Here is a 57,671-nt window from a genome sequence, read left to right on the forward strand (position 1 = left end):
CGCGAGGATCTAAAATGTGGAGACCGTTCCGCGTTTAAAATTGTATTTGATGCCTATAGTCCAGGGATCTACGAACTGGCATTAAGGATTCTTAAAAGCAGGGATATGGCTGACGAGATCGTGCAGGATACTTTTATTAAGCTCTGGCTGTCTCGCGAAAATATTGATACCAGCAAGAATCTATGGTCACTAATCTATGTAATTGCCAAGCGACTTTGTTTTAATAAACTGCGTTCCGCCAAATATGACCTGCTATTGCAGCAGGAACTGATTCGCAACATGCCTATCTCCGCAGAAGATAATGAGACCCATATTCATGAACTGGAGCAGCTTTTACAAGATTCTGTTGGCTGCTTGCCGGCCCGCCAGCGTGAGGTCTGGCAATTAAGCCGTGAAGAGGGCTTGTCGCATAAAGAAATTGCCGAACGAATGGGTATTTCGACAAATACCGTTAAAAATAATCTGGTACGAACACTAAAGTACCTGCGCCAGCATTTTAAGAAGGCGGATTATCTTTATTTTTTGACTTTTTTACATTTCATATAGCCCTATAGGTCACTTCGCGTGTACATCAGGTAATAGAGCAATTACTATATAACCTGGTGGACAAAAACGAATTCAAACAACTAGCCAAAAAGTACATCAACGAGGAACTTACTGAGGACGAGCTCAAGAAATTTCTTTCCATGCTGGAAGATCGGGAGGACGAGTTTTACCAGGCTGTCGATGATGAGATCCGTTTGGAGCACACTGCTGACTTTAATATGGAGGCAGCCTTCGACAGGATACTGCAAGATGAACGATTTAGTAAGGTTAAACCCGTAAGGCGTTTAAGTATATATGCCTGGACCGCCGTGGCTTGCACAATACTGATCATGCTCGGTTCCCTTTTTTACTTCAATCAACAAGATCTGCAACAACCAGATCACATAAAGACTGTTGCTGTACCTGAAAAATCAAGACAAGAGAATAAGCTGAGCGCGATACGGCTTGCAGATGGCACGCAGCTGGCACTAAAAGACATCGGTAGGGCCGAGCACAACTATGATGGTGTAAAGCTCTCCAGAGTGTCTGAAAGCGTTATTATGGTAAGCCTTGATCCTAAGCGTCATGCTTCAAAAACGCCGTATCATGAATTTACAACAGAGAGAGGCACTAGTTATACGTTATTGCTGCCTGACGGATCTAAAGTAGATCTGAATTCAGGATCGACTTTTCGATTGGATCCCGGCTTTAATATTCTGAACCGTAATTGTGAGTTAAGCGGCGAAGCGTACTTTGATGTAAAGAGGAACGAGGCTATGGCATTTCAAGTTAAGACGCGTGACTATGATGTTAAAGTGCTCGGAACCCAGTTTAACATCAAAACTTATTCAACTACTACCTATTCTCAAACCGCACTCGTTAAGGGAAGTGTACATATTGTAAAAGGTGGTAAAGAGATAGATCTTCTGCCCGGAGACCAGTTGAGTGCGGAAGCAGGCGTTCTTCTTAGCAAAAGTAGAGCGAATCTGAGAGATGTACTGGCTTGGAAAGAAGGCTACTTCCGATTCACGGACGCCACCATCGAAGAGATCATGCAGGATATCGCCACATGGTACGATATAGATGATATTGAGTTTCACAATACTTCCGATGAATCATTTACAGGCTCAATCAGACGTACCCGGAGCTTGAATGATGTGCTCGCAAGTATAGGTAGTATATCCAATCTACAGTTTGATATCAAGGAAAGGAGGGTGATTGTAAAAAAATAAACTTAAAAAAGCAATCGGAAGCGTTGCAGCGCTCCCGATATGTGTACGGATAAAAACCTAATTAACAGTCTATTAATTACCCTAACAAATCCAAATGTATCAATTTTTTACCATAATCCCGTGCCTCCAAAAGACCAGGATAGACAAACTATTGCTAATAATGAAGCTGGTTTCTTTGTTGTTGCTCGGAACTATGCTCCACGCCAGTGCAGCTGCCTTCGGACAAAAGATTTCAATAAATGTTAAACAAGCAAGCATACAAGACATCCTGGTAGACATTCAGAAGCAAACCAGTTATGATTTCTTGTATAACAACGCGCACTTGAAAGGGTTGGGCACTATCGACATATCTTTGCAAAACAAGGACGTTGTCGAAGTTCTGAATACCGTACTGACGCCTCGTGGACTGGTGTATGTCCTGGAAAACAATATGGTACTGATCAAGTCCAGAACTGAGATGAGAAATACTGCTGAAACGGCCCAGACGGTAATCGAAGGATACGTCAAAGATGAGTTTGGTAGTTTGATTTCCGGCGCAACTGTAAAGCTTGAAAATAGCAACCTCGGAACAGTCACCGACGCAAGAGGCTACTTTAAATTGCTGAGCCCCGCAGCTAAAAACAGGATCATCATCACTGCTGTAGGCTTCGAGTCCCGCACCGTTGAAATGACGGTGGGACAAGTGATGCAGATCGCGTTAAAAGAGGCCATAAACGACCTGGACGAGGTGGTCGTGGTAGGCTACGGGGTGCAAAAAAGAGCTAACCTCACCGGTGCGGTAGCGCAGGTGAATGCATCTGACATTGCCCTGCGACCGGATGCAAATATCGCAAGTACCCTGCAGGGTTTGATGCCTGGATTGAATATTCAGATGAATAATGGTGATCCTTCAGCAACTCCTGATATCAACGTCCGTGGTTTCAACTCTATTAACGGGGGAAGTCCGCTGGTTCTGATCGATGGCATAGAAGGTAATATAACCCGTGTCAACCCTAATGATATTGAAACAGTAACGGTGCTAAAGGATGCAGCCTCAGCCGCAATTTACGGCGCCCGGGGTGCTTTTGGTGTTATACTCATCACCACCAAAACAGGCAAAGCGGGTACTACAACGGTTTCGTATAGCAATAATTTTGGCTGGACCACCCCATCAGCCCGTACCGACTATATCTCCGATCCCTATATCTATGGTAAGACTGTTGACGCAGCGTTGTATGGCTATAATGGTACGTCTTACACCAATTATAACGCTATGGATTGGGAGACAATAAAAATGGTCTCGAACGGCGAAATAGCACCGTTTCATGAGTTGCAGACGGATGGTACATTTAAATTTTTCCATAAGACGGACTGGTGGGACACGATGTTTCGCAAATACCAGGCTTCCAACTTCCATAACGTGAGCATTTCAGGCGGCACCGATAAGCTGAGAGGTTATCTGTCGGGGCGAATTTTTGATCGTCAGAGCATCAATAACATCAATAAGGATGCGAACATGGACCGACAGAATCTGAAAGCAAATCTGGTGTTCACACCGAACTCGTGGCTTGAAATAGCAAATAACATCCAGTTCATTAATGAAGAAGATAAGGACTATGGCGGCTATACAAATGGATTCGGTGGTTTGTGGAGTACCACAACCTGGTACAACCTGATGGCGTTCTATCCCAATATGGTCGACGGTGTGCCTACAGACATAGGTACTGGAACAGGCGGGCAGGGAGGAAATGCAGGTTTATATTCAGGAAAGACATGGAGGTTGTTTAACAACGAAGAGTTTACCAATACCTTCCGGGTAACTGCTAAGCCTGCAAAGGGTTTGCAGATTAACTTCGATTATAGCAACCGCATCGAAAATACGAGCCGTAGTTTTCGCCTCAATCCGTTTAACTACCTGGCAGGAAATAAGCTCGACCTCCGTACTGTGGGACTGAACCGCCTAACGGAGTATCGCTGGAAGGACAAGTACAATGTCCTGAACTTGTTTGCTACTTATAACAAGACGGTGGCTGAAGATCATAATTTTAAGTTACTGGCAGGTTTCAACCGGGAGAGCTTCGACCGAGACCGCGTAGCTGCTGAGGCTGATAACCTGTTGATCGAAGACCTGTCAAACCTCTCTTTGGCGACAGCCATGAACAGTATAGCGGGATCTGCAACAAACTGGGCAGTAATGGGTTATTTTGGCCGTCTCAACTATGACTTCCGCAACAAATACCTGCTGGAGGTGAACGCCCGATATGACGGATCATCACGTTTCCCTACAGACAGCCGTTGGGGATTCTTTCCTTCTGTGTCTTTGGGATGGCAGATTGATCGCGAAGATTTTTGGGATCCTGTCAGCTCTGTTCTCCCGTCGGTTAAGTTAAGAGGTTCTTACGGAAAGCTTGGCAATCAAACGGTCGACGTAAATACATTCAAAGAGCTGATGACCGTGGGGATCTCCCCCTGGTTAAACGCTGGAAATCGCCTTACTTACGCAGGGGTGCCTTCTCCCTTACCCAACATCGTAACGTGGGAAACAACCAAGAGCGTCAATTTGGGTCTTGACCTTGGTTTATTCCAGAACAGAGTATTTGTCAACTTCGACTGGTATCGCAAGAATGTCGAAGGGATGTACCTGCCTGGGGAGCCGCTACCTGCGGTATTTGGTGCGAACGAACCTAGGGAGAATTATGCTTCCCTGAGGAACGAAGGATACGAGCTGAATGTCACCTATCAGAATAAGTTCAGTGTCGCCGGATCACCGCTGAACTTTAGCGTATCAGCCAATGTATCTAACTTTAAGGGAATCATCACAAGGTACAATAATCCGAATGGCCTGCTAAGTTCTTATTATGAGGGACAAAGGCTTGGAGAAATCTGGGGATTCAGGGTTGACGGACAGTTTCAGTCTGATGAAGAAGCCATGGCCTATCAAAACTCGTTTACCAATCCGGCAAATAACCTTTCGTTGGTGTATAACGACATCCTGAATGTGACGCAGAACAGTGAGTGGAACCACCTGCGTGCAGGGGATGTGAAATACGTAGACGTGAATGGGGATGGAAGAATTGATAAAGGAGATAACACTTTGGCGAATCATGGTGACCTGGAGCGAATCGGAAACGCAATGCCAAGATTTCCTTTCGGTCTGAATATGAACGCAAGATGGAAAAGTTTAGATCTGTCAGCGGCCATGGCAGGCGTAGCGAGTCAGGACTGGTATCCTACAGGCGACCTTTTTTGGGGCACTTATCAACGACCATATCTATCTTTCCTGCGTAAAGACCTCGTCGACAATGCCTGGAGGCCTGATGATCCAGGTACGTACCCGCAGATTTATCGCGGTTATTCTTCTCTTCAATCAGGACGCTCCCTGTACGAGATCAACAACTACTATCTACAGAACGTGGGATACCTGCGGGTTAAAAACCTGACGCTCGGATATACGTTTCCGCAGAACTGGACTCGCAAAGCTAAGATCGAGAAGCTGCGTGTTTTCTTCAGTGGCGAGAACATGTTCACCTGGAGCTTCGGTGGACTAACCAGGTATATTGACCCAGAGCAAGCGGGTTCAGCGGTAAGCTATTCTTCACCAGGTACGGCAGATGACCGGGGAGATCTCCGTGACTACCCTATGGGGAAGACCTATTCTTTTGGTGTAATGTTAAACTTGTAAAGATTGTAAAGATGAAAAAAAATAAAGTCATCCTATACTATATATCTGGATTTGCGAGCCTTTTCGTGCTTTCTTCCTGCGATAAAGACTATCTCGACCGTCCATCTGAAGATCAGGTAGAAGCACCTTACTTCTTCAATACCAGTAAAGACCTCGAAGTTGCCACTAACGATTTTTATACCATGTTACCCGGCACGGATGTTTATTCAGATGATGCGGCTTCCGATAACTTAATGCCGTTAAATCCGGCCAATCAGGTAAAGGGTAACCGTATCGTTCCTGTCACCAGTGGTAGCGGTGGCTGGTCATGGGGTAACCTCCGCAAGATCAACTACTTCCTCGCCAACTATAATAAAGTTAATGACGAGGCAGCAAAGGCAAAATACAGCGGGATAGCCAGATTTTACCGGGCTTATTTCTACTATGACAAGGTTAAGACCTTCGGTGATGTGCCCTGGTACGGTAAGGTACTAGACGCAAAAGATCCGGATCTTTATAAAGGACGTGATTCCCGCATTCTTGTAATGGATTCAGTATTGGCTGACCTAAATTACGCCGTGGCTAATGTTCCTGCAGAGAAACAACTCCATCTGATTACCAAATACACGGCTTTGTTATTGAAGGCCAGAGTGGCACTCTTTGAGGGAACTTTTCGTAAGTATCACAACATAGAAGGGGCAGAGAAATTTCTGAATGAAGCTTTATCTGCGTCGCAGGAGCTGATGGGTTCCGGTGCCTATACGCTCTATACAAACGGAGGGGCCGCAGCAGCGTACCGCAATCTGTTTGCGCGCGACAATCAGGATAACGTTGAAACTATTCTTGCCGCAGATTATCAACTTGGATTGAAGGTGCATAACCTGGCCTATACGTTTACTTCAGCAACGGCAGGCTCCTATGGCTTGACGAAAGACATGGTAAACAGCTACCTGATGAATGATGGCTCAAGGTTGACCGATAGATCCGATTATGTAACCATGTCGTACTATCAGGAAATGCAGAACCGTGATCCACGGCTTACGCAGACTACTGCCGGTCCCGACTTCAAAGCGAACGGGTCAACAACAAACGAGCCTGTCTCTCTAGATATTACCACAACAGGGTATCGTCTGATCAAAGCACTTCCTGAGCGCAGCCAGTGGGCAACATCAGCGTCTGTGTTTGACATCATCATCTTCCGGTTTGCCGAAGCGCTGCTCGTCTACGCTGAAGCAAAAGCGGAGCTGGGCAGCATCACTCAGGCTGATCTGGATATTTCCATCAACAGACTTAGGGCTCGTGCGGGAATGCCTAGCCTGAACCTTGTACAGGCCAATGCCAATCCAGATGCCTATCTGGAAGGACAGTATGTGAATGTCGACAAAGGTGCCAATAAAGGAATAATTCTGGAGATCCGCCGCGAGAGGAGGATTGAGCTGTTTAATGAAGGACAGCGTTGGGATGACCTGATGCGCTGGAAAGCAGGGCAGAAGCTGACGCAACCCATGGTGGGTGTGTACTTCTCCGGTCTCGGTGCTCATGACTTTACAGGTGATGGCGCCGCCGATGTTTTTCTACATACAGGCTCTACTAACGGAGCTCCTGCCACTGTTACCTCTTTTATCAATGTCAATCAGCGTACACTGCGCAATCCCGCAACGGGTCAACAGAACGCAAGCTTGGGCAATCTTGATCCATTTCCGCAGGGTGGTGTTTTTGACGAAAGCAGAGATTACTACGCGCCAATCCCTCAGGAGGATCTTATCCTGAACAAAAGTCTGACTCAAAACCCTGGCTGGAAATAGAATGAAATACGTCACTCTTATACTAACTGTCTCCCTCCTTGTATGCACGGGCATATCGAAGGGGCAAACAACACACGATATCAAGTATCCTCTGGGCTACTCTGTAGACATCAGCAAGATCACAGACGAAAAGATGCGCTATGCACGGTCATTGGGAATTACTCATATCGAACTGGCTGGAATGGGGGCCATACTCGATAAGAACCTGGATACCATCGATGTGTCGGATCAATGGATTTCTCGTATACGGTCCGTAAGAGAGATTCTGGATAGAACTGGTATGAAGGTATGGTCGGTCCATATGCCGTTTAGCAACAAGTACGACATCTCCCTCATCGAAGAAGGAAAGCGCATGCGTGTAGTGACTGCACACCGCAATATCTTAAAAGCATTGCAGCCATTGCGGATACAGGTCATTCTTTTTCATCCTTCCTACTACCTGGGCCTGAACGAGCGTGAAGCACGAGCAGCACAGCTAACAAAGTCCGTTGCCGAACTTTATACCTTTGTTAACAGCTACGGTCAGCAGATGGTCGTGGAAAACATGCTTGGGCCGGCTCTCAGAAAAGGGGATGTAGAGCGGCCTTTGCTGAGAACGGTAGAAGAGTGTCAGAAGTTGTTTGCAGGCTTTCCAAAGAAAGTTGGACTTGCTGTCGACATGTGTCATATCTCCAATCCGGAGAAGCTGATTCTGGCATTTGGCTCCCGCGTTAAAACCGTCCACGTTTCCAATGGTACCGGTGATGCAGAAAGTCATTATCTCCCGTGTGATGACCGGGGAAACAATGATTGGAATGCGGTTTTTGCCGCCCTCCGAAAGGCTAAATATAAAGGTGTCTTCATGCATGAATCGAAATACAAGGATGAGAAGGAACTCGTTGACTGCTACAACACCATATGGGACAATTATCAGTCAAGTTTAACAAACAAGAAGAAGTAACATGAAAAAGATATTTTTTAGCTTGCTTACCCTGCTATGTATAGCTACTGTAAGCAGCTGCAAAAAGCAGGACGCTTTGGAAGAAAAGCTGCTCGCCGGTACTGAGCTGATCGAAGCTGGTAGTAAAGCAGGATCATACTATTTTGACGTTCTTTCAAACGTCGGCATGGTTGTCGAAACGGATGTTGATTGGATCACCCTTGACTCTGCAATTTATCCGAAAGGAAAGCGGAAGATTACTTTTAGGGTAGTCGACAATCAGGACGATGAGCGCTCAGGTGTCATCAGCGTACGTGTGAACGCCGACATGGTGAAGCAGGTCCTGGTTACCCAGGAATCAGGAAAAGTGCCGGTTTTTTATGTAAGTCCTGAAGGCAATGGAGAGGGTGATTCATGGAATTCTCCCACAGACTTCGCCACAGCACTGGACAAGGCTACAACCGGAAGTACCATTTACATGATGGAGGGAACCTACTATCCCTCAAAAACCATCCGTTTCGGTGAGCCCTCTGAAGAATCAGACAATACCTTCGAGATCTCTAAAAATGTATCCATCATAGGCGGTTATTCTAAAGATGCAATGGCTGGAGCAAGCCCCAACGCCGAAATGTATAAGACCATTCTCCAAGGTAATATGCCCGGGGGAAAGCAAGCTTTCCATACGGTGACGGTCACGGCCAATACAGAAGGCGGATCGAAAGTGTATATCGAAGGCTTAACCATAACAGGAGGTAACGCTACAGATCGAAGCACCAATATCACGATCAATGGTGTGAGGTATAGCCGCGGACAAGGGGGCGGCATTCTTATCGGCCCGGCACAGGTACACCTGAAGGGCGTGAACGTTACCGAAAATAAGGCAACTGCAGATAAAGGTACCGCAGGTTTTGGAGCGGGTTTATACGCCTTCTCAAACGCTGTGGTGGTAATGGAAAACTGCAAGGTCAACAACAACCAGAATACATCAAACAATGGAGGAGGAGTATGGATCAACGCTGCAACGCTTACCGCTTATAACTCTCAGTTCAATGGCAACAGTGCCAAAGGGACCGCAGGGGGCGTTCACGGATATCCCGGGGCAACCATTCATCTCTATAATTCTGAAGTGATGAATAATAGCAACACCTCCTACGGGGCGGGGCTGTATATGAGGGAAAACTCCAACGTTATTCTCGTAAACTGCCTGCTTACAGGTAACAAAAGTACATCCCCTAACGGCGGAGGTGCGGTGATGCTGTACGATAATTCAAAAGCCGACATAATCAGCTGTACTATTACCGCTAACGAAGTAGCAGGTCCTGGTGCAGGTGTTTACAGGCGTATGAACGTGAACAACCTGACTGTTGTTAATTCTGTCATTTCGGGGAACAAGCAGGCCAGCACTTCAACAGATATTGATGCTTTTACAGATAACGCTGCTATCATTCCGGTCTTAAAGAATTCGGCAATATCAGGCTCCGTATACGGCGATGGAGGAACTGTTATGGGTGGACTAACTTTCAATCCTGCGACGATGTTGAGCAGCACGTTTACGCTTACCGGTGCAAACAACCCCGCATTATCAAACGGTTTGAATGAAGCAGCATTAGCTGCTTTGGCACAATCCTATACACCTGCGCTTGAGCAGTCGTTCATCATTAAAGATAAGAACAACGCGTCGCGGGTTGAAGCAGTTATGGGGGCTCTAATAAAATAGTATGAAGAAGCTGATTGTAATATGCTTATTTCTGGCGGGCTGGCATTCTTTGCTCGCGGGGTCGCCCAGGAACATTATGCTGATCCTTGGTTCAGCAGATCCGGCGGTGCTGCAAGACCGCATGGATGTAGCTTTACGTCTCTATACCAAACAACACTTCGATAAAATCATTGTATCGGGAGGCTGCGCTGCTCACGGGTCATCTATCTGCGAGGCCTCTTTTATGAAGGAGGTGCTGCTCAAAAGCGGAGTGTCCTCCAGCATGATCTATAAAGAGGAGAACTCCAAAACAACCGTTCAGAACTATGTATTTAGTCGCCGCTTGAAAGAAGCAGATGGGACGCTTGTTATGAAGCCTGGGGATACGGTGTACGTTGTCTCCAATCACTGGCATGCTATTTCCGTAGCCGCCCGCCTGAGGAAGTACGATAATCTTGAAGCGAAGTTTTATATTGAAGGAAGCATTGATCCTAAACCAACTGATAAGCTCGACTATGTTTCCATCTTCAATGGAGAGCCTGATAATGACAAGTTCGTTTTAAAGGGTACCTGGCTTACACCCCAGGCAGCCTGGCAAGAAGGAGATTCTACCCACTACCTGACCGGATCACTTGTATATGTTACAGATCCTCAGAATATGCGCTTCAGCGTTTATGAGCGCAGGAAAGTCTTTTCGGGTCTGGAACCTTATGCCGCCGGGCGTGATCTGCGTTTCATAGATGCCGGCAGCTCCTGGTATGTATGGAACGGCGAGAAGCTGCTCCATGTGGAAAAGCAGGAGCGGAAGGTCAGAAGCATTTTAAGCCTGACAGACCTCATACCGGGTCTGTCGCCAGCGTGGAAGTACAGCCTCAAAGCCGGGGCTATCTATGGCGACAGGCTACTGTTATTTTCTGACAGTACACTGCTCGTTGGAAAAAGGAAAGGTAAAATCTTCGAAATCGAACAAGAGACAGCGGCATCTGCCTATTTCAGGAACTGGCCCTACAGTTGGGGCCGTGGAAACGTAAGCGCAGCGAGGATCGATCCACAGACTCGTAAACTATACCTCTATCGAAATCAGGAGTGCCTGGAGCTTAATGCCGGTTTGAAGAGTGTACAAGCTCCTCAGTCGTTAAGACTAAAATGGATTGATAAATCAAAGTAAAATCAAATAAGATGAAGAAGAATTTTTTATATAGTTTAATGCTCCTCTTTGTTCTCACATCTTGCTCCAAGCAAGATGACGGAACACAACTGCCTTATGACTATTCGGTCGTTCAGGAGCAGGATATCAAGGAGGTAGTTGAAGCAGCGGCCTGGAAAAGTAAGGTCGTAGCCGATGGGGTCACCTGGAAGTACTTCCACTTCCCCCAGATATTCAATTCAAGACAATACATCAATCTGTTTGAAATCGACCTGACAAAGGCACCAAGGATCGAGATACCTTATGTGAAATCAGGCTTCCTGAAAACCAGCGAAGCAGCGGGCGCAAAGGCTGCTTTGGTCGCGTTCAACGGCAGTTTTTTCAATACTACTAACGGGGGATCTACAACTTTCTTCAAGTACGAAGGACAGATCATCAACCAAACTGCAAACGGCTTTACTCCTTACAGGGAAAACGGGGCGGTAACGATCGATGCTTCAGGAAGGCCCAATATCATTCAGAAGCCATCCGCCGGATGGCCTTCAGCAGCAGAGCCTATAGCACTTGCCGCAGGTCCGCTGATGATACTGGATGGTAAGGAGCTATCCCAGCTGGATGTAGATTTTAACTCAAACAGACATCCTCGTACTGCAATAGGACTGACCAGTAACGGGAAGATGCTTGTTGTGGTTGTAGATGGCAGATCCTCGCAATCTCAGGGTCTTACTATTCCGCAGTTGTCTCAGCTGATGGCCGCTCTGGGATGTACCTCTGCGCTAAACTTTGATGGAGGAGGCTCAACCACTGCCTGGGTTAAAGGAGACGGTGTGGTTAACTTCCCCTCAGACAATGGAAAGTTTGATCATGAAGGCGAAAGGGGAGTAGCAACTGTTTTCACAGTCAGTAAATAGGTCTTAGATAAGGCAAGTGGGGTGACCTCCGGAAGTTACACAAACGACTTTAGAGGTCACCTCATAATAGATGAGCAGTCTCTACTTTTTATTTTTCCGAATACTCGAAAAAACAATGTTTTCCAGGAATGCCACTATTTCCATCTCGTTTTTAGAGCTTCCAAAATCAGTTAAAGAAGGCAGATTCCGCATAAAGAACTTTTGTGCCTGTGCCATTTCGATGATCGTGCTAGAGAGGGAAAAAGAATAAAGATAATCGGGATTGACTTCTTTGATAAAGCCAGCGATTCTCGCGCATAGGTCTTTATATGGCTTAAAGAATTTTGCCTTGTTGTCCTCCGTGACATGCTTGGTCAGGTATGATTTCGCGCCTTCGGCCATTACGATCTCATACAGGAGCTTTTCGTCTATATGACCAGTCGATACATCATCTTCGACCTGGTCCGCAAGAATCTTTATTGCGATCTTCAACTTATCATCCGCATTTGACAAGTTGTTTGTTTGAAAAACAATGCGGTATTCCTGCCAGCTCCAATACCAGTCGACCAGATACAGCAACAGGCGATGCTTGTTTTCAAAGTACCGATAAATCGACGCTTCCGTGGTGCCAATTTCCTTCGCCAGCTTTTTGAAGGTGAAAGATTCAAAACCCATCGCGTGGATGGATAATATCCCCTGCTGCAGAATTTTCCGCCCAAGTTCGGTCTCTTCGGGATCCCGCAAGTACAGCTTTTCGTTTATATTGAATTTTAAAGAAAGAATCATCCTGAATAGTGCAGTACAAATGTAGCGGTAATTTTCTTGATAGTATTACTATTGCAAACGTGATGTTGCTATCTTTGTTTAAGCTCAAAAAGCTTTTCATAACTCAATATCAACGAACAAGCAAACAACAATGAAAACACTGACAAAAGAAATGCAGGCAGCCCTCACGCCGACTATGGCTGTTGAGCTCCTAAAAGAGGGCAACAAGAGGTTTATTGGTAACCTGAAGGTTAACCGGAACTTATTACAGCAGGTCAATGAAACCTGCGACGGGCAACATCCTTTTGCCATCGTGTTAAGCTGCATTGATTCGCGTACTTCGGCCGAACTGATATTTGATCAGGGACTTGGCGATATTTTTAGCGCCCGCATCGCGGGGAATGTGCTGAACGAAGATATTCTCGGCAGTATGGAGTTTGCCTGCAAAGTTGCCGGTGCAAAGGTAGTGGTGGTCCTCGGACATACAAGGTGTGGCGCAATAAAAGGTGCATGCGATGATGTAAAGCTGGGTAATCTGACCACCTTATTGAAGAAAATCGAACCTGCCATCAACGCAGAAACATCTACTACTGTTGATCGTAATGCGTCAAACCCAGAGTTCGTTGAACGGGTAGCAGAGCTCAACGTGCACCTAACAATGGAAAGGGTTTTGAACGAAAGTCCTGTCTTAAAAGCGATGGTTGATAACAATGAAATAGCAGTCGTAGGCGGTTTGTATAACGTAGAGTCGGGAGAAGTAGAGTTCTTTGAACAGGATCGCGCATCGACCTTAAACAGCAACAATAGCGAAACCTCTATTGTTGCTTCTTAAAAAATCAAATAATAACCCATGGAAGTCACGAGCACCTTTTGGATAGGTTTTAACCTCTTTGTACTCTTAATGTTAGCACTGGATTTAGGAGTGTTCAATAGGAAGGCTCATGTGGTTTCTGTGAAAGAAGCGTTAACATGGTCGGGGGTATGGATTTGTCTTTCACTGGTTTTCAATGGTCTAATCTATCACTGGTTCGGAGAGGCTAAAGCGATAGAGTTTTTTACCGGATACGTGATAGAAAAGTCTTTGAGCGTAGATAATATATTTGTCTTTGTACTGGTATTTAAGTATTTCCAGATCCCCTCAATTTACCAGCACAAGATATTATTCTGGGGCATTTTGGGCGCACTGGTCATGCGCGTGATTTTTATCTTTGCAGGAGTTGCCTTGATAGAAAAGTTTCACTGGACTATTTATCTCTTTGGCCTCTTTCTGATTTACACAGGTTATAAAATGTTTACCGAAAAGGATAAGCAGATTGAACCGGAGAAAAATCCTGTTATCAAATTTTTCCGAAGAGCCATGCCTGTAACGCATGAATTAAGAGGGGATAAGTTTTTTGTCGTAGAAGATGGCAAGAGATATGCTACTCCGTTGTTTCTTGTCCTCATACTCATCGAAACGACCGATCTGATCTTCGCTGTCGACAGTATACCCGCGATACTGCCTGTCACTCAGGACAGGTTTATTGTTTATACATCTAATGTGTTTGCTATTCTCGGCCTGCGCTCGCTTTATTTTGCGCTTGCTCATGTCATTCACCGCTTCGTTTATCTTTCTACCGGGTTAGCCGTTATCTTGCTATTCGTGGGCCTGAAAATGGTGCTGGTAGACGTCATTAAGATTCCAACTTACATATCATTGATTGTCATAGCTGTCATCATCACAGCAAGTATTGTATTATCCTTAAGGAAGACCCGGGGAGAAAATGAGCTGGAGTCAGATAATAAGATGTAAGTCCAGGACAGTGTCAAATACTGGGTATGAGATAAACAATAAGTAAAATCGCAATAATGAGCATCGATACCGTTAGAACCATCGACAATTTGAAGGAGGGGTAGTATGTTTGACTGAGTAACTTCCGCTCAATACTCCGGTACCGTAGATATGCCAGCAGGACCGACACTGCTCCGATGCCAATTAACAATATTCCTATGACAGAAGAATATCCCTTATCGGGAAGGGTTACCTTCTGGTTAAAAGCAAGAGACAGCTGGCTGATAAAAAGCGAGAATTTCACTACGACGAAACCAAAGCCCATAACGGCAATTCCTGTTCTGATCCAGGCCAAAAATGTTCGTTCATTAGCCAGGTGATCGTTCGGGACTATTTTTGCTGGTATTTTTGTATCATTTTGTTCTTCCATCCGGTTGTATCCTGGGATATAACATCTTCTCCTTACTATCGAAACTATAATGTGGCCCCTGATAAGCAGGAATCATCCCGCCTCGGGGATGATTCCTGCTGTCGAGACGAGCAGACAATAATAGAAAATTATTTCAACTTTAAATCATGTGGCTGGTTTTCCTATGGCACGGGCACAAAAGAATTTAAAATAAGTGGTGATAATGTTACCTGATGGCTTACTTTTGCAGGAATCTATCATCTATATCTTCGGTTTGAAAAGGTTTAATACTATAAAAAAGTACCACAGCTTCCTTAGGTTCAAAAAGGATTTCACCAAGTATAGTGTGAAGAAGGTTTTTAGTTTTGAGATCTTCATCCATTGGCTGAAAAGCAAACTCTCCAAGAACCAATTTCTCCTTCTCTCGGGAATTCTCGTAGGTCTAACTTCTGGCTTGGCTGGTGTTCTGTTGAAAACTCTGGTTGGTAATATCCACTACTTCATTACCGGAAAGGTTCATTTTACAGATCAGATATTGTTCTACCTTATATTTCCTTTTCTGGGGATTGTGCTGACAACAACAGTGGTGATCGTTTTTTTTAAAGGTCAGGACAGAAAGGGGATTCCTGCCATACTCTACGAAATTGCTCAGAATTCCAGCCTGGTTTCATCCGTTAAAATGTATTCACAGATTATTCAAAGCGCCATCACTGTCGGTCTTGGAGGTTCAGCAGGTCTGGAAAGTCCAATCGCTGTCACGGGTGCTGCCATTGGTAGCAATTATGCCAAGACATACCATCTTGATTATCGGTACAGGACGCTGCTGTTAGCCGCAGGAGCGACGGCGGGTATTGCTTCTGCTTTTAATGCGCCAATTGCGGGAGTGATGTTCGCATTTGAAATTTTACTTACAGGAGTAGTGTTTACGGATTTTATTCCACTGGTGGTAGCTGCTGTTTGTGGAAGCTTACTTTCCAAGATTATACTGAACGAGGATGTACTTTTCCATTTTAACGCCCGTGAAGAATTCAACTACACCAATTTGCCTTTTTATCTGGTTTTAGGGATTGGGTGCGGGTTATATGCAAGATATTTCGTCGTTGTCTCCGCGCGTATTGAGCATTTCTTTAAATCTGTTAAGCTGTCTAAGTTTAACAAGGCGTTATTGGGCGGTTCGATACTTTCTTTGTTATGTGTTCTTCTGCCCCCTCTTTTCGGGGAAGGTTACCAGACGATTAAAGATATTACGAATGGCCATATATCTGAGGTTATAAAAAACAGCTTCTTTGATTTTTCTGGTTCCCACGACTGGATCCCGATTGTTTTTCTGGGATTAATCTGTCTTTTGAAGGTTTTTGCTACTGCAACGACAATTCATTCGGGTGGAAACGGGGGGAACTTTGCTCCTTCACTTTTTGCCGGAGGAATTCTGGGATGCTTTATTGCCAGTCTCCTGAAATTTATGGGTATTGAAAATGTACCTGAAACGAATCTTATAATTGTTGGCATGGCGGGAGTGATGAGCGGCGTGATGTATGCACCTCTCACTGCAGTGTTCCTGATAGCCGAGTCAAGTGAGGGATACGACCTTTTTATACCCCTGATGATCGTGTCTGTTATATCTTATCTGATTGTAAGGTGGTTCTCACCCATATCGCCGGATCTGAAAGAACTGGCAGGCCAGGGCAAGATATTTACCAGGGAGCATGACAAAAATCTGCTTTCCCGAATCCGGATGGATGATCTGATAGAAAAGGGTTTTCAGACAGTCTATGTTGAGTCGGCCTTTTCAGACCTACTTGCATTAATTAAAAGTGGAAAAAGGAATTTGATAGGCGTGATCAATGAAAAAGGTGAATTGGTGGGTACCATTTCGCTGGATGACTTAAGACCGTATATGTTTAACGCGGAAGCTTTCAGTAAATTGACCATCAAGGATTTAATGAGACCTCCGTCTGTGATTATTGACTATGGAAAGGATGTTGTAAGTATTATCCGGCTTTTCGATCAGTCTGGCGCTTGGAATCTTCCGGTTACGGATAGTAACGGAAAATTCGTCGGTTTCATTTCAAAGTCGACTATACTCACCAGATACAGACAACTTCTTAAAACTTACTCGTAAGATACATTGCGATCAGTATTGCTATTCTTAATAGCCATTGCCGCCGTAATTGCTACAGATGGTAACAGTTAACCACTGCTCCTTGATATGGGCTCCTTGTCGCGTTGCACCTTAATTAATTTGGGTATCAGCTCCTCGAATTCTTCAACAACTGCTATGTTTGCAGTTGCTAAAAGTAGAGAAATGACAATACAATATTCTTTCGGAAAGGCCACAGAAGGGGATCTTGACCAAATTTGGGACATCCTGAAGGCAGCTATCAAGAGGAGAAAAGAGGAGGGAAGCAACCAATGGCAGGATGGGTATCCAAATGTTGAAGTCATTAAAGAAGATATCAGGAAAGAGAGCGGCTATGTGTTAAAGGAAGGCAAAAACGTTGCGGCCTATTGTGCGATACTTATAAATGATGAGCCAGAGTATGCCAGACTTAATGGTAAGTGGTTAACGCAGGGAGATTTTGTGGTTTATCACCGAGTAGCTGTTTCGGAGAACTATTTAGGACGGGGTATGGGCGAAAGGATACTTAAACACGTTGAAGACTTTGCACGGGCGACCAATATCAGGAGCGTGAAGGCGGATACTAACTTTGACAATATGGCGATGCTGAGGATATTTCAAAAACTTGGGTATTCGTATTGTGGAGAGGTTACCTTCAGAGGAAGTGCCCGAAAAGCTTTCGAGAAGGTTTTGGTTGATTAATCGTTGTGAAACTGGTGATCGCTGCATAGAGAATGGTCATGCAAGCTAGCTGTTAGCCGTGTTCAACCTGGCAGATGAGGATAAGCATTTACATTGAATGCCAGATTTTGATCTGATTTATCAATTATTGAAAGTTTCCCGTCAATTTTTGAAATTGCAGAATGCCTTTCCTGGTTAGGTTTGCAGACCAAGAAACCAATTATTGTTTTCAGATCATTCATCTATGAAAGTAGTATTTCTATTCCTTTTTTCCCTGATGTGTTCTCAGGTTGCCCACGCGCAAAAAACTGCTATCTCGTTTGCTGATTCAGAAATGAAACGTTTCCCGGAAGCCTGGCAACTGGATCATGGGAAAAGATTATATTTCGGTTACGCGCAGGGGGTAGGATGCTCTGCTATGTTACTTGCATGGAAACAAACAGGCGACCGGAAATATTTCAATTATGTGGAGCGATGGGCAGATACTATAATAAACGAAAAAGGCGAGATTCATCAATATAAACCTGAAACCTATAATCTGGATTACATCAACCCTGGCAAAATACTCTTCGATTTGTATAAGGAAACCGGCAAGCAGAAATATAAGCTGGCGATGGACTTGTTGATCAAGCAGCTCAATAATCACCCCCGGACTCTTGAAGGCGTTTACTGGCATAAGTTGATTTATCCTCACCAGATCTGGCTTGATGGCTTGTATATGGCAGATCCCTTCTTGGCTCAATATGCGGTGACATTCAATCAACCGGCAATGATCAATGATGTGGTGAACCAATTTTTGGTTACAGCAAAGCGGACGTACGATTTTAAAACGGGACTTTACTATCATGCCTATGACGAAAGCAGGAAGCAGCGCTGGGCAAATAAGGTAACTGGACATTCTCCCAACTTTTGGGGGAGGAGTATCGGCTGGTGGTATATGGCTTTGGTAGATGTCCTGGATTTTGTTCCTGAAAACCATCCGCAAAGGACTGACATTATCCAGATTATACAAGGCTTAGCGGATGCAATTCCTAAATATCAGGACTCCAATGGCTTATGGTTTCAGGTGATGGATAAGCCTGATCACAAAGGAAATTATCATGAAGCTTCTGTATCGTCGATGTTTATGTACAGCTATGCTAAAGCTGTAAAAATGGGCTATTTGGATAAAAAGTATATGCATGTTGCTGAAAAGGCATATGAAGGCATTATGAAAGACCTTATCGTGAAGGATGCCAATGGAGCGCTTACATTGACAAAATGTTGTGCGGTGTCGGGACTTGGCGGTCGCCCGTACCGGGACGGGAGCGTAGATTACTACGTTAACGAGCGGGTAAGGGATAATGATTCAAAGGCAACGGGCCCATTTATTATGGGCTGTTTCTATCTAGGCAAATAAGCGGATCATGTGATTATCGTATCTCTTACTTGTACCCGTTCCCAGAATTTTGAATATTTCTGAGCAGCCGCCAAATGGTCAGGATGTGTTTCATACACATTAATATCTTCCAGGTTTTCGAAGGTGATAATGAGATTATAGTCGAAAGTATTATCCGTAACGCTTCGTGTTGTGGTTGGAGCAGGCTTTCCGAACGTAAGTTTCTTTGTTACGGGTATATTTTTAAGTGCCTGAAAGAAATTCAGAAATTCTTTCTCTTCTGAGCTGGACAGACCTTTTTTAAGCCAGAAGTAAACTGAATGTATGATGGTTCCGGGGTTATTGGCGTGATCCGATTTAGATCGCGAAAAGCCTTCCGGAACAGGTGACGTAACTATCGCTGATGCGGTGGTGACTATTGCTGTTCCCTTGATAAATGATCTTCTTTTCATGATACGTCGTAGTGGCATTTAGACAGGTCCTGGAATGGTTATCATCCGGAGTGTTAGTCCGGATGATAACCTAAGGAAAGCGTGTGATCAGCGTTTTTTTGCCGTTGCGACGATAGCGATTCCGCCGATGATTAGAAGACCTCCCAAGTATGGAGGCCAGTTAACTGTTTCTTGTTTGTCGGCAGACACCTGTATAGGACCTGCATCGATGATCTTTTCTTTTTTAGTATAGCTAAACCCTGTCCAGATTAACATTACTGCTCCAATTACTATTAAAATTAATCCAATTGTCCTGTTCATAAGTTGGTATTTTCTAATAAAAGGATTTAAGCAGGTAGATTGTTTTAACTAATACTTAAAGTGGTGCTCTTTTGCGCTTGGATCAGTTCGAGGCAACGTTCTAACGTCAGTTGGGTGTTCACAATAAGTGTCTAAATATTAGTGGTATGTAAAGCTAGATCCAGAATTTCCGTAACTAGCCAAGCCGAAAATCCGTCAAGCAGGCCATCAGTGGTCGAGACACCCGGACGTGCTGTTATCAATATGTTTTAGAAGAATGCGGTAGGGGCCAATGATAGATGCGGGAGGCTTACAATCTACCTCTGTGTTGGAGACGGATTCTGGGTGCGGGTTCTTACTGGCCTTGGAACGGATAGTGTACTTCTTCTCCAGGCAACGGATAGGACGTTGGTTGATAACATAAATGCGTTGCTCTTTCACATTGTCAATTGTACCGCCTCCGTCATCAAACGACCATGATATTCCTTTCAGATGCGCGAAATATAGCTTTTCATTCTCTACAAAGTAACAGTCAACCGCCGAATAGTGATCGTACTCATGATATCGGTGAATAACTAAGCGCAGCTGACCTTCGTCCGTGAAATAGGTAACGGTTCCTCCTTTTTCACCCTGACAGGAATATTTGAAGGATGTGGAGTCCATTGCGCCAGTTTCAAGTTGTTTTATCACAGAAGAATATCTTTTCTGTATATCGGCCACTGTGGTCAGCATCCGGTTATCCTTAATGGCAGTATCAACGGTATCGGTCAGCGTGTCCTTAGTCGGAATCGGTTGATGCTGAGTGGTATTCTTATCAGGCTGTCGGGTACAGGAGTGTAGAAAAAGTATTATAAAGCCAAAGAAGATGTTTTTAAATAATCGTGTTTTCAGAGTCATCATTCATCATAACAACATAAAAAATCGATCGGTTTGGATAAGTATCATTTATATGGCTTAGTTAAGGTTATGAGGGGCATTTGAAAGTGCTAAAGATTGATATTATGCGTATTCTTGTTTTCACACATCACGAAGGTACTATGGGTGCTACCGATACTCTTTACCGATCCAAGCTTGTTGAAGACGAAGTCCTGATAGTGCTTCATGTCTTTAGCATACACTTTAAGAAGAAAGTCGAAATCCCCTGAAATATTGTAGCATTCAACTACCTCTTTTAGTTGAAGAATGTCGCTCACAAACTGCCGTCCTACAGCTTTATCATGTTGCTTAAGCTTGATATTACAGAAAACAATGAGTCCATAATTCAGCTTTTCAGCGTCAATTAGGGCGATATATTTTTGGATAAAACCATTACTCTCCAGTCTCTTTACCCTTTCAAATACCGGAGAAGAAGAAAGGTTAACCTTGGCAGCCAATTCTTTCGTAGTCAGGTTTGAGTTCTCTCCCAGGAACTTTAAAAGTTGGATGTCGGTTTCGTCCAGTTCGTGCATAGAATAATTTTCTTTACCTGTCCCCCTTATTGAGCGTTTTAGGGATTAAATACTATGAATTTTAATAAAAGTAGTTAAATATACTTAGTTATTTTGTATTTAGAAGACGATTCAACCTTATTATTAGCTTTGTTCAGAATATGGTTCGAGAATTGAACGAAGTCAAATTGTTTTTTTTTAATGAAAGAGCAGATGGCTTTCAAAGAAACTGTACTGTACGGTATGAATGCGTCTGCGAAGCACGCACGCCCGGTATGGAAGAAATGATATCTTTGCTAGTCGATGTTGAAAGTATAATATAACAGTAACCTCCTATAATTATGTTTCTAGATCAGATCAAGAGCGGAAAATCCGGAATTTTGACCTATGGAATTACGCCGCCAAAAGCGGGAACTTCTCCGGAGCGTATCGCTGAGATCGCTGAAAAGACAATGGCCAGGCTAATCCCCCTGGATATTGATGCGTTGATTGTATATGATGTACAAGACGAGTCCGCCCGCACATCTGAGGAGCGGCCTTTCCCTTTTTTAAATGCGTTGGATCCGTTCGCTTTTGCTAGCGAATACTTGTGTGATCTTAAAGTTCCCAAAGTGATATACCGTCCGGCCGGAAAATTCTCAAAACATGAATTAACGGAATGGCTGGATAAATTGGGGAGACATGAGTGCTATCCTGTATTCGTGGGTGTACCCTCGCCAGAATTTCCGGTAAAAACGACACTTCCTGAAGCCTATCAGCTATGGCAAAAGCACATAGACACCTCCGTGATCGGTGCGGTAACTATTCCCGAAAGACACTCCGTTCTACAGGATGAAGATAAGCGGATATTGGACAAGGCCGCATGCGGGGTATCCTATTTTGTTTCCCAGTGCATTTTTAATGTTGAATTCGCCAAGAAGGTTGTTGAAGACCTCTGCCAGACCTGTAGAGGGCAGCAGCAATTACCACCATCAATGATATTTACGCTGACAGCCTGTGGCTCCCTGAAAACCCTGCAGTTTATGGAGTGGTTGGGTATTCATATTCCGGAAGAACTTAAGGAGGAACTGAAAAATACCGATAATATGCTGGAAAGATCGGTTGAACTTTGCCTGAACATTGCCTCGGAACTGACAGCTTTTTGCGCAGATCGATGTGTCCCCTTCGGATTTAACGTCGAAAGTGTGGCGATCAGAAAAGATGAAATTGAAGCATCAATATATATGGTCAATGAAATAGGTAAAATGTTAACGAAGAAAGGTTTGAGAACTGTATCTAAATCCCTTGTTAACTCGCTTTAAGTTGGATGGGATAATTAACTGCTCATAAATTCATTCAGCTTCTTCCGGATAAACGTTTTATCCTGCTTTGACCCGGCATGAATAAGTGCTTGCTGATAGATCTTGATGGCTTCATCGTTAGTTTTCGCCTTCTCGTATAGATATGCCTTAGTGGTCAGCAGGGCAAATTGATGTTTCTCGCCGATTATTGTATCGATCGATTCAAGCTCGGATATCAATGGTTTAGGGTCGGTAAGGTAACTATCTGCAATTATACGATTCAACCTGACCAGACAGGAATCTGGTTCCAGGATCTGCAGGTGGCTGTATAAGCTGCTAATCTTCTGCCAGTCGGTTTGACTGAAATCCCTACTCAGGCAATGAATAGAGGCGATTAGTGCCTCAAGGTAGAACTTAGATGGACGGTTGGGGCCAGTTGCTTTATTCAGGTAGTAAATACCCTCAGCTATAAAAGCGCGGTCCCACAAACTTCTGTTCTGTTGTTCGAGGGGCAGCCACTCTTGTGTTCCGGATAGCCGGGCAGGGAATCTGGACACGTGGAAGAACATGAGGGAGAGCAAGGCATTTGTTTCCAGATTATCACCTGATCCTGAGAGTAGTATCTTTGTTAGTCTGATTGCCTCATAACAGAGGTCCTTGTTGATGCCTGCACTGCCGCGGGTAGCCTTATACCCTTCATTGAACATTAAATAGAGGATGGAATGAACCATCTCCGTCTGTGCCCATAATTGCGGTTTTGTTTGTCCGCCGAACACGACTCGGGTGTTCCTAAGCATACTTTTGCTTCTGCCGATCGCCTTTTTAACTGCCACATGAGACATCAGCAGTGCGTTCGCAATTTCAGGAGTACCGAAAGCGCAAAGCACATGAAGTGTAAGGGCGATCTGGTTTCGTTGACTGATAGCAGGGTTACAGCAAGCCAGCAGAAGGTGTAGCTGGCTATCGGATATCTCCTCATCATTTAAAGTTATCGCTGATGTAGCTTCGGGTTCAGGAACATCAAGTGCCGTAAGCATTGGATCAACGTATTGAAGTCTTGATTCGCGCTTCAGCATGTTGATTAGCTTGTTGCGAGCGACTTTCATCAGCCAAGCTGAAGGGTTATCCGGGACGCCTGAAAATTGCCACTTGCTGACGGCCGTTTCAAATGCGTCCTGTACAGCGTCCATCACACTATCCAGCTTCGATAATCCATAAACGCGGGTCAAAGCAGCTACCATCATTCCATAGTGATCGCGGAAATGATGTGCAGCTATTTGACCTGCGCTAATTGTTGTATGCTTACTGTTATTCTTCAAGTTGTGTAATCTCTCTTATTTCAACGGTTCTCCGGTCATATTCCAGATCGGGGCAAGTTTTTGCAATATTGAGGGCATCTTCGAGCGAGCTGGCCTTTAGTATGTAATAGCCGCTGATACATTCCTTACTTTCAATATAAGGACCGTCTGTCACGATCTTTTCCTTTCCCCTGATGTATGCGCCTCCGGCATCTAGCGGATTAGCCTCTCTGAACTGATCTTTTTCTATCAGGCCGTTCACCCATTGAATGTGCTTCTCCACGCATTCCTGCATTTCTTCCATTGACAGGTCACCATAATTAGCATCCTCACGGATGAGCATTAAAAATTCTTTCATAACTTTTAAATTTAAACATTTATCTATTGTTCTGCTATGACAATCGACCGGAGCTTTTGGGGACAGGGATTTTAGTAAATATTTTCTTCTCCAGCATTGGCGGGGAACAAGCAGCGGTGAATTTACTTCCATCAAATAGATTTGTTAATATATTTGATCAGGTGTTTTCAGTAGAGATCAATCTTCCAGGGAAATATCTTGACTAACGGCTTGACTTTATACTTCCAGCGATAGAGCTAAGTTGTTTTCTTCAAGATAATCTGCTTTCTTTGAACCAATACTGTGTCGCCTGCAGAAAGCTGTTTGTAAAATTCCGGATTTAGGGTGTTCCAGGAATTATACAGGCCGAAGGTACACCTCTCGCCAGCAATGCCCTGAGTAAAATAATAGGAGAGCGTCGGAATAAAAACCATATTGGCATCTTGCACTTCAACAGCGGCTATCGGAGTATAGCTGCAGCGCTGGGTGTAAGTGTCATGAAAGACCTGGACAGGGACACAGGTCTTTGAAGTTGACAATAAGCCGATGTGCAGATCGGTTCCACATGTGCTCATTGAGTAAGGGTCCCTCACGTACCCTGAGGGGAAACCAGGGTTGCCTATCATCGATGTGATGCTGTCTGTTCCAGTGATGATAAATTGTCCATTTTTGTAATCGCTGATGACAGCACGGAAAGAATTTTGAGGAATGTTACCTTGTATCACTGCTGTATTGTCGTCATTGATAACCAGTGTAAGATCGGTGTCTTGGTAAAGAGTAGTGAGCCCGTAAATGAAAAATGTGTTAGATAATCCTTTTTTATTTACGAAATGCATAACTTCTTGTTGATTGGCGATTTTCCCTTTCTGTGTATACAATTCGGCAGGTAAAATGTTAAGTGTATTCACATCGGCAAAGCTTCCGGGAGTTAAAATCTCCTGTTGAGGGCTATTGTCTTTGGAGCATGACATCATCATGCTGAAAATTGCTGAAGTTAGCAACAAACGATAATTCATTATACAAATTTTGATTGGACCAAAATAGTCATTTCAAGTAACCGTGAAACTTTAATTTAGCAGAAAAGCTGGCAGTGAGCGATATTGGACATAATCTCAATAGCTATTTTTGGGGTAACAATTAATAACCTATGAAACTTAAACTACTGAAGGCAGAAATTGTGATACTTCGTTCGCAAACGAAAGGATGTGCTGAACGCATCCATTTTAATAACGCTGGAGCTGCTCTGCCACCAGATGTGGTGGTCGACACGGTCGTCAGTTACTTAAGAGAAGAAGCGCTGCTTGGGGGCTACGAGGCAGAAGTCATGTATGCGAAGCAAATAGGCGACGTATATACGAGTATCGCGAAGTTAATTAATGCAGAGGATGATGAAATTGCATTGTTTGAAAATGCCAGTTCCGCCTGGCTTACCGCATTCAGAGGTGTATCTTTCCAACGCGGTGATGAAATCATCACGAGTGAAATGGAGTATGTAACCAACCTCATCGGCCTGGTCGATGCGCATAAGGCAAACGGAGTTATGCTGAAAGTTATCTCAAACGACGAACGAGGCAACTTTCCCCTGGATGAGTTAGAGAAAGCGGTATCGCCTAAGACAAAGCTGATAGCGATCACTCATATTTCCTCTTCGGGCGGAGGAGTTTTGCCTGTGGAAAAAATCGGGGAGATAGCGGAAAGACATAATATACTCTATCTGGTTGATGCCTGCCAGAGCGCAGGACAGCTTCCGTTGGATGTGAGGAAAATTAAATGTGATATGCTCTCGGTGACCGGACGTAAGTATCTCAGGGCTCCCCGGGGGACAGGTTTTTTGTTTGTTAAACGTGCCATTCAGGATGAGTTAAAACCGTTATTTCTGGATTCCTTCGCTGCTGCAAACGTATCTCTGTCGGGTTATAACTTGAGACAAGATGCCCGCCGGTTTGAATTATACGAGAAGAATCGTGGTCTTGTCCTTGGCCTTGGCAAGGCGGTTGATTACGCACTTCATGTAGGGATAGATCGGATATGGAACAGGATCGAGTTTTTGTCTTCGGTGATGAGAAAGAAGCTTGCAGACATCCCAGGGGTTATCATGCGGGATTCCGGTGAGAAGCTGAGTGGTCTTATCACTTTTTCGGTCAAAGGTATGGACAGTTCAGCTGTAAAGCTTAAGCTGGGTGCCCTCGGGATCAACGTTTCTATTGGTGCTTCGCAGGCGACGCCGCTGTATATGGAGAAGAGTGGTCTGGACACGGTAGTTCGTGCCTCTGTTCATTATTACAACACAGAGGGAGAGATAGTTATGTTTTGCAGAGAGCTTTCGACGATAATAGAACAGAAAGGATAGTGCTTCAAAAGATAAAACGTATGATTGTGAATGAATGATTATTTTTGATCGATGGGATCTGAACTTCAGCGACTTTACGGAAATATAGATATCTACCTGCTCGACCAGCTGCTTAAAGGTACTTATGATAGTTGTGAAAGGGTGCTCGACGCGGGTTGCGGCAGCGGACGAAATCTGATTTATTTCTTAAGGAACGGCTTCGACGTGTATGGCATTGATAAAGATGCGGATGCAGTATCTGCGGCTGTAGAATTATCAGGAAGACTGGCCCCTGAGCATGCTGAAGAGAATTTTCTGAATGCTTCTGCTGAAAACCTGCCTTTTACTGATAATTATTTTGACCTGGTAATTAGCAGTGCGGTATTGCACTTCGCAGAAAGTCCTGAACATTTTGATAATATGATTCGTTCAATGTGGCGGGTGCTCAAACCCGGCGGTTATTTGTTTGCGAGAATTGCGTCGGACATAGGTATTGAAGCGTTGATCTGTAGTCGGGGAAATGGTCGTTATCTACTGCCCGACGGGAGCGAACGTTTTCTGGTAAACCAGGACATGCTTCTTCAGTATACCCACAGGCTTAACGGCCGGTTGCACGAACCTATAAAAACCACTAATGTGCAAAATTTACGGTGCATGACCACGTGGTGCTTGCAAAAAAATTAGGGAAGTTATGCCGAAGCTTCCGAGGATTTATAAATAATAGCATTAATATTCATTGCGTATATGATTACTGCCTTTGGCCTTTCATGGCAGGCTATCGTTCACTATAGTCTCCACTTCCTTGTTCCCGGTGCAATCGCATTTTTGTTTTTTAACAGTAAGTGGAAAGAAGCCTGGCTCTTCATGATTATGACCATGCTGGTGGATCTGGATCATCTGTTGGCTAATCCGATTTTTAATCCGGGTAGATGTAGTATCGGGTTTCATCCTTTACACTCATACTATGCTATAGGTTTATATTTTGTACTGCTATTTTTTCCTAAAACAAGAATAGTTGCTGTTGGGTTGCTTTTTCACATGTTTACTGATTGGCAGGATTGTATGTGGTAGGGTTGAAGGTTGGTAAAAGCCCGAAATAGAGCCAAAAAAGTCCTGAACCTTTATGTGGAAAGGCTGCTGTATCCACATCCACTAAGAAAACTAAAGGCTATGGCAGATTTAAACAACAAGGTGGAACCTGGCTCAGGAAGAGTTAAACGTTCCCGATATTCAGCACGTGTAGACATGACGCCCATGGTGGATTTGATGTTTCTGCTGATAACCTTTTTTATGTTAACAACAACTCTGGCGAAACCTGTAGCAATGGATGTTGCTATGCCCGATCAGGGAGGTGGCGTCTTAGAAATCTCTGATGAGCGTACAGTAACTATTTGTCTTGGGAAAGATGATAAGTTAGAATGGCATCGTGGAACTATTGAAAATCCTATTATTTCGCCCAGCGTCATCAGCACTAAGAGTAAGGAGATCCGAGAGGTCTTGTTGCAACAATCGCAAGAGGTTTTGCGAGCTACAGGCGACATTAAGAAGGGTTTGATCGTCTTAATTAAACCTAGTGATAAGTCAAGTTATAAAAATTTGGTGGACATCATTGACGAGCTGACGATTACGAATGTCAATACATACTCCATTGTCGATATTTCTTCGGATGAGCTGGCTGTAATGAAGGAAATTAAGATTTACTAAGCGGCACGAAATTAATAGATGGTATTCTGCTTTTTTTGGACAAAGGGTAAAAGGTTTTTACAAAAAACGGTATATTTCAATTTCAGACTTTTATATTGCCCCTGCAAACCGATATTGAATATATGAACCTGATCTTAAGAACCTGCCTGCTTGCTGTCTTCATTTGTTGTGCGGTTGATGCAGCGTCCCGGGCGGAAAACTTACAAGCTGGCATTAATGTTCGTGATTTCGGCGCTAGTGGTGACGGTAAAACGCTTGACACTCAGCCAATAAACAAAGCGATAGATGCAGCTGCGCGGTCTGGAGGTGGCACTGTCTACTTTCCCGCAGGCACGTATGCCACACATTCCATTCACCTAAAAAGTAATATCAGCCTGTACATAGACCAGGGTGCTACGATTCTGGCGGCTGACCCAGTTCCAAATGGCGCTGGCTATGATCCCGCCGAACCCAATGAGCACGATAAATTCCAGGATTTCGGTCATAGTCATTGGCAGAACAGCTTAATATGGGGGATTGGTCTGGAGAATGTCTCTATCCTTGGTCCCGGAACTATTTATGGCAAGGGACTCACTAAGAACGTTCCGCGTCCCGGCCAGGGGAACAAAGCCATCGCATTAAAGCTATGTCGCAACGTTATTCTGAGAGATTTTACAATCCTTTACGGCGGCCATTTTGGTATCCTGGCAACCGGAGTAGACAATCTGACGATTGATAATCTGAAAATCGATACGAATCGAGACGGGATGGATATTGATTGCTGCCGGAATGTCCGTATTACCAACTGTACGGTAAACTCGCCCTGGGACGATGGGATCTGCCTGAAGAGTTCTTATGCCCTCGGTTTTGCTCGCGCAACAGAAAATGTAACAATAGCCAATTGCCAGGTAAGTGGTTTTGACCGTGGGACGCTCATTAATGGAACTTACCAGAAGAACGAAGCGGGTATGGTACCAGACAGACAAGGACCTACAGGACGTATTAAGTTTGGTACGGAAGCTAACGGAGGCTTCAAGAACATTACGATCACCAACTGTTTGTTTCAGTATTGCCGGGGTCTAGCGCTGGAGACGGTTGACGGAGGGGTGCTGGAAGACGTAGCCATCAGCAATATGGTAATGAAAGACCTGACCAATTCGCCGATATTCCTTCGCCTGGGTGCGCGTATGCGGGGTCCTGCCGGCACACCTCCCGGAAAGCTCCGCCGGGTAAGTATTTCGAACCTTGTCGCATATAATGCGGATTCGCACTTTTCTTCGATCATTGCGGGAATACCTGGAAATGATATAGAAGACATTAAGCTCAGCAATATCCGGATTTATTACCGACCCATAGATTCGCCACTAGTGCAGATCCAGACAGCTGTGCCTGAATTTTCTAAAGACTATCCTGAACCACAACGCTTTGGTGTTATGCCCTCGTATGGGTTTTTCATTCGCCATGTGCGGAACATAGAAATGAATAATGTGGAAATAAGTTATATGGGCGAGGAGACCAGGCCTGCTATGATACTTGAAGACGTCAAGGGTATTAGCCTCAACAATTTCAAAGCGCAGACACCTGCCGGAAGACCAGTGGTTGTCCACCGAGGAACAAGAGATATCAGTATTTTTCCCGTAGGATCCATCCCTAAGGACAAGATCAGGAAAGAAGCGCAACCAGCCACAGTGCCTGATCCGGTTCCAAGGCGTGGGCAGAGTTAAGCAAATATCACCGAGATAATCCGATTTTTATGACAGGTTTAATAAAATATGTAACAGCTTTTGTCCTGCTTCTGGCAGTAAGTCCGTCTGTGATGTCCCAGATTGGCAGGCGCTTCCCTTCTGAACGAAAAATAGTTAAAGATCCAGTGACAGGCACGATGCTTACCTTTCTTACGAGCACGCCAGCAGGTGATAACAAAATATACCAGACTCATAACCAATGGACCTCAGACGGTGAGTGGCTGATATTTCGTTCAAACCGGGCCAACGGAGAAGCTATAGCTGTTCATGAAAAAACGGGCGATATGGTTCAGGTGACAGAAGGGGGCTATACCGGGATGCTTAATATCGCCAGAAAATCGATGAAACTGTATTTCATGAGAAGCATTTCAAACCGTCCGAAAGGATCGCTCGAAATAGTGGAAGTTAATCTCGCCAAAGTCTTTGCAGATAGCCGATCAGGCAAGATGCAGGCTGCGTCTGCCTATCAACGGGTATGTGGTGTTACTCCTGCAGAACTCGGTGCAGGAGGTGATATGGCACTGGATGGGGAGGAGGAGTGGCTCTATTTTAGAGTTGGTAGGGAGGAAGCTGCCAGACATCTTGCTGCGGGGACTAAAATAGAACCGGCTTTTGGTCCAAGAAAAATGGGTGCGGGCCCTTCTGGTATAGGAGCTATGAACGTTAAAACCGGCCAGATGAAGCATGTGGTTTCTGTGCCTTTTCAAGTTGGGCATATTCAGACCAATCCATGGGTTGCGGGCGAAATTGTTTTTTGTTGGGAAACCGGCGGGAAGTCACCTCAGCGAATGTGGATAGTAAATGCAGATGGTAAAGGATTAAGACCTCTGTATCCCGAAGCACCTACCGAATGGGTCACGCATGAAGCGGTTATTACAAAGGACGAAGTTGCCTTTGCTATTATGGGGCACAGGAAAATTGCGGGCACAGCGGGTCCGGCTAATGCAGGTACAGCGGTAGGAGGTGCTAACCCCGGGCAGGAAGCGGATTGGGGGCCTTCAGGCACTCGGGAGAAACCTACAGGCCTGGCAATAGTTAATATCAGAACCAGAGAGGTTCAAATTGCTGGACAAACGAAATCGGGAAGCGGGTTGTGGCATGTCAGCGGATCGTCTGATGGACGTTTCGCCGTTGGAGATGATTTTGCAAGGGATCTTTATTTGATTGACAGGACGACAGGGGAGATTATAAAACTTAGCGGGGGGCATAAAACGACTGCGGCAGACCATATTCATCCAACTTTCAGTCCTGATGGGACAAAGATACAGATACAGTCGGCAATGCTTTCAGACGATAACAGATCGATGAATATCTGTATTGTTCCGGTGCCAGAGGAGTGGCTCAGGAGAAGGTAGACGTAAAAAACTTTGGGACAATAATTATCCTCTTCGTAGCCACATTCATATTCAAAAAAGCAAATGTCAATACTGTTGGAACTCAGGGAAAAATCAAACTTGACTCAGGAAGAATTGGCTGAAAGGTCGGGAGTTTCCGTCAGAACCATCCAGCGTATCGAGGCAGGAAAAGAACCGAGGGGATACACGTTGAAGGCATTGGCCAAGGCTCTTGAAGTTGACCAAAAAGAGCTTGTGTCCGAAGATGTAGAAGTTGTTGACAGGACCAACTACACTCTGCTGAAGATTATAAATCTTTCTTCATTGCCGGTTACGTTCATTCCATTCGCAAGCATATTACTGCCCCTTTTGATTATGTTCTTCAGTAAGCAATTTCATCCCATCGCCAAGCAAATTGTATCTGTTCAAATCATGTGGACCATATCATCGGCAATAGTTTTCATGCTTAGCGCTCTTTCTAAAAATATATTTCCCAACGGAAGTATATTTATTCTGGTTGTTATGGTGCTAATTGTCTTGTCGAACATCTGTATCATCCTGATTAATACAGCAGGACTTGACAAGAACAAATCGCTTCGCATAAAACTGCCATTTAGTATAATATAGCGTTTTGAAGCAAATGGCGGCAGTTTGTCGGGTTATTGGCGGCTTGATTTTGATGTAAAATTTCAAAGATCAGAGAACTTTGTAAAAAAAACACATGACAAAGTACCTATTGGTCGGAACAGTAATTCTTTTTTACTGCTACCAAAATTGCCTGGCACAAATAAGCCGAAAATCAGCGCTATTTATGGAACTGAAGAAACAAGATAGCGTTTTCTTTGAGAGAGGGTTCAACCAATGTGATTTCGGCTATCTCGAAAAGACTATTGCTAAGGATCTGAGGTTTTATCACGATAAGGGTGGTTCCCAGGATCGAGAATTGTTTTTTCAAAATATGCGGAACAATATCTGCTCGAATCCGAACAGGAAGCCGATCAGAAAGGTGGACGAGGCAAGTCTCACTGTTTATCCCCTCTATAACGATGGTGTTTTATACGGAGCCATCCAGTCGGGAATCCATTACTTCTATATTCGGGAAACCGGGAAAGATGATGTATGGACGAACACTGCGAAATTCACCTCGGTATGGTTGCTTGAAAGCAGTGTTTGGAAACTGAGTGATGTACTAAGCTACGACCATCAGGACCCCGAAGCAAATGCAGGAAAAACGAGCGGGGTCATGCAAATGCTGGAGGATAATCATGTCCCGGCTCTGGGCCTGGGTATTATTGATGGAGGTAAGGTAACGAGAATAGAGGTCTACGGGACGCTCGATGGGAAAACTACAGCTCCTGCAAATACAATCTTCAAGGTTGCGTCTTTGACCAAACCGATTATGGCTTTAACAACGTTAAGACTTGTTCAGAATGGATTGCTTGATTTAAATGAACCATTATATAAGTATTGGGTAGATCCTGACCTTGAAGGTGACATGCGGTACCGGAAACTGACGCCGAAAATTATTCTTAGCCATCAAACTGGCTTTCCTAACTGGCGCTATATGAAAGATTCCAAAAAGCTTGCGTTTGAGTTCGAACCCGGTAGCAGTTACCAATATTCGGGAGAGGGTTATGAGTATCTGAGAAAAGCGGTTGAATCTAAACTTAAGAAAAGCATAGAAGAGCTTGCGCGTGAGTATCTTTTTCAACCGGCAGGAATGAATGATACCCGCTTCTGGTGGGACAAGACGATGGACGAGAGTAGATATGCCAGGAACTTTGATACTTCTGGTAATGTTATCCCTGTAGCGAAGTACTATCATGCTAATGCAGCTGCCAACCTTTTGACAACAGTAGAAGACTATAGTAAGTTCCTCGCCTATGTTGTGAGTGGAGCTGGGCTGTCTGAAGCGCTTCTAAAAGAGATGCATAAGAGTCAGGTCCAAACAGGTAAAGGTGACTACTTTGGCCTCGGATGGGAAAAACTAACGAACTTCAGTAATGGAGAGTATGCATTATTGCATACCGGGAAAGATCCGGGGGTCAGTACTTTAGCTGTCATGTTTCCGAAATCGAAAAACGGATATGTACTTTTCCTGAACGGGGATAATGCGATGAAAATATATGAAGGCATGCTTACTCACTACCTTTATTTGGGTAAGGAGTTGTGGGGGAAAAGATGAGGCGTTTTACCTCAATAACCGATATCCGGTTGGCGATTTGATTTATTTCAAAAAATATTTTGTGTAATCAATTATATATTCAATATTTGGTCAACCAATATTTGGTCAACCAATATGAAGGAATTAATTGATACCATTCAAGCCATAGAGGTCGAGAATCCCGTCGACAAGATTATCCGACAACTTAAAAATTTAATCGTCTCCGGTCAACTTAAGCCAGGCGACAGATTGCCTGCTGAGCGCGTTCTTTCAGAAAGGTTTGCTGTGGGCAGAAGCTATGTAAGAGAGGCGATACTTAAGCTCGAGTTTTACGGGCTGCTGAAAACGAATCCCCAAAGCGGTACATATGTATCCGGGTTAAGCATTAAAGTCATCGATAGCTTAATAACTGACATTATCAATTTCAATAAGGATGATTTCAGTGCATTGGTGGAGGCCAGATTTTATTTGGAACGCGATGCTATTCGTCTGGCCGCCGAACGCAGGACCGATGAAGATCTTGTAATAATTCAGAAGGCGATGTATGATTACGAAGCTAAAGTGAAAAGTGGCGGTAATGCAGTGGAAGAGGATATGCTTTTCCATGTGGCAATCGCCAAAGCTACCAAGAACTCTGTGATAGAATCCATGATCCTCAATCTTATTCCGGATCTGATAAAGAACATTACTGAAAATAAGATCTGCGGTGAGAATCGGGAAAAAATTGCCGTACGTGAGCACATGGAAATCATGGAGGCGATTACACTGTCTGATCCGGATATGGCAGACAAGGCAATGGCCAGTCACCTAAGTGAGATTCTCACGATAAGCAGATCCGGATTTAAAAATAAGCCGAAATGATAGAGAGTTAAAAACAAAGCTGTCTTGATTGGCAGCATTTCCTAACCGCCTAATTTTAAACTATGAACTACTTAAAAAAAGTGGTAATTGTAAGCCTTTGCCTTTATTTTCCCGATCTGTTGCATGCACAGAAGCATCCTAATATCATGCTTAGCAAAGAAAATGTGGCTTCTGTAAGAGAGGGTTTGCAGAAGTATCCTTTGTTAAAAGATTCTTACTCTGAAGTTTTAAAAGAAGCCGATCTCGCTGTGAATGCAGCGATACAGGTGCCAGTTCCCAGAGATGGCGGCGGAGGAATCACACATGAGCAGCATAAAAAGAATTATCAACGTATTTTAGCATGCGGCGTTGCCTATCAGCTCAGCCAGGATCTGAAGTATGCGGATTATGTGAGAGATATTCTCTTAATCTATGCTAAGCAATACAAGAAATGGCCCTTTCACCCGAAGAGCAATCCGAGTAACCCTCCAGGAAGAATCTTCTGGCAAAACCTGAACGACTGTGTATGGCAGGTACACGTGATCCAAGGCTACGATTTGGTGTATGATGCTCTTTCCGCAAGGGACAGGAAGACCATCGAAAATGATCTCTTTCTCCCCGTCTTGAAATATATCACAGCAGACTCTTACGAAACATTTAACAGAATCCATAACCATGGCACCTGGGCGGTGGCGGCTGTTGGCTTGACCGGGTATGTTATGGGCAGGCAGGAATACGTGGATATGGCCTTAAAAGGATCTGATAAACAAGGAAAGTCTGGTTTTTTTGCTCAGATTGATCAGCTTTTTTCACCAGATGGGTATTATACCGAGGGCTTCTATTATCAACGTTATGCGATTATGCCTTTTATTGTCTTCGCGAAAGCAATACAACAATATCAGCCGGAGCTTAATATTTATAACTACAGAAACGGGTTGCTCAAAAAGGCCGTGAACACTGCTTTGCAAGGGACATATACAAACGGCGTGTTTTTCCCGATCAATGATGCGATTAAGGAAAAGACATTTGAGTCAGAGGAGCTGGTTTACGGTGTAGATATTGCGTACGCTGATATGGGAGGGGATCCGGGCTTGTTATCGATTGCGCGGAGACAGAAGAAGGTGGTGGTTTCGGATGCCGGACTACAGGTTGCCAGGGATATATATGTGGGTAAAGTCAAGGATTTTAGTTATCGCTCTCAGTGGATTGGTGATGGTAAAAGTGGAAAAGAAGGGGGACTTGGTATTCTCCGGGGCCGGGAAAGCAAAAGTCAGCAGTGCTTGGTGTTTAAAGCCGCATCCCAGGGATTGGGGCATGGACACTTTGACAGACTCAACATTCTTTATTACGACAATGGAGGTGAAGTATTCCCAGACTACGGTGCGGCACGCTTCATCAACATTGAAACAAAAGGTGGTGGCGGTTATCTGAAAGAGAACACCACGTGGGCGAAGCAAACCGTTGCCCATAATACATTGGTTGTTGATCAAACCTCAGCATTTAAGGCGAACCTGAAAGAGGCTGAAAAACATTATCCGCGACTCATTCACTTCGATGTTAAGGATGAAATTCAGGTTGTTAGCGCCGAAGAAAATAACGCATACCCTGGTGTCGCTATGCGCCGTACGACAGCATTGATCCGGCTTGACGGACTAAATAAGCCATTGCTAGTCGATATCGTTCAAGCACGATCTGAAACAGCCCACCAATATGATCTTCCTTTTTGGTATAAAGGTCACGTTGTTGATGCCTCTTTTAAGATACATGCTAAAACAAACAACTTACAGGCATTGGGTGAGCGGTTCGGCTACCAACATATATGGCTGAATAGCCAGTCCAATATCGACAGAGGAAATGGTTATGTTACCGTTCTTAATGCTAATCAGTTCTACACAACGACTTTTGCGACAGGGACTCCCCTTCAAATTAAGCTGGTATCCCTTGGAGCCAACGATCCGGAGCTGAATCTGGTAGAGAGTAAGGCATTTATTCTTTCCCAGCCACAGTCAACAAACCAGACTTTCGTTTCACTTACCGAAAATCATGGGGGGACCGACCCCCGCGCTGAGGTAACGACAGGTGCGAAGAGCTCTGTTGCAGCGGTTTCTATTATAAAATCTGATTCCATGCAGACCTCCTTCAGTTTCAAGCTAAACGATAGATTGTATACCATTAAGGTAAACTATCAGGATAAAAATAATTTCATTCAAATCAATCAATAATATGCTACAAGGAACTTTATTTCAATTCGAAAACGATACACCATGGCAGGATCTGGGAAATGGTATTCACAGACAGATCTACGGCTACGATGATAAAATCATGCTGGTAAAGGCAAAATTTGATAAAGGAGCGGTTGGCCAGCTTCATGAGCATTATCATTCGCAGGTTACTTATGTTGATAGCGGGGTATTTGAGATGACGATTGGTGACCAGAAGAAGACCGTTAGAAAGGGCGACGGATACTATATTCCACCAAATGAAGTACATGGCTGTGTCTGTCTTGAACCCGGTGTGCTGATAGATGTATTCAGTCCGCACCGTGAAGATTTTCTATAAACCAAATTTTCTTAACCAATTAAAGCAAGAATATGAAAAGGATATTAGGCCTATGCGCATTGATGTTTCTGGGAATTTCATCCAGGGCGCAGGATGCTGTTACCTATAAGAAAGTACAATACCCTGCTGGATACACCGAGCAACTCAACGTCGTATATACAAAGGTGAATGGCTGGGAAGGAAAGTTGGATTTATATCTACCATCTAAAGACAAGGGTCCAGCTCCCTTGCTGATTAATATACACGGAGGTGGGTGGAATAAAGGGAGTAAGGAATCTCAGACGGGCTTCAGTAGTTTCTTTAAAAAGGGATATGCTGTGGCTAATATCGCGTACCGCCTGGTTCAAGTGGCACCGGCACCTGCTGCCGTTGAAGATGCCCGGTGTGCGCTAATCTATCTGATTAAAAACTCAAAACAGCATAACATCGATCCTGACAAGATCGTCGTTATGGGCGGATCTGCCGGAGGACATCTTGCGCTGATGGCCGGATTACTAGAGAATGATCATCAGTTCGATCAGAATTGCAGAGGGTTTGAAGATGTCAAGGTTGCCGCTATCATCGATAAATATGGTGTGGCCAATGTTTGGCAGTGGGCTTACGGGCCATACAAAACGAGTAAATCTGCTACATGGTGGCTGGGCGAGAAAGCGAAAGATGAGGCTTTTGTTAAATCTGTTAGTCCAATAAACCATGTAAAGAAAACAAGTCCGCCTACCTTTATCGTTCATGGTAATGCGGACCCTATTGTCCCTTACGAACAGTCAATCGCACTGCATAAGAAGTTTGTTGAAGCTGGCGTGAGAACCGAATTCATTACTGTAGAAGGTGGCCAGCATGGAAAGTTTCCTGCCGATAAAAATTCGGAAGTAAATGCGGGTATTATGGCATTCCTTAAAAGCCTAGGCATTCATAAATAACCTTAACAGATATGAAGGTTCACGGTTTAAGATGGTATATTATTCTTCTTATAGGTTTTGCGACGGTCATCAATTATATCGACCGGAGTGCAATTAATATAATGTGGCCATACATTTATCAGGAGTTCGGGATCAGTGACGTAGACAACAAGAGTACCCTTGCACTCATCACAACTTTCTTTATGCTTGCCTATGCTATCGGGCAGACGTCAACGGGAAAACTGATGGATGGTATCGGGACCCGTCTGGGTATGGCCGTCTCTATTGCCGGCTGGAGTATTTCCATCGCCTTACACGCATTGGCCAGATCAATATTCGCTTTTAGTATTTTTCGGTTTTTGCTTGGCTTCTTTGAAGCAGGAAACTGGCCTGGCGCCACTAAGAGTAATGCAGAGTGGTTTCCAGCAAAGGAGCGAGCCATTGCTCAGGGTATATTCGGAGCAGGAGCATCTCTGGGTTCAGTAGTCTCAGCTCCAATTATTGCTATCCTTTACATGGCCATCGGATGGAAGGCGACATTTTTCGTAATTGGCGGTCTCGGTATTATATGGTTGATTCCATGGCTTCTTGTCAATAAATCGACACCCGATAAACATCCATGGATTACCAGAGAAGAGCAGGAGCATATACTGTCGGACAGTATAGCAAAAGAAATCGACCATGACGTGAAGCCCTTGAGCTGGAAAGAGTTGCTTTCTTACAGGAGTACCTGGGGGATCGTATTAGGACGCTTCTTTATTGATCCTGTATGGTGGCTTTTTGTCACCTGGCTACCCACATTTTTAAAAGAGCAATTTTTGTTCGACATCAAACAGATCGGTGCGTTTACCTGGGTACCGTATTTATTTGCGGCCATTGGAAGTTTAGCCGGAGGATTCTATTCGTCAAGGCTAATCAGGCAGGGTGTAAAACCCGAAATTGCCCGCAAAAGGGCAATTACTACCGGTTCCGTATTAATGCTTATAGGGTTGCTTGCTATACTGTTTTGGCTGAGCGAGCTGAAAGACAACCCTTATCTGGCTATGGGTCTGATCGGGCTTACGCTATTTGGTTTTCAGTTTCTTATCGGAAACCTGCAAACTCTTCCGAGTGATTATTTCGACGGTAAGAATGTGGGTACTGTGGCAGGTATGGGCGGCACTGCAGCTGTAGTTGGTACTTTATTCACAACATGGTCTGTGCCGATCATTACACAAACCAGTTATGTCTCCTTTTTCGTGCTTGGAGCGGTACTGGTTCCGCTGGCATGGCTGTCAGTAAAATTCATTAGTTCAAAAATTATCAAATAAAATATATCATGCGTTTAAAAAACAAAGTTGCCGTTGTTACAGGCGGTGCGAGAGACCTAGGAAGAGCTATTTCATGCCAATTAGCCCGCGAGGGAGCAAAAGTGGTAATCAATTACTTCGATGATGAGCAGAAAGCTCATGAAACAGCCGAGCTGATTAGAGCCGAGAACGGTGAGTGCATCATTGCTTATGGAGACATGACAAAAGCTGCAGACGCCGATCAGTTGGTTAAGAAAACGATTGAAGCGTTTGGTGAGGAGATCCATATACTCGTTAATGTTGCAGGCGGCCTTGTCGGTAGAAAAAAGCTTGTAGAGATGGAGGAATCCTTTTTTGACTTTCTGGTTGATCTAAATTTTAAGTCGGTGTTCCTTGTCTCCAGAGCAGTAGTGCCTTATATGCGGGAGGGGGCTACTTTGATCAATTTTTCTTCACTTGCCGCAAGGGATGGCGGGGGGCCTGGAGCCAGCGTTTACGCCGCGGCAAAGGGCGCTGTGATGACTTATACCCGATCTCTGGCGAAGGAACTGGGACCACAGGGTATCAGAGTGAACTCATTGGCTCCGGGGGTGATTTCAACCACTTTTCACGATGTACACAGTACGCCGCAGATACGTCAGAATATTTGTAATGCCACCGCATTAAGGAGAGAGGGGACAGCCGGGGAAGTTGCCGATCTGGTTGCGTATCTGGCTTCTAGTGAGTCGAGCTTCCTGACCGGAACAAATATCGATATCAACGGGGGACTTGCGTTTTCCTAAACTACATTTCCCGGTATAATATGCCGGGATTAGTTAACCAATTTCGAGGTCTAACCAGCCTCACTAACCGATTAGCATGAATAGGGCATCATGCTGAAACCACTAAATTAAATGAAATGATCGAATCAATATCCTTTTCCTTTCGCAGAACTGGAAAGTCCCTGCTATTATTCGGATTCACGTTGCTCTGGAGTTTAAACATCTTTAGCTCGTCAGTAAACGAGACCGGAGAGGCAGCGGGTCAAACATTAACAGTTACAGGTACCGTAACCGACTTCAAAGGAGAACCACTTCCCGGCGTAAGTATCCTGGTGAAAGGTACCAGAAATGGTGTTGTAAGCAACGGTAGCGGCCAGTATAGCATCAATAACGTCCCGGGAAATGGTACATTGGTATTCAGCTTTCTGGGATTTAAGACGAGGGAAATCCCTGTTAATCGTCGCAAAAAAATTGACGCTTCTCTGGACGACGATGCGAAATCATTGGATGAAGTTGTCGTAATAGGCTATGGTGCCGTAAAAAAGTCGCATATCACAGGGTCTGTAACTAAGCTTCAGAATGAGAACCTTGATGAGATTCCTGCATCACGTTTGGATAATGCTCTTGTGGGTAAACTTGCAGGGGTCACAATTCAAAATGTCGATCCTGAGGCAGGCGGGACTCCGCAGATCAGGGTGAGAGGCTTAAATTCAATCAGTGCGAATTCAGAACCGCTGGTAGTGGTAGATGGCTACCCGGTTCCTGACGGGCTGGCTTTTGTAAACTCACAGGATGTAGCATCTATAGAAGTTCTTAAAGATGCTGCATCCGCCGCAATATATGGATCAAGGGGAGCAAACGGTGTAATTCTCGTCACTACCAAAAGAGGTCAATCTGATAAGCCCAAATATTCCATCAAGGCCTATACAGGTATCAAAGAGGCTTATGAGTTGAGCCCCTATATGACATTCACGGCGTATACAGAAATGATGTATGCAGAAGCTGCGTTAAGGGCGAACGACCCAACAGTGCCTGCGAACCGCCGCAACCTGATCAATGCTACAGAGCAGGCATCTTACATTATTGAAAATCAAATAAACGGTGAGAGTACAGACTGGCAGAAAGAGGGATTGCAAAATGCGGGCATCTATAACATTCAATTCGGTGTGTCAGGTGGTAAGAAGGACTTGCGGTATTACATCTCCAGTAATATGCAAAAAGATGAGGGCATCATGAAGTTCAGCGAGAATAACCGATTTAATGTAAAGGCAAAAATCGATGGAAATCTCGGAAAAAAGGTTAGTTTCAGTCTAAACTTCAATCCCTCATATACGGATTTGAAGCGTCCTGCAGTAAATTATACAGATTACTACCGCTTTGCTTCTTTTATACCGGTATATCATAATGAGTTCACTGCAGCTTTTGTCAACCAAAACCCGCAATGGGCAGGGATCAGGGCAGGTGATTTTGCGCAGCCCCGTCACTTTAGCAACTTAAATTACAAAGGCACCATGCCTGATGGTTCTCTTTTCGAGGAGAATAATGTGATTCCCTGGTCTTCATCAAACAACACCCCTGTATCAATTGCGTCACGGGAAAGCAGAGCTTCAGAGACATACAGGATGCTAGGAGGCGGTGATCTTTCCGTTAATCTGCTTCCGAATCTGGTTTTTAAGACTTCGCTTGGCGGGTATGTGACTTACCAGGAAAATAACACATTTGTGCAAAGTAATTCCAGAGGCGACGGGCAAATTAACGAAGCCACGGTTGCTACTCGCAAGTTGATTGATTATCTATGGGAGAATACGCTTAATTACAATGTTAAGAAAGGCGAGCACAGTTTTTCAGGACTATTAGGATATACGGCTCAAAAGACGAGTACCACCCAGTCGAATATGGTTGGCTATAACTTTCCTACAGAGGAGTTCGAGACACTTAATCAGGCGGCGCAGATTGATCAAAGCCTGACTTATACCTTGAAGGAGCCGGTTGGCCTTATTTCGTACCTGGGAAGGATTACATATGATTACAAGGGTAAGTATCTGCTTTCAACCAGTTTGCGTACAGACGGGAGCACATATTTCAACAAAGGTCACCAGTATGGTTGGTTTCCGTCTGTATCCGCCGGCTGGAGGATCAAAGATGAGGCTTTCCTTAAAAAGTCTGAATGGATAAGTGATTTAAAGCTTCGTTTGAGTTATGGTGCTACAGGGAATAATCGCATTCAAAGTTTTGCGTACCAAAACCTGTTGTATCCTGGAAATTATTCCTTTGGATCAGGAAATGGAACTGTTAACCAGGGCTTGGCACCGAATAGTGACGTCTTAGCTAATCCGGCCATTACATGGGAACGCACTTTCGAGTACAATGCCGGCATAGATGCAGGTTTTAACCATAACCGCCTATCTCTCTCTGTTGATTTCTACGATAAAGTTACTGATCAGTTGTTGTTTAAAGAATCAACCATGTCCTTCAGCGGCTCATTTGAGTTCTGGAACAATGCAGGGCGAGTGCGTAACAGAGGTATTGAAATTGATTTAAATTCGATCAATATCGCTAGTAAAAAGTTTGAATGGAAGACAGCTTTAAACCTTTCAGCCAACAAGAATAAACTGCTCAGTTTGGGGGGCGAATCTTACCAGTACAACTACGGAGAAAGAAACGAAGTCTATGCAGCTATCGTAGGTAAGCCAGCTATTCAATACTTTGGTTATAAAACGGATGGTGTGTGGACGTCTCAGACCCAGATTGATGAGGCAAAGGCCAACGGACTTACTACAAATTTATCCCGGTATTTCTCTACGGGGGGACTAAAATTTGTAGATGTCAATGGTGACGACATCATAAATGAAGCAGACCGGACATCACTGGGTACTCCATTTCCGGACTTTACCTGGGGGCTGACCAATTCGTTTAAATTGAAAAACTTTGATCTTAATATTCTCTTCCAGGGGGTGCAGGGAGCCAAGGTGATAAATGGAGATGCGAACTACAACGAGAACAAACGCTATAATATCAATTTTACCAGGAATCGCTGGCTAAGTGCCGCTAATCCTGGAGATGGCAAGACACCCTATTATACAAATGGTGAGAACTGGATGCTTACAGACTATGTTATTGAAAATGCATCATATGCCTCTATCAGAAATGTCATCCTCGGATATACTTTACCTAGAAGTTTAACAGCCAAAACAGGTCTGCGTGGGCTGAGAGTATATGGGTCGATCGACAATCTGCTTTACCTAACCGGCGACTCTTATCGGGGTATCAATCCTGAAGCACTCACGACCAGCAATCAGTATAGTTCCCCACTTGTAACTGGCTACCAGCGAGGTGCTTTTCCCATCAGCCGGACATTCACTTTTGGTGTTGACCTAAACTTTTAATCATGGTCAAAGCAGCTTATTATCATTTAAAAACGATCGCAATGAAACCATATTACTATTTAATAGCAGGCGCCTTTCTGATTTTCGGACTAAGCTCATGCCAGAAAATTATCGACGTTGAGCCTATATCAAATGAAGGCGTTGATAATTTTTATCGCAACTATAACGAAGTAAATGCAGCACTGACGGGAGCGTATAACGGACTTCAGGCTCCTTTGCTCAATGAGTGGAGGATGACTGATCTGCGTACCGATAATGTTAAAGTAAACGTGATCAACAGTTCATCATCAGAAAATGTACTACTTCTCCATATGGATACTTATGAGCTCAATTCTACTCATGCACATGTGTACAACTATTGGATAAGCGTATATAAGAATATCCGCAGCATTAATTATGTGTTGGAGAATCTGGGTGTAAGCTATGCAAAGGGTCAGCTTGAGTTCGGAGAAAGAGTCGCAAGCATGACTGAAGAGCAGAGAGACCAACTATCAGGTGAAGCTCTATTCTTAAGGGCATACCACTATTTTAACTTGGTTAGGCTATATGGAGGTGTGTTTCTGATCACTGACCCCGTTGATCCAAAGATTGCTAAGCAAGTTAATCGTTCTTCAGTTCAGGATTGCTACGCACTCATCATTGCTGACCTAAAGGCTGCGGAAAGCCGCCTTCCCAGGATCAAATATGAACAAATAAGTAATGCCAATCAGGGAAGGGCGACAACTTGGGCTGCGAAAGGGTTACTTGCAAAAGTTTTTTTGACGCTTGGCAGAAATGGTGAAGCGTTGCCACTATTGGATGATATTATTCAAAACAGTGGCTATGGGTTGGAAAATTCTTACGCCAGTGTATTTTCAATCAACAATGAAATGAATAAAGAGATCCTATTTTCGGTGCGCTATAAGTCTGGTGGACTAGGTTTAGGAAATTATATGGCGAACTATTTTGCACCCTTGAACAGTGGGAATGCGGTAGTTAATGGTGATGGAATGGGACATAACTATCCTACTACCAGCCTGTCCCAGGCCTACAGAACATCCGCGCCGGGGGCTGTCGATCAGCGTAAAGCAGTAAATATAGGCGCCTATAACGCTTTATTGTATTCCAAAAAGTTTATTTCTGCGGTATTGATAGAAAACGATGCTGAGAATGACTTTCCCGTACTGCGGTATGCCGACATTCTGTTAATGAAAGCCGAAGCTTTAGGCTTCGACGGACCGGATGGTTTGGCGATGAGCTTAATTAATCAGGTAAGGCAGCGCGCAGGAGGAATTCCCTATTCTTCGGGCGATTTCAATACAGGTTTATATCTGTATCCGACATCAGGAGCAGATACGCACGCTATTACGAGTTCTGAAGCTTTTCTCAATGCCTTGCTCGAAGAGCGACGTCTAGAACTGGCTTTCGAAAACCAACGGTTCTTTGATCTGGTCAGGACCGGAAAGGCAATTGAGGTCATTCGGAATTATTATGCTGAGGAATTTGAATCTCACTATAAGCGTTATACGCTTACTCTAGAGGAACTACAAGCTAAAGCAACGCCTGAACGCCTTCTGCTACCTATACCTCAGAGAGAGATAGACACCAATGAGGAAATTTTAATCATTCAGAATCAGGGTTACTAACCGTTAGAAAGATCAGTATGACTAACTTAATTAAAAAAATCGCAGGTATGGTTCTGCTCGTGTTATTCATAATGTCTTCCTGTAAGGAAGACGATGAAACGCGATTGGATGATGCTATTACGGCAAAGGACTTCGTTTATAATCTTGCAACTAAGAAGATGAGTCCGGATAATGAACTGAACGGATCAATTCAATCTCAAGCGGGTATAAAACTTGTTTACTACTACCTTTTGCGCCACAACGCGAGTCCTGTGCTTGTTCACACGGACGAGCCGGTTGCAGAAAAGCAATATGACTATGATTTCAAGGTGCCAAATTCTGCATTTTCAGATCAGGATATGGCAATGGTGAAAGGAGTTAAAATAATGATCAGACACCTGGATAATAGCTCATCTGAGGGCTTGGTTAACGTTGTGCCTTTTACTCCTGCCAGACCAGCCATGTCAGGCTTTCCAGAAACCCTTACACCGGAGATGGACGGAACAGCAAACCCGATATCCGGAACTATTATCGCGGAAAGCGGCATTGAAAAAATCGATGTGTACGACGACAGGACAGCGCTTGGTAATTTCGAATTGTTGGAAAGTATCACAGGATTGGACGGCGTCGGTGAGTACAGGCTGGATTATTCCTACGTTTTTGCCAAGCGTGCCAATCAAGTAAAAATTGTCGTTACTGATGGCGTAGGAGTTACAGCTGAAAGCATTGTAAATTTGAACGTGGTTTACCCCACAATCACATACAGTGACGTCTTTATGACGGCCCATTCGACTGGAACGAATACTATCTTCATCTCAGAGAGTGGTACGACTCTTGGTAACTGCAGCTTGAATGCCAGCGAGTCGAATATGGCGTTTCTGTACTATGGGACGGGAACAGGACCGTCGTTTTATAGTCCTACAAATACGACGAATGTGGCGAAGAATTTTAAGTGCGATGGGGTGAGCTGGGAGATTTCTAACCCGGCTGCATTAAAGGCCACTCGGTTCAGGGTTCTGGTGAAAGGTTCATCTGGGGATGTTGATGAAGTGTACAGTCTGGTTGAAAATAATGGAATAGACATTCTTGACGACAGTTTCTTTGCAGATAGGAATATAGCGGCCCCTACGGGAAGCTCAGCCAGATTCGACGCTGCATCAGCTGCTAGTGCTACCATATTTAACCTAACTAATGCAAATCTGATCTATGTGAGGATACCTGATGCAGCAGGGTCTACAACATATAAAAACGCCTTAATCAAGGTAAAAGAAGCTAGTTCAACGACAGGTACGTCAACCATCAAATTTGACATCATCGTTCAGAAGTGATTTCGTGTCATAAGAAGGAGAGTAACGCACTCTTCTTCTTTTAAATAAAGAAAAGATGAGATTAATAATAGTTCTGATATATTCGCTTTTTACACAAATTGTCAGTGCCGAGACAATAGTGGTCAACAATGCAGATGAACTCAATGCGAGAATTACTAAAGCTATGCCTGGTGATATCATTCTTCTGGCAAGTGGTGAATGGAAGGACTCTAAGATCGTGCTTGAAGGTCGCGGCACAGCAAAGAAATCTATAATTGTTACAGCCCAGAAGGCTGGCTCGGTTATACTTTCAGGAAACTCCTCCTTGCACCTGTCAGGGGAGTTTATCACAGTTAAAGATCTTCACTTTAAAAATGGGTTTGCAAACGGTAGCGAGGTCATTGCGTTTCGCACTTCTACTAAAAAACTGGCCAGCAATTGTCGGATAACGGGTGTTGTCATTGAAAATTTCAGTAAGCCCGATCGTTTAAGTAACGATAATTGGGTAGTCTTATGGGGTAAAAATAATAGAGTAGATCATTGCACATTTATAAACAAGCTTAATATTGGACCAACGCTGATTGTTGAGCTTACTGACGAAAGAAGTCAGGAGAACTACCATTCTATTGATAGTAACTATTTTAAGGGAAGGCAGCGGCTGGGATCCAATGGCGGAGAATCCATAAGGATAGGAGTCTCTAAAAACTCATTGAGTGCCTCCAGAACATCCATAAAGTTTAATGTCTTCGAAAAGTGTAACGGTGAGGTTGAGGTTGTATCGGTGAAATCGGGCGACAACCATATTGCTTTTAATACATTTATAGAATGCGAAGGTGGCTTGGTCTTACGTCATGGCAACAACAATACCGTCGAAGGTAACTTATTCCTGGGAAACAATAAACCGTTCACCGCTGGAGTCCGGGTTATCAATGCAAATCAAAAAGTATATAACAATGTTTTTAAAGACCTTAAGGGGGAGGACTTCAGATCCGCTCTTGCCGTCATGAACGGTGTGCCAAATTCCCTGATCAACCGTTATCATCAGGTTAAGAATGCCGATATCCACCACAATACCTTTATTAATTGCAGTAATATTGAATTTGGGGTAGGGAAAGATGCAGAACGAACCGATCCACCAATAGATGTAAGCTTTAGAAATAACCTTTTGGTCGATATACAAGATCCAGTCTTTATAAACAAAAATGGTTATGGCGTAACTTTCTCCTACAATATTATTTTTAATAGCCCGATTTTCTCAAATGTTCCGAAAGGCTTCTCCCCGGGCAAAACCAGCCTGAAACAAGTTAGGGGAGTATTGCTTCCAAAAGCGGTGTCAGGAATCGGAGCAAATATTGATAAACTACCTCTGATAAGCCCACTGCACACTGGTGCTTCCTGGCTTACATCCCCCGGCTCTTCCCATATTCGCAAAAATACGAGAACCTTCTTATCTCGAAAAGACGCAGCTAGTTTCCAGAAGTTGCTCGATGAGGCGATAGATGGAGATAGTATTGTACTTACCGAAACAGGCGATTATAATGTCGAAAGTGAACTAAAAATTAATCGTAAAGTAACTATTGTTGGCTGGGGTTCGCGGGAGAAGAAACCGGTATTGGTAAATCGGACGAGTTTCCCATTGCCATCTTTTTTTTGCTTGGAGAACGGAGGCGAACTCTTAATCCGTGATGTAGAATTCAATGGCTCGATTGACGGCTATGCCGATGTTAAGGCTGGAATACGCTCAACTAGCGGCCCCATGAACCGGCCCTATAAGCTCACTATTGATGGGTGCAAATTCTATAATTTCAATGAGAGCACATTTAGTGCATTCAAAGCGAGCAAAGGAACGTATGCAGATGAACTGATTGTAAGAAATTGCTTATTTAGGAACATCTCCGGCAACGCGATAGATCTTTCCGCTGAAAAAGATGATAAAGGAAGATATAATGCAGAATACGTCACAATTGAAAATTGCTTGTTCACAAACGTGTTGGGTTCTGCGTTGAACCTCTATAGAGGAGGAAATGATGAGAGTACCACTGGTCCGTTTTTAAAAATTGACCATTGTACGTTTCATGAAGTAGACAATAGGGAGCAGGGATTTGTGCTCCGTTTGCCGGGGGTTCAGAAAGCCAGTATCACTAATTGTATTTTCAGCTTGAGCGGTCAGGGGGGAAGATCGATATATTTCCAGGAATACAAACGAGATAAATTAGTAGTTGACCATTGTAATTTTTTTAAGTCCGGTAAAGTCGAGTCTTTCCAAAACAGTGTAATGGGGATTAATATTTTCTCAGAAGATCCTAATTTCTTGAATCCCGCCGGCGGAATCTTTAGACTTGCTTCAAGCTCTGTTCTACAGAATAAGTCAAGCTCCGCAGGGCCTCTTGGCTCAAACCTATAAACAGCTGATGCTGATCATCTCAAAACTATATTATGATAAAATCTCGCTTTATGCTCGGTCTCTTTCTTTGTCCGCTTATTGCCTTAAGCTGTTCCAAGGCCGGGCGTCCCGACCTCGTTGCAACAGATAAGCCTGCAGATTCCTTACCAATTATTCAATACCCGTCTAATGTATTACAGCTAAAAAATTGGAAACTTACTTTACCCGTTGACACCGAACATAACGGCAGTCCCGACGAAATTAAACAGCCTGAGCTCGAGTCGTACTCCAGCCAGTACTTTTATCTCAACCCCGCTAAAGATGCGGTTGTCTTTAAAGCTTTTACCGGCGGGGAGACAACAAAAGGATCAAACTATCCGCGAACCGAACTTAGAGAGATGTCAGCAGATGGCAAGCAGCCGGCCAGTTGGTCCTCCGTCTCCGGCCGGCATATACTTTATATTGACCAGAAAGTAACTCACCTTCCTGATGTAAGAAAACATATTGTGATAGGGCAAATTCACGATGCCAGTAGATACACAATATTCTTTCGTTTGGAAGATTCGAAGCTTATAATATCAGTAAATAAAGGCGAGAGGATTATCCTTGACGCAAATTATGTATTGGGAACGCGCTTTAACGTCATGTTCGATGTCGCTAATGGGAAAACAAAATGTTTTTATAACGGGAATCTGGTGTACGTACACGAGGAGATATTTGAAGGGGCATACTTCAAAGCAGGAGCATACGTCCAGTCATCCTGTAAGGGCGATAAAAAAGTGGTGGGGGAACCCTGTGATTCCTACGGATCGGTGGAGATATTTGAGACTTGGGTTAAGCATGAATAGGTACCCTATGCTGTCTTCCTGCAAAGCGTACTCAACAATTGATCTTTGACGTCAGCCCCTAAAACTTCACAAACGATTGATTGGATCAAACTGGAATATGTATTTTAGTGACAAGGTTCATGCATATTAACAGTGTGCACCGGCACTAACCAACTATAAATGAAGAAGCTCTTATTCATTAGTATTCTGATGCTATCCGTCTTCGTTTCCAAATCAAGGGGACAAGAAATCTATAAGCCACTCGACGCCTCCGATCCAATAACTTTTGGAGGAGAGTATATCGTTTACAAGGGGCAGAAGATCTTGCTTGGCCCTCATGCTTTCTTTATTGACGGACAGTTAACTTCCGCACAAGCGGCCAAGTATCCGTTCGTATATAACTCCATCAATGAAGCAGCTAAACATTTAACCGATGGAACGGAGAAATCGCCGATGACGCTTTACATTGCACCATATGTTTATTGGATTGACAATCCGGATGATCCCTCTGAGCGAGTTGGCAAGGAGGGAGAACCACCATATGGGTTGATTGTCAAATGTGAATGGCTGAGGTTTTACGGCCTCTCGCAAAAAGCAGAGAATATTGTGCTGGCGGCAAACCGGGGTCAAACGATAGGTGCTAAGGGTAATTTTACTCTTTTCAAGTTTATAGGTCAGGGAACAAGTTCCGAAAACATCACGTTCGGTAACTACTGCAATATAGACCTTGAATTTCCGCTGAAGCGTGAACTAAACAGGAAGAAAAGAGCCTCGGCTATTGTTCAGGCACAGCTTATACACTGTAATGGTGACAAGATTGTCGCGCGTAATACGCATTTTGTTAGCAGACTTAATCTCTGTCCCTTCGTGGGGGGTAAGAGAATCCTTTTCGAAAGATGTCATTTTGAGTCTACAGACGATGCTCTAAGCGGAACAGGAGTTTACCTCAATTGTACATTTGAGTTTTACAGCTCCATGCCATTTTATAGAACCACAGGTACAGGCGCGGTATTCCTCAATTCCGATATTTCATCATACACCGTTGGTGACCAGTATTTTACTAAAGCAGATAATGGTCAGCTGGCACTCATCGACACCCGTTTCGTTTCGAAGACGTTATCATATATCGGATGGCAGGATGTTTCTCCACTCGAAATGCGTAATTACCAGTATAATGTTTCGCTGAATAGCAGCCCCGTGTTTGTCAGTAAAAAAAATCCCTCGTTTACAGTCGACCTTGCGAACAAGCGTCTTTTGGATGCGTATCGTTTTGAATATGAGGGTAAGGTGTTTTATAATACATATAACCTTTTGAGCGGCGACGATGATTGGGACCCCATGAATATGAAAGAGTTGACTGTGAAGGCAGAGAAAGGACGGAAGGGGAAATATACGGGCGTGCCCATCAAGCTATTGATTTCACCGGCGAAAGCTGAAGCTGAAACGGGCAAGGATTCGCTGAAGCTGACAGCCACGATGTATAGGTTTGGAAATGTTGAAGTCAGCGGAGAAAGGGTAAAATGGACAGTTGGCGAAGGCGACAGGTCTTTGCTGAAGCTGATGTTAAATGAGGACGGTTCTGAGTGTACGTTGATTCCGACCAATCACACAGATGAAACGAGACGCATAATTGTAACCGCACGAACGGCTTCTGGCCTGGAAGCGGCTAGCATTATACAGGTTACGCCTGCACAACTGGACCCACCTGCGTTTATTTCATCTCCCCAACTGAAGTTAAATGCTAGCGGGATTCTTTCTGCCGAGTATAAAACAGACACAAAGTATAAAGATCAATCGGTTGTAACATGGTACCGGTGCACTGATGACAAAGGCAGTAATCCTATTGAAGTTGCCGTATCCCGATTTAATACACCTTTGAAGGAATATGTACTTACATCCGGAGATATAGGTCATTATATTATGGCTTCCGTAGCACCCAGGCACCAGCGATCTCATTTAGGCGAAGGGATCAACGTTCTGACAAAAAAAGCTATCTCAAGCAAGGATATAAAAACTGACGCAAAGTTACTTGAAACCGATTTCAGGAACATGTCCACAAGAAACCAGCTCTTGATCAAGCCCGGTTTCTGGACGTTAAATAGCTTTCGATCGGATAACATAGACAAAACCAGAAGTGATAAGGATGCCTGGTATTATGGCGAGGGTAGCGGTGGATCTGCAGGGTACACAGGTCTCTTACAGAACCAGTTCGCCAGACTCTATTATACACCGACTGGGAAAGCGTTTGGTGATATGAAAATGACGCTGACTGTCGTACCCTTTAAAACCGCCGGTCAAGGTTTTAGTGTTGCCCCCCTATACATGGATTTTCTGATCAAGTTTGATGCACAAACGCTGACAGGATATGGTTTACGATTCATTCGGACAACCAAATATCATGATGCCGTTGATTGCTATTTTGTAAGATACGAAAATGGAAAGGCAAGCCGTATCAGCGAGCCTGTTTCCACTTCGGCTTTTAGGCCGGTATGCGAGATCACCCTGGAGGTAAAAGGAAACAGGCTTTTTGCACATGCCAAGGCTGAGGAAGGAAGTTCTTCTTCGCACGACGGCAATGTGGTCGCTGTGGCGAATATTGATGCAGAGGTAATGCCCGGCACCTTCGGAGGTTTTGGAATGGAGTATGCTGGCGGAGCGACTGTGCTGATAAAAAATATAAAGGTTGAATGGGATTAATGAAATAGATACTTATGAGTAAATTAGAGTAAAATCAGCCTACCGTATGCAGAAAGTAACAAAGGAATGGTTACAGTCCATTGAAGCTCTAAGGGACGTTCCGCAAGATCAGTTGCAATGGTGGATTGATAACAGTCGGCATTACGAGCTTGAAGAAGGTGATTTGTTACTTAAGCAAGGGACGCCGACAACCGGAACGCACGTCATAATTACCGGGAGAATACAATTGTATATAGCTCAGAAGGCGGGAATACAATACCTGTCACTGTTAGGCTCCGGAGATGTTTCTGGATATCTTCCGTTTTCGAGGGCGATTGTTAACATACTCGATGGCAGAGCATTGGAAAATACTCAGCTCATGACCTTTCCCGTCGAAAGAATGAATGACTTAATACACACGCAATTTGAACTTACGCAGGCGCTGGTTCATATCATGTCCACGAGAGTAAGAGACTCCACGATATTGCAGCAACAGAATGAAAAGATGATGGCTTTGGGTAAACTGTCTGCTGGCTTGGCTCATGAGCTGAATAATCCAGCAGCCGCTATTGTAAGAGGATCGGCTTCATTATCTAAACATCTCAAGCTAAAATCAGCTAAGTTTAAAGAAATAAGCACGATGAGGATGAGTGAGCAAACCATTGAACAGGTAAATGCAAAGATGCTAGAAGTGCTTGCAAGGGAGCAGAAACAGGTATTTACTATGATGCAGCGCGCTGACTTGGAAAGTGATTTCATGGATTGTCTGGATAGCCATGGCGTGGCAAACAGTCAGGAAATTTCGGAAAGCTTCGTGGAGTATGGGTTTACCTGTGACGATATGGAAGAACTATCAGCGATAATTCCGGTACAGTATTTATCGCCCGTACTTAACTGGATTAGCGACAGTCTGGTTATAGAACGCATGGTGAGGGATATACAGGATGCAAGCCAAAGAATTGAAAAGCTCGTGGGTGCAATAAAGAACTTTACGCACATGGACCGCGGCAGGCACAAGGAATACGCAGATATCCATAGCGGGATTCAAAATACGCTCACTATGCTCGCATACAAGCTTAATAAAGGCAATGTGGAATTGCTGGAAGATTATGACACCTCCTTACCCAGGATTAAAGTCTTCGTTGGCGAAATGAATCAGGTATGGACTAATATCATTGATAATGCCCTTGATGCAATGGAGTTCAATAAGCGTGGCAGGTTGGAAATAAAAACCAAAAGAGACGGTAATTTTATCGAGGTTACGATCTCTGACGATGGTCATGGTATTCCTGAGGAGTTAAAGAGCAGGATATTTGAGCCGTTTTTTACTACCAGAGAAATCGGGAAGGGTACGGGGTTAGGGCTGGATGTTGTTTCAAGAATAACAAGGCAACATGGTGGTTCTCTCCAAGTTGATTCTGTTCCCGGACGTACTGCTTTTGTGCTTTGTTTCCCAATAAATGATTAATATGGATGAGCCTATTGTATTTTGTATCGATGATGACCCTCAGGTACTGCGCGCATTGGTGCGCGATCTTAAAGCCCAGTATAGGAAGGAATACAAGATTCTTAGCACCTCTTCTGTAAGTGAAGGCCTTGAAGGACTTCTGGAGCTGAAAAATAAGGGTGAAGCCGTTGCTCTATTTATCGCTGACCAGCGTATGCCGGAAATGGATGGAGTATCTTTTCTGGTAAAAGCACTTGATTTTTACCCTGATGCGAAGCGGGTACTACTTACAGCTTATTCAGATACAGATGCTGCCATTAAGGCGATCAATGAAGTGAAGCTGGATTACTATTTGATGAAGCCATGGGACCCTCCTGAAGAACGGCTCTTCCCGGTAATTGACGACTTGCTTGACGAATGGCAGAACGGTTACCGACCGGATTTTAAGGGCTTAAAAGTGGTTGGTTACCAGTTCTCTCCGAAATCTCACAATCTGAAGGAGTATCTGGCAGGCAATCTGGTTCCTTACCAATGGATGGATATCGAGACGAATAAGGAAGCACTGCAGCTTCTGGAGTTGAACGGCCTACTTTTGACGGATTTACCGGTGGTCTTTTGTGAAGATGGTACATTTCTAAAGGCACCCTCTATTCAGGAGCTGGCCCAGAAGGTCGGCTTGAATCCTGCGTTAAGAAACGAGGTGTATGATGTTGTTATAATAGGAGCGGGCCCCGCGGGTCTGGCTGCATCTGTTTATGGTGCCTCAGAAGGTTTGAAAACGCTTTTAATAGAACGTCATTCTCCTGGCGGCCAAGCAGGAACAAGCTCGAAAATAGAGAACTATCTCGGCTTTCCATCAGGGCTCAGCGGGTCTGAACTGACACGTCGTGCTTTAGCACAGTCTACACGTTTCGGTGCTGAGTTTCTTTCTCCACAGGATGTGAAAGCTATTCATGAAAAAGATGGCTATAAGAAGATCCTCTTAGACGGGGGCATCGAGATCAATACACGCACGGTGGTCATTACAACGGGTGTTGATTACCGGAAGCTAGAAACGCAGGGCATTGAACAGTTTACTGGTGCCGGAATTTATTACGGGGCAGCTATGACGGAGGCGGCCTCCTGTAAGGACAAGGAGGTATACATTGTTGGAGGTGGCAACTCCGCGGGACAGGCAGCCATGTATTTGTCCAAATTTGCCCGTAATGTATATGTTGTTATTCGTAAGGCTGATCTAACCTCTTCTATGTCATCGTATCTTATTGATCAGATCAAAGGAACAACAAATATACATATCCTGGCTCGCACGGAGATAAAGGAAGCTCTTGGAAACGATCGTGTTGAGCAGATCAGGGTCGGCAGCATTGATAGTAATCAGTCAGAAATGAAACGGGCTGATGCGATCTATATATTTATTGGCTCAAAACCTTATACCGACTGGATTGGTAAAGAAATCATCAGGAACGATAAGGGCTTTATAGAAACCGGAAGGGATGCAAAGAATTATGAGTCCTTCCATAAGATCTGGAAACTACAACGGGATCCCTATCTGCTGGAAACCAGTGCACATGGTATTTTTGCCGCTGGCGACGTGCGTGCGAATGCGATGAACCGTGTAGCGTCGGCGGTAGGGGAAGGGAGCATGGCCATCAGTTTTGTGCATAAATATTTGGCGGAAGTATACTGAAATTATCGTTGGAGTCCTGAAAATCAGGATAATAAGGAGGTGGCGCCCCCAATATTTATAACAATGCTTTTTCGAAGTTGGGCTGCCCCCATAAAGTGTCTAACTTTACGGGGGCAGTCCATTGTGTTACTGGACCTTTTTGTTAGCTCAAGGTCTTATTATCTTTCACCAGCTTATCCCTCGACAGCAATACTGGCGATGGCTCGTTCCAACGCGCCCTCTTTAAGCTGAGGCATATTGACCCCTTCAGCCCGGTAGACAGTCACATCTGTCATGCCCATGAAACCTAACACGGCTTGGAGATAGGGCACTACAAAATCGTAAGGTTGATATGGTCCTTTTGAATAGACGCCTCCTGCCGACATGGCAATATATACTTTTTTATTCTTGACCAGACCTTCGGGGCCATGCTCGCTATAACGGAATGTCAGACCAGCCCGCGCCACATGGTCAATCCAGGCTTTAAGTGCCGAGTGAATACTAAAATTATAAAGGGGCGCACCAATGACAATAAAGTCCGCTTTAAATAGCTGATCGATCGCCTGATCAGAATAACGGATGGCCTCACGATCGGCTGCTGTGAGATCTTCTTTTGGAGTAAAAAAAGACTGCAGATGTGGTGCATCCAGGTGTGGGAAGTTCTCATGAATGAGGTTCACCTCGTTTACCACGCTGTCCGGATGCTTTTCCTGCAACTGTGTGACAATAGCTCTACCTAGTTTAATACTGAAGGAGCTTTCCTGGCGTGGGCTGGATATCAAATGAAGAATGGTTTTCATGTTCTGATTTTTAAAATTTTATCTTCAGGCAAAGCTACTCGCAGGTACTATTAAAAAGATAGGACTATCCCCAAGGATAGTGGTATCCTTAGGGATAGTGCGTATTTTTGCTGTATGGAACCTATATCACGAGAGCCAGTTATAAGCAGAGAAGAGTGCACGGCCAGCGTTCGTCATATTCGGGATGCCTTGTATGTATTAAACGGAAAATGGAAGCTGCCTTTAATTTTTTCTCTTACCGAATCTTCTAAACGTTTTGGCGAATTACAACGTGTTCTGGACGGAATAACTCCTAAGGTATTGGTAAAGGAGCTCAAGGAGTTGGAACTAAATGGTTTCGTATTGCGGAAGGTATATCCCACTACACCTGTAACGGTGATTTATGAAGTGACCCCCTATGCCGGTACCTTGCATAACGTTCTCAACGAACTTAAGGAATGGGGGTACAAGCACAGGGAGAAGATAAAAAGCGATATGCGTAAGTAATGCGAGGCGCTCGCCAGTATTTATAGTTCAGTGTTGGTTATGGGCTTAGGGAGCTGCAGAATAAAAGCTAGATTAGCCTCATATTAGACTAACCTCATATTTTATGTACACAAGGAAACTTAAGGAGTTACTACAGACCGCTGCGTTGTCTTTATTATTGTTGGGATTTGCGGCAAATATCACTGGACAAACAAAGGCAGATCTTGTTAGTAACAAAAAAACAGCAAAGGTCACAGACAGAAAACTAAGACTTAAGAGCGAACACAGTGGGCCAGTGATAGGCATTGACCATCCGGATGTTATAGCAAATTCAAACAGATCGGGATTCGAAACGGGGCAGGCTGTTAAGATTGATGGCGTTTACCATATGTTTGTTAATGAAATGTTTGAGCGACCGCATCGTGATTTGCGGATATCTTACTGGACAAGTAATGATGCTGTCCAGTGGAAAAGGCAGTCGACCATTGTGAATAGTGTTCCAGGGCGCACACATACCAATCCACGCGCGGAGGTCTGGCTTACCGGAGTTGTGTTTAATGAAGACGAAAACGCATGGAATATCTTCTATGTTGCTTACAGGGCGGGGAACGAGGCGAAAGGTGAGCTTCCTGGAAATGATTATGAGGGAAGGATATGGAGGGCAAAATCGACTGTAACGGGCAGAACCGGAATTGCAGGTCCATATGCTGATATGGGGATTGTATTAGAACCTGATGCCAGCTCGCAAGCATGGGAGGGTCAGCAGGCAGTAGCTTGTTTTAATCCATATAAAGTGGGCAATACCTGGTACTCACCTTACGATGGGCATAACCATGTTCCGATAGGAGGCTGGCCAACCGGTCTCGCATTTGCAGCCAAGCTGGAAGGGCCATGGATCAGGATGCCTGAAGGATTTAACCCTCTTCCGTTAGCCGATGTGTTCACGGAAAATGAGGTTGTATCTCAGTTGAGAGATGGACGCTATCTGATGATTTATGATTCATTCGGTGATCAGGAAATTGGATACAGCCTTTCAGACGACGGAATCCACTGGAGCAGGGAAACGCGCGTTAAGGTGCAGACAGGGAAGACGCCGTGGGCAGAGCCGGGTGATCATAATACGCGTACACCGCTTTGCGCGATAGAAGAAGAAGATGGGACGTTTACCGTTGTTTATACGGCTAGAATGAAGGCGAATGGCAAGGATTTTTATGCAATTGGCAAATGTGTTTTGAGCTGGCAATAACTCACTTATTTAAGGGCAAGAATGATAAAAATAAGGCGCAATCATCCGTTGCGCCTTATTTTTTATCTTTGGACTGATTGCCTGCTTTCAGTTAATACAATATGTGGTCTAGGTGCTTTTTTCATATCCTCACCTAAATAAAAGCTTAAATGGGGAGGTTGATTGTAAGCCACGTTTTGCCAGGCAATGCTCAGCCGGTATTGGGGATCAT

At 44.2% G+C, this 57,671-nt stretch carries 49 protein-coding genes (2 of these 49 cut by a window edge); 38 read left to right on the plus strand and 11 right to left on the minus strand.

The annotated features are described in order from the left end of the window. The 8 genes from ACKI5J_RS12435 to ACKI5J_RS12470 form a co-directional block, all read left to right on the plus strand. Positions 1-546, plus strand: the 3' portion of a protein-coding gene (locus ACKI5J_RS12435) for an RNA polymerase sigma factor (RefSeq protein WP_407429796.1). Its footprint begins 21 nt before the window's first position; only the last 546 of its 567 coding nucleotides appear in the window; its start codon lies beyond the left edge, outside the window; it ends in the stop codon at positions 544-546. A 56-nt stretch (positions 547-602) separates the two neighbouring features. After that, on the plus strand, positions 603-1,757 hold the full coding sequence (locus ACKI5J_RS12440; RefSeq protein WP_407429797.1) for a FecR family protein: 1,155 nt from the start codon (positions 603-605) through the stop codon (positions 1,755-1,757). Positions 1,758-1,917: 160 nt separating this feature from the next. After that, positions 1,918-5,418, plus strand: coding sequence for a TonB-dependent receptor (locus ACKI5J_RS12445; protein WP_407429798.1), 3,501 nt, complete (start codon positions 1,918-1,920; stop codon positions 5,416-5,418). 11 nt (positions 5,419-5,429) lie between these two features. Then, complete coding sequence (locus ACKI5J_RS12450) at positions 5,430-7,202, plus strand: RagB/SusD family nutrient uptake outer membrane protein (RefSeq protein WP_407429799.1); 1,773 nt, start codon at positions 5,430-5,432, stop codon at positions 7,200-7,202. A 1-nt stretch (position 7,203) separates the two neighbouring features. Then, positions 7,204-8,142: a sugar phosphate isomerase/epimerase family protein gene (locus tag ACKI5J_RS12455; protein ID WP_407429800.1), complete on the plus strand. Its 939-nt coding sequence runs from the start codon at positions 7,204-7,206 to the stop codon at positions 8,140-8,142. Position 8,143: 1 nt separating this feature from the next. Next, positions 8,144-9,838: a BACON domain-containing protein gene (locus ACKI5J_RS12460; protein ID WP_407429801.1), complete on the plus strand. Its 1,695-nt coding sequence runs from the start codon at positions 8,144-8,146 to the stop codon at positions 9,836-9,838. A gap of 1 nt (position 9,839) precedes the next feature. Then, on the plus strand, positions 9,840-10,985 hold the full coding sequence (locus tag ACKI5J_RS12465; protein WP_407429802.1) for a YdcF family protein: 1,146 nt from the start codon (positions 9,840-9,842) through the stop codon (positions 10,983-10,985). 11 nt (positions 10,986-10,996) lie between these two features. Then, the gene (locus ACKI5J_RS12470; RefSeq protein WP_407429803.1) at positions 10,997-11,875 is read left to right on the plus strand and encodes a phosphodiester glycosidase family protein; all 879 of its coding nucleotides are present in this window, start codon (positions 10,997-10,999) and stop codon (positions 11,873-11,875) included. Positions 11,876-11,956: 81 nt separating this feature from the next. On the opposite strand, the gene ACKI5J_RS12475 is transcribed toward ACKI5J_RS12470, so the two are convergent. Next, positions 11,957-12,640, minus strand: coding sequence for a TetR/AcrR family transcriptional regulator (locus ACKI5J_RS12475; RefSeq protein ID WP_407429804.1), 684 nt, complete (start codon positions 12,638-12,640; stop codon positions 11,957-11,959). 106 nt (positions 12,641-12,746) lie between these two features. Here ACKI5J_RS12475 and ACKI5J_RS12480 point away from each other — a divergent pair, with 106 nt between their 5' ends. Both ACKI5J_RS12480 and ACKI5J_RS12485 read left to right on the plus strand, forming a co-directional pair. Then, positions 12,747-13,451 (plus strand): carbonic anhydrase family protein, encoded by a 705-nt coding sequence (locus tag ACKI5J_RS12480; RefSeq protein WP_407429911.1) that lies wholly within the window; start codon positions 12,747-12,749, stop codon positions 13,449-13,451. An 18-nt stretch (positions 13,452-13,469) separates the two neighbouring features. After that, entirely contained in the window at positions 13,470-14,411 is a 942-nt protein-coding gene (locus tag ACKI5J_RS12485) for a TerC family protein (RefSeq protein ID WP_407429805.1), read from the plus strand. A gap of 13 nt (positions 14,412-14,424) precedes the next feature. Here the strand turns inward: ACKI5J_RS12485 and ACKI5J_RS12490 are convergent, their stop codons facing one another. Further along, positions 14,425-14,820, minus strand: a complete 396-nt coding sequence (locus ACKI5J_RS12490; protein ID WP_407429806.1) for a YidH family protein — start codon at positions 14,818-14,820, stop codon at positions 14,425-14,427. 253 nt (positions 14,821-15,073) lie between these two features. Here ACKI5J_RS12490 and ACKI5J_RS12495 point away from each other — a divergent pair, with 253 nt between their 5' ends. From ACKI5J_RS12495 to ACKI5J_RS12505, 3 genes are all read left to right on the plus strand, one after another. Then, positions 15,074-16,921, plus strand: coding sequence for a chloride channel protein (locus ACKI5J_RS12495; protein WP_407429807.1), 1,848 nt, complete (start codon positions 15,074-15,076; stop codon positions 16,919-16,921). Positions 16,922-17,104: 183 nt separating this feature from the next. Beyond that, positions 17,105-17,620 (plus strand): GNAT family N-acetyltransferase, encoded by a 516-nt coding sequence (locus tag ACKI5J_RS12500; RefSeq protein ID WP_407429808.1) that lies wholly within the window; start codon positions 17,105-17,107, stop codon positions 17,618-17,620. A gap of 223 nt (positions 17,621-17,843) precedes the next feature. Further along, positions 17,844-18,998: a glycoside hydrolase family 105 protein gene (locus ACKI5J_RS12505; protein ID WP_407429809.1), complete on the plus strand. Its 1,155-nt coding sequence runs from the start codon at positions 17,844-17,846 to the stop codon at positions 18,996-18,998. Positions 18,999-19,003: 5 nt separating this feature from the next. Here the strand turns inward: ACKI5J_RS12505 and ACKI5J_RS12510 are convergent, their stop codons facing one another. The 4 genes from ACKI5J_RS12510 to ACKI5J_RS12525 form a co-directional block, all read right to left on the minus strand. Continuing rightward, positions 19,004-19,429: a Dabb family protein gene (locus ACKI5J_RS12510; protein ID WP_407429810.1), complete on the minus strand. Its 426-nt coding sequence runs from the start codon at positions 19,427-19,429 to the stop codon at positions 19,004-19,006. A gap of 87 nt (positions 19,430-19,516) precedes the next feature. Continuing rightward, positions 19,517-19,729 (minus strand): hypothetical protein, encoded by a 213-nt coding sequence (locus tag ACKI5J_RS12515; RefSeq protein WP_106293031.1) that lies wholly within the window; start codon positions 19,727-19,729, stop codon positions 19,517-19,519. 207 nt (positions 19,730-19,936) lie between these two features. Beyond that, the gene (locus ACKI5J_RS12520; protein ID WP_407429811.1) at positions 19,937-20,608 is read right to left on the minus strand and encodes a hypothetical protein; all 672 of its coding nucleotides are present in this window, start codon (positions 20,606-20,608) and stop codon (positions 19,937-19,939) included. Positions 20,609-20,694: 86 nt separating this feature from the next. Beyond that, positions 20,695-21,156: an Lrp/AsnC family transcriptional regulator gene (locus tag ACKI5J_RS12525; RefSeq protein WP_407429812.1), complete on the minus strand. Its 462-nt coding sequence runs from the start codon at positions 21,154-21,156 to the stop codon at positions 20,695-20,697. Between the two features lie 320 nt (positions 21,157-21,476). Here ACKI5J_RS12525 and ACKI5J_RS12530 point away from each other — a divergent pair, with 320 nt between their 5' ends. Beyond that, positions 21,477-22,436, plus strand: a complete 960-nt coding sequence (locus ACKI5J_RS12530; protein WP_407429813.1) for a methylenetetrahydrofolate reductase — start codon at positions 21,477-21,479, stop codon at positions 22,434-22,436. A 14-nt stretch (positions 22,437-22,450) separates the two neighbouring features. On the opposite strand, the gene ACKI5J_RS12535 is transcribed toward ACKI5J_RS12530, so the two are convergent. The 3 genes from ACKI5J_RS12535 to ACKI5J_RS12545 all read right to left on the minus strand — a co-directional run bounded on the left by ACKI5J_RS12535 (position 22,451) and on the right by ACKI5J_RS12545 (position 25,066). After that, positions 22,451-23,734 carry an RNA polymerase sigma factor gene (locus ACKI5J_RS12535; protein ID WP_407429814.1) on the minus strand — a complete coding sequence of 428 codons (1,284 nt, stop codon included), beginning with the start codon at positions 23,732-23,734 and terminating at the stop codon, positions 22,451-22,453. Next, positions 23,724-24,071, minus strand: coding sequence for a YciI family protein (locus ACKI5J_RS12540; RefSeq protein ID WP_407429815.1), 348 nt, complete (start codon positions 24,069-24,071; stop codon positions 23,724-23,726). The genes ACKI5J_RS12535 and ACKI5J_RS12540 overlap by 11 nt, the downstream gene beginning before the upstream one ends. Positions 24,072-24,307: 236 nt before the next feature. Then, positions 24,308-25,066, minus strand: coding sequence for a hypothetical protein (locus ACKI5J_RS12545; RefSeq protein ID WP_407429816.1), 759 nt, complete (start codon positions 25,064-25,066; stop codon positions 24,308-24,310). 131 nt (positions 25,067-25,197) lie between these two features. Between ACKI5J_RS12545 and ACKI5J_RS12550 the strand changes: the two genes are divergently transcribed. The 22 genes from ACKI5J_RS12550 to ACKI5J_RS12655 all read left to right on the plus strand — a co-directional run bounded on the left by ACKI5J_RS12550 (position 25,198) and on the right by ACKI5J_RS12655 (position 54,970). Then, on the plus strand, positions 25,198-26,400 hold the full coding sequence (locus ACKI5J_RS12550) for an aminotransferase class V-fold PLP-dependent enzyme (protein ID WP_407429817.1): 1,203 nt from the start codon (positions 25,198-25,200) through the stop codon (positions 26,398-26,400). Between the two features lie 51 nt (positions 26,401-26,451). Continuing rightward, entirely contained in the window at positions 26,452-27,063 is a 612-nt protein-coding gene (locus ACKI5J_RS12555) for a class I SAM-dependent methyltransferase (RefSeq protein WP_407429818.1), read from the plus strand. A gap of 60 nt (positions 27,064-27,123) precedes the next feature. Beyond that, positions 27,124-27,450, plus strand: a complete 327-nt coding sequence (locus ACKI5J_RS12560; protein ID WP_407429819.1) for a DUF6122 family protein — start codon at positions 27,124-27,126, stop codon at positions 27,448-27,450. A gap of 99 nt (positions 27,451-27,549) precedes the next feature. After that, positions 27,550-28,083 carry an ExbD/TolR family protein gene (locus ACKI5J_RS12565; RefSeq protein ID WP_407429820.1) on the plus strand — a complete coding sequence of 178 codons (534 nt, stop codon included), beginning with the start codon at positions 27,550-27,552 and terminating at the stop codon, positions 28,081-28,083. A gap of 122 nt (positions 28,084-28,205) precedes the next feature. Further along, a complete protein-coding gene (locus ACKI5J_RS12570; protein ID WP_407429821.1) occupies positions 28,206-29,786 on the plus strand; it encodes a glycoside hydrolase family 28 protein in 1,581 nt (526 codons plus the stop codon). A gap of 29 nt (positions 29,787-29,815) precedes the next feature. Further along, positions 29,816-31,162, plus strand: a complete 1,347-nt coding sequence (locus tag ACKI5J_RS12575) for a hypothetical protein (RefSeq protein ID WP_407429822.1) — start codon at positions 29,816-29,818, stop codon at positions 31,160-31,162. Between the two features lie 63 nt (positions 31,163-31,225). Continuing rightward, entirely contained in the window at positions 31,226-31,768 is a 543-nt protein-coding gene (locus tag ACKI5J_RS12580) for a helix-turn-helix domain-containing protein (RefSeq protein ID WP_407429823.1), read from the plus strand. Positions 31,769-31,952: 184 nt separating this feature from the next. After that, entirely contained in the window at positions 31,953-33,326 is a 1,374-nt protein-coding gene (locus tag ACKI5J_RS12585) for a serine hydrolase (RefSeq protein WP_407429824.1), read from the plus strand. Between the two features lie 114 nt (positions 33,327-33,440). Further along, entirely contained in the window at positions 33,441-34,166 is a 726-nt protein-coding gene (locus tag ACKI5J_RS12590; RefSeq protein WP_407429825.1) for a FadR/GntR family transcriptional regulator, read from the plus strand. Positions 34,167-34,228: 62 nt separating this feature from the next. Beyond that, complete coding sequence (locus ACKI5J_RS12595) at positions 34,229-36,367, plus strand: heparinase II/III family protein (protein ID WP_407429826.1); 2,139 nt, start codon at positions 34,229-34,231, stop codon at positions 36,365-36,367. A 1-nt stretch (position 36,368) separates the two neighbouring features. Then, positions 36,369-36,704, plus strand: coding sequence for a cupin domain-containing protein (locus ACKI5J_RS12600; protein WP_407429827.1), 336 nt, complete (start codon positions 36,369-36,371; stop codon positions 36,702-36,704). Between the two features lie 32 nt (positions 36,705-36,736). After that, the gene (locus ACKI5J_RS12605) at positions 36,737-37,624 is read left to right on the plus strand and encodes an alpha/beta hydrolase fold domain-containing protein (protein ID WP_407429828.1); all 888 of its coding nucleotides are present in this window, start codon (positions 36,737-36,739) and stop codon (positions 37,622-37,624) included. 11 nt (positions 37,625-37,635) lie between these two features. Next, positions 37,636-38,913, plus strand: a complete 1,278-nt coding sequence (locus ACKI5J_RS12610; protein ID WP_407429829.1) for an MFS transporter — start codon at positions 37,636-37,638, stop codon at positions 38,911-38,913. An 8-nt stretch (positions 38,914-38,921) separates the two neighbouring features. Further along, positions 38,922-39,674 carry an SDR family NAD(P)-dependent oxidoreductase gene (locus ACKI5J_RS12615; protein WP_407429830.1) on the plus strand — a complete coding sequence of 251 codons (753 nt, stop codon included), beginning with the start codon at positions 38,922-38,924 and terminating at the stop codon, positions 39,672-39,674. A gap of 116 nt (positions 39,675-39,790) precedes the next feature. Further along, positions 39,791-43,039, plus strand: a complete 3,249-nt coding sequence (locus ACKI5J_RS12620) for a SusC/RagA family TonB-linked outer membrane protein (RefSeq protein WP_407429831.1) — start codon at positions 39,791-39,793, stop codon at positions 43,037-43,039. A gap of 41 nt (positions 43,040-43,080) precedes the next feature. After that, positions 43,081-44,664: a RagB/SusD family nutrient uptake outer membrane protein gene (locus tag ACKI5J_RS12625; protein WP_407429832.1), complete on the plus strand. Its 1,584-nt coding sequence runs from the start codon at positions 43,081-43,083 to the stop codon at positions 44,662-44,664. 17 nt (positions 44,665-44,681) lie between these two features. After that, entirely contained in the window at positions 44,682-45,971 is a 1,290-nt protein-coding gene (locus tag ACKI5J_RS12630; protein WP_407429833.1) for a hypothetical protein, read from the plus strand. A 55-nt stretch (positions 45,972-46,026) separates the two neighbouring features. Beyond that, a complete protein-coding gene (locus ACKI5J_RS12635) occupies positions 46,027-48,354 on the plus strand; it encodes a polysaccharide lyase 6 family protein (RefSeq protein ID WP_407429834.1) in 2,328 nt (775 codons plus the stop codon). 32 nt (positions 48,355-48,386) lie between these two features. Continuing rightward, entirely contained in the window at positions 48,387-49,181 is a 795-nt protein-coding gene (locus tag ACKI5J_RS12640; RefSeq protein ID WP_407429835.1) for a polysaccharide lyase family 7 protein, read from the plus strand. Between the two features lie 159 nt (positions 49,182-49,340). Then, positions 49,341-51,857, plus strand: a complete 2,517-nt coding sequence (locus ACKI5J_RS12645) for a hypothetical protein (protein WP_407429836.1) — start codon at positions 49,341-49,343, stop codon at positions 51,855-51,857. A gap of 46 nt (positions 51,858-51,903) precedes the next feature. Continuing rightward, entirely contained in the window at positions 51,904-53,304 is a 1,401-nt protein-coding gene (locus ACKI5J_RS12650; protein WP_407429837.1) for a sensor histidine kinase, read from the plus strand. A gap of 1 nt (position 53,305) precedes the next feature. Then, positions 53,306-54,970 (plus strand): FAD-dependent oxidoreductase, encoded by a 1,665-nt coding sequence (locus ACKI5J_RS12655; protein WP_407429838.1) that lies wholly within the window; start codon positions 53,306-53,308, stop codon positions 54,968-54,970. Between the two features lie 173 nt (positions 54,971-55,143). Here the strand turns inward: ACKI5J_RS12655 and ACKI5J_RS12660 are convergent, their stop codons facing one another. Continuing rightward, positions 55,144-55,749 carry an FMN-dependent NADH-azoreductase gene (locus tag ACKI5J_RS12660; RefSeq protein ID WP_407429839.1) on the minus strand — a complete coding sequence of 202 codons (606 nt, stop codon included), beginning with the start codon at positions 55,747-55,749 and terminating at the stop codon, positions 55,144-55,146. A 114-nt stretch (positions 55,750-55,863) separates the two neighbouring features. Here ACKI5J_RS12660 and ACKI5J_RS12665 point away from each other — a divergent pair, with 114 nt between their 5' ends. Further along, a complete protein-coding gene (locus ACKI5J_RS12665) occupies positions 55,864-56,235 on the plus strand; it encodes a winged helix-turn-helix transcriptional regulator (protein ID WP_407429840.1) in 372 nt (123 codons plus the stop codon). 103 nt (positions 56,236-56,338) lie between these two features. After that, positions 56,339-57,460, plus strand: coding sequence for a hypothetical protein (locus ACKI5J_RS12670; RefSeq protein ID WP_407429841.1), 1,122 nt, complete (start codon positions 56,339-56,341; stop codon positions 57,458-57,460). Between the two features lie 62 nt (positions 57,461-57,522). On the opposite strand, the gene ACKI5J_RS12675 is transcribed toward ACKI5J_RS12670, so the two are convergent. Beyond that, a protein-coding gene (locus tag ACKI5J_RS12675) for a rhamnogalacturonan lyase (protein WP_407429842.1) crosses the window boundary here: on the minus strand, positions 57,523-57,671 show its 3' end. It continues 1,669 nt past the right edge of the window; 149 of the gene's 1,818 nt are visible here — the last part of the coding sequence; the start codon falls outside the window, past its right edge — the gene reads right to left on this strand; its stop codon occupies positions 57,523-57,525.

It is taken from the genome of Arcticibacter sp. (genome assembly GCF_045629565.1).
Taxonomy (GTDB): domain Bacteria; phylum Bacteroidota; class Bacteroidia; order Sphingobacteriales; family Sphingobacteriaceae; genus Arcticibacter.

Excerpts from the sequence above, each read along its gene's own strand:
- ACKI5J_RS12445 (WP_407429798.1), top strand. The coding sequence starts at position 1,918 with ATGAAGCTGGTTTCTTTGTTGTTGCTCGGAACTATGCTCCACGCCAGT.
- ACKI5J_RS12450 (WP_407429799.1), top strand. The coding sequence starts at position 5,430 with ATGAAAAAAAATAAAGTCATCCTATACTATATATCTGGATTTGCGAGC.
- ACKI5J_RS12455 (WP_407429800.1), top strand. The coding sequence starts at position 7,204 with ATGAAATACGTCACTCTTATACTAACTGTCTCCCTCCTTGTATGCACG.
- ACKI5J_RS12460 (WP_407429801.1), top strand. The coding sequence starts at position 8,144 with ATGAAAAAGATATTTTTTAGCTTGCTTACCCTGCTATGTATAGCTACT.
- ACKI5J_RS12465 (WP_407429802.1), top strand. The coding sequence starts at position 9,840 with ATGAAGAAGCTGATTGTAATATGCTTATTTCTGGCGGGCTGGCATTCT.
- ACKI5J_RS12470 (WP_407429803.1), top strand. The coding sequence starts at position 10,997 with ATGAAGAAGAATTTTTTATATAGTTTAATGCTCCTCTTTGTTCTCACA.
- ACKI5J_RS12475 (WP_407429804.1), bottom strand. The coding sequence starts at position 12,640 with ATGATTCTTTCTTTAAAATTCAATATAAACGAAAAGCTGTACTTGCGG.
- ACKI5J_RS12485 (WP_407429805.1), top strand. The coding sequence starts at position 13,470 with ATGGAAGTCACGAGCACCTTTTGGATAGGTTTTAACCTCTTTGTACTC.
- ACKI5J_RS12490 (WP_407429806.1), bottom strand. The coding sequence starts at position 14,820 with ATGGAAGAACAAAATGATACAAAAATACCAGCAAAAATAGTCCCGAAC.
- ACKI5J_RS12500 (WP_407429808.1), top strand. The coding sequence starts at position 17,105 with ATGACAATACAATATTCTTTCGGAAAGGCCACAGAAGGGGATCTTGAC.
- ACKI5J_RS12505 (WP_407429809.1), top strand. The coding sequence starts at position 17,844 with ATGAAAGTAGTATTTCTATTCCTTTTTTCCCTGATGTGTTCTCAGGTT.
- ACKI5J_RS12510 (WP_407429810.1), bottom strand. The coding sequence starts at position 19,429 with ATGAAAAGAAGATCATTTATCAAGGGAACAGCAATAGTCACCACCGCA.
- ACKI5J_RS12515 (WP_106293031.1), bottom strand. The coding sequence starts at position 19,729 with ATGAACAGGACAATTGGATTAATTTTAATAGTAATTGGAGCAGTAATG.
- ACKI5J_RS12520 (WP_407429811.1), bottom strand. The coding sequence starts at position 20,608 with ATGATGACTCTGAAAACACGATTATTTAAAAACATCTTCTTTGGCTTT.
- ACKI5J_RS12525 (WP_407429812.1), bottom strand. The coding sequence starts at position 21,156 with ATGCACGAACTGGACGAAACCGACATCCAACTTTTAAAGTTCCTGGGA.
- ACKI5J_RS12530 (WP_407429813.1), top strand. The coding sequence starts at position 21,477 with ATGTTTCTAGATCAGATCAAGAGCGGAAAATCCGGAATTTTGACCTAT.
- ACKI5J_RS12540 (WP_407429815.1), bottom strand. The coding sequence starts at position 24,071 with ATGAAAGAATTTTTAATGCTCATCCGTGAGGATGCTAATTATGGTGAC.
- ACKI5J_RS12545 (WP_407429816.1), bottom strand. The coding sequence starts at position 25,066 with ATGAATTATCGTTTGTTGCTAACTTCAGCAATTTTCAGCATGATGATG.
- ACKI5J_RS12550 (WP_407429817.1), top strand. The coding sequence starts at position 25,198 with ATGAAACTTAAACTACTGAAGGCAGAAATTGTGATACTTCGTTCGCAA.
- ACKI5J_RS12555 (WP_407429818.1), top strand. The coding sequence starts at position 26,452 with ATGGGATCTGAACTTCAGCGACTTTACGGAAATATAGATATCTACCTG.
- ACKI5J_RS12560 (WP_407429819.1), top strand. The coding sequence starts at position 27,124 with ATGATTACTGCCTTTGGCCTTTCATGGCAGGCTATCGTTCACTATAGT.
- ACKI5J_RS12565 (WP_407429820.1), top strand. The coding sequence starts at position 27,550 with ATGGCAGATTTAAACAACAAGGTGGAACCTGGCTCAGGAAGAGTTAAA.
- ACKI5J_RS12570 (WP_407429821.1), top strand. The coding sequence starts at position 28,206 with ATGAACCTGATCTTAAGAACCTGCCTGCTTGCTGTCTTCATTTGTTGT.
- ACKI5J_RS12575 (WP_407429822.1), top strand. The coding sequence starts at position 29,816 with ATGACAGGTTTAATAAAATATGTAACAGCTTTTGTCCTGCTTCTGGCA.
- ACKI5J_RS12580 (WP_407429823.1), top strand. The coding sequence starts at position 31,226 with ATGTCAATACTGTTGGAACTCAGGGAAAAATCAAACTTGACTCAGGAA.
- ACKI5J_RS12585 (WP_407429824.1), top strand. The coding sequence starts at position 31,953 with ATGGAACTGAAGAAACAAGATAGCGTTTTCTTTGAGAGAGGGTTCAAC.
- ACKI5J_RS12590 (WP_407429825.1), top strand. The coding sequence starts at position 33,441 with ATGAAGGAATTAATTGATACCATTCAAGCCATAGAGGTCGAGAATCCC.
- ACKI5J_RS12595 (WP_407429826.1), top strand. The coding sequence starts at position 34,229 with ATGAACTACTTAAAAAAAGTGGTAATTGTAAGCCTTTGCCTTTATTTT.
- ACKI5J_RS12600 (WP_407429827.1), top strand. The coding sequence starts at position 36,369 with ATGCTACAAGGAACTTTATTTCAATTCGAAAACGATACACCATGGCAG.
- ACKI5J_RS12605 (WP_407429828.1), top strand. The coding sequence starts at position 36,737 with ATGAAAAGGATATTAGGCCTATGCGCATTGATGTTTCTGGGAATTTCA.
- ACKI5J_RS12610 (WP_407429829.1), top strand. The coding sequence starts at position 37,636 with ATGAAGGTTCACGGTTTAAGATGGTATATTATTCTTCTTATAGGTTTT.
- ACKI5J_RS12615 (WP_407429830.1), top strand. The coding sequence starts at position 38,922 with ATGCGTTTAAAAAACAAAGTTGCCGTTGTTACAGGCGGTGCGAGAGAC.
- ACKI5J_RS12620 (WP_407429831.1), top strand. The coding sequence starts at position 39,791 with ATGATCGAATCAATATCCTTTTCCTTTCGCAGAACTGGAAAGTCCCTG.
- ACKI5J_RS12625 (WP_407429832.1), top strand. The coding sequence starts at position 43,081 with ATGAAACCATATTACTATTTAATAGCAGGCGCCTTTCTGATTTTCGGA.
- ACKI5J_RS12630 (WP_407429833.1), top strand. The coding sequence starts at position 44,682 with ATGACTAACTTAATTAAAAAAATCGCAGGTATGGTTCTGCTCGTGTTA.
- ACKI5J_RS12635 (WP_407429834.1), top strand. The coding sequence starts at position 46,027 with ATGAGATTAATAATAGTTCTGATATATTCGCTTTTTACACAAATTGTC.
- ACKI5J_RS12640 (WP_407429835.1), top strand. The coding sequence starts at position 48,387 with ATGATAAAATCTCGCTTTATGCTCGGTCTCTTTCTTTGTCCGCTTATT.
- ACKI5J_RS12645 (WP_407429836.1), top strand. The coding sequence starts at position 49,341 with ATGAAGAAGCTCTTATTCATTAGTATTCTGATGCTATCCGTCTTCGTT.
- ACKI5J_RS12650 (WP_407429837.1), top strand. The coding sequence starts at position 51,904 with ATGCAGAAAGTAACAAAGGAATGGTTACAGTCCATTGAAGCTCTAAGG.
- ACKI5J_RS12655 (WP_407429838.1), top strand. The coding sequence starts at position 53,306 with ATGGATGAGCCTATTGTATTTTGTATCGATGATGACCCTCAGGTACTG.
- ACKI5J_RS12660 (WP_407429839.1), bottom strand. The coding sequence starts at position 55,749 with ATGAAAACCATTCTTCATTTGATATCCAGCCCACGCCAGGAAAGCTCC.
- ACKI5J_RS12665 (WP_407429840.1), top strand. The coding sequence starts at position 55,864 with ATGGAACCTATATCACGAGAGCCAGTTATAAGCAGAGAAGAGTGCACG.
- ACKI5J_RS12670 (WP_407429841.1), top strand. The coding sequence starts at position 56,339 with ATGTACACAAGGAAACTTAAGGAGTTACTACAGACCGCTGCGTTGTCT.